This window comes from Sinorhizobium chiapasense (genome assembly GCF_045277575.1).
GTDB classification, from domain to species: domain Bacteria; phylum Pseudomonadota; class Alphaproteobacteria; order Rhizobiales; family Rhizobiaceae; genus Ensifer; species Ensifer chiapasense_A.
Window position 1 is genome coordinate 343084 of the sequence record NZ_CP144206.1, and the last position, 56725, is coordinate 399808.

General features: G+C 63.5%; 51 protein-coding genes (2 of these 51 running past the window's edge). 22 read left to right on the forward strand and 29 right to left on the reverse strand.

Annotation, left to right across the window (positions count from 1 at the left end):
• The 10 genes from QM996_RS20495 to QM996_RS20540 form a co-directional block, all read left to right on the forward strand.
• Positions 1–860, forward strand: partial view of a helix-turn-helix domain-containing protein gene (locus QM996_RS20495; RefSeq protein ID WP_334197902.1) — the 3' portion only. Its footprint begins 31 nt before the window's first position; 860 of the gene's 891 nt are visible here — the last part of the coding sequence; the start codon falls outside the window, past its left edge; its stop codon occupies positions 858–860.
• Between the two features lie 135 nt (positions 861–995).
• Positions 996–1904 (forward strand): helix-turn-helix domain-containing protein, encoded by a 909-nt coding sequence (locus QM996_RS20500; RefSeq protein ID WP_334197903.1) that lies wholly within the window; start codon positions 996–998, stop codon positions 1902–1904.
• A 245-nt stretch (positions 1905–2149) separates the two neighbouring features.
• Positions 2150–3058, forward strand: a complete 909-nt coding sequence (locus tag QM996_RS20505) for an AraC family transcriptional regulator (RefSeq protein WP_334197904.1) — start codon at positions 2150–2152, stop codon at positions 3056–3058.
• A 145-nt stretch (positions 3059–3203) separates the two neighbouring features.
• Positions 3204–3854: a hydrolase gene (locus tag QM996_RS20510; protein ID WP_334197905.1), complete on the forward strand. Its 651-nt coding sequence runs from the start codon at positions 3204–3206 to the stop codon at positions 3852–3854.
• A 120-nt stretch (positions 3855–3974) separates the two neighbouring features.
• Complete coding sequence (locus QM996_RS20515; RefSeq protein WP_334197906.1) at positions 3975–4268, forward strand: XapX domain-containing protein; 294 nt, start codon at positions 3975–3977, stop codon at positions 4266–4268.
• Positions 4268–6250, forward strand: coding sequence for an amidohydrolase (locus tag QM996_RS20520; protein ID WP_334197907.1), 1983 nt, complete (start codon positions 4268–4270; stop codon positions 6248–6250). The genes QM996_RS20515 and QM996_RS20520 overlap by 1 nt, the downstream gene beginning before the upstream one ends.
• A 22-nt stretch (positions 6251–6272) precedes the next feature.
• On the forward strand, positions 6273–6509 hold the full coding sequence (locus QM996_RS20525) for a hypothetical protein (protein ID WP_334197908.1): 237 nt from the start codon (positions 6273–6275) through the stop codon (positions 6507–6509).
• A 28-nt stretch (positions 6510–6537) separates the two neighbouring features.
• Entirely contained in the window at positions 6538–6996 is a 459-nt protein-coding gene (locus tag QM996_RS20530) for a DoxX family protein (protein ID WP_334197909.1), read from the forward strand.
• Positions 6993–8594, forward strand: coding sequence for an MFS transporter (locus tag QM996_RS20535; RefSeq protein WP_334197910.1), 1602 nt, complete (start codon positions 6993–6995; stop codon positions 8592–8594). The genes QM996_RS20530 and QM996_RS20535 overlap by 4 nt, the downstream gene beginning before the upstream one ends.
• A gap of 86 nt (positions 8595–8680) precedes the next feature.
• Complete coding sequence (locus QM996_RS20540; protein WP_334197911.1) at positions 8681–9511, forward strand: alpha/beta fold hydrolase; 831 nt, start codon at positions 8681–8683, stop codon at positions 9509–9511.
• 96 nt (positions 9512–9607) lie between these two features.
• On the opposite strand, the gene QM996_RS20545 is transcribed toward QM996_RS20540, so the two are convergent.
• Complete coding sequence (locus tag QM996_RS20545) at positions 9608–10501, reverse strand: LysR family transcriptional regulator (protein ID WP_334197912.1); 894 nt, start codon at positions 10499–10501, stop codon at positions 9608–9610.
• A gap of 103 nt (positions 10502–10604) precedes the next feature.
• On the opposite strand from QM996_RS20545, the gene QM996_RS20550 reads away from it, so the two are divergent.
• Positions 10605–11801, forward strand: a complete 1197-nt coding sequence (locus tag QM996_RS20550; RefSeq protein WP_334197913.1) for an MFS transporter — start codon at positions 10605–10607, stop codon at positions 11799–11801.
• 13 nt (positions 11802–11814) lie between these two features.
• On the opposite strand, the gene QM996_RS20555 is transcribed toward QM996_RS20550, so the two are convergent.
• Positions 11815–12456 carry a Vgb family protein gene (locus QM996_RS20555; protein WP_173518858.1) on the reverse strand — a complete coding sequence of 214 codons (642 nt, stop codon included), beginning with the start codon at positions 12454–12456 and terminating at the stop codon, positions 11815–11817.
• 10 nt (positions 12457–12466) lie between these two features.
• Positions 12467–13687 (reverse strand): helix-turn-helix domain-containing protein, encoded by a 1221-nt coding sequence (locus QM996_RS20560; protein WP_334197914.1) that lies wholly within the window; start codon positions 13685–13687, stop codon positions 12467–12469.
• A gap of 321 nt (positions 13688–14008) precedes the next feature.
• Between QM996_RS20560 and QM996_RS20565 the strand changes: the two genes are divergently transcribed.
• Entirely contained in the window at positions 14009–15226 is a 1218-nt protein-coding gene (locus tag QM996_RS20565; protein ID WP_334197915.1) for an MFS transporter, read from the forward strand.
• Positions 15227–15310: 84 nt separating this feature from the next.
• On the opposite strand, the gene QM996_RS20570 is transcribed toward QM996_RS20565, so the two are convergent.
• The 11 genes from QM996_RS20570 to QM996_RS20620 all read right to left on the reverse strand — a co-directional run bounded on the left by QM996_RS20570 (position 15311) and on the right by QM996_RS20620 (position 30124).
• Complete coding sequence (locus QM996_RS20570; protein WP_334197916.1) at positions 15311–16615, reverse strand: CynX/NimT family MFS transporter; 1305 nt, start codon at positions 16613–16615, stop codon at positions 15311–15313.
• Positions 16612–17289: a FadR/GntR family transcriptional regulator gene (locus QM996_RS20575; RefSeq protein WP_334197917.1), complete on the reverse strand. Its 678-nt coding sequence runs from the start codon at positions 17287–17289 to the stop codon at positions 16612–16614. Before QM996_RS20575 ends, QM996_RS20570 begins: the two co-directional genes overlap by 4 nt.
• Positions 17290–17663: 374 nt before the next feature.
• The gene (locus QM996_RS20580) at positions 17664–18005 is read right to left on the reverse strand and encodes a slr1659 superfamily regulator (RefSeq protein WP_334197918.1); all 342 of its coding nucleotides are present in this window, start codon (positions 18003–18005) and stop codon (positions 17664–17666) included.
• A gap of 13 nt (positions 18006–18018) precedes the next feature.
• Complete coding sequence (locus QM996_RS20585) at positions 18019–18579, reverse strand: slr1658 superfamily regulator (protein ID WP_334197919.1); 561 nt, start codon at positions 18577–18579, stop codon at positions 18019–18021.
• Positions 18580–18583: 4 nt separating this feature from the next.
• Positions 18584–20944, reverse strand: a complete 2361-nt coding sequence (locus QM996_RS20590; RefSeq protein WP_334197920.1) for a SpoIIE family protein phosphatase — start codon at positions 20942–20944, stop codon at positions 18584–18586.
• Positions 20941–22116: a methyltransferase domain-containing protein gene (locus tag QM996_RS20595; RefSeq protein ID WP_334197921.1), complete on the reverse strand. Its 1176-nt coding sequence runs from the start codon at positions 22114–22116 to the stop codon at positions 20941–20943. Before QM996_RS20595 ends, QM996_RS20590 begins: the two co-directional genes overlap by 4 nt.
• Positions 22113–22631 (reverse strand): ubiquinone biosynthesis methyltransferase UbiE, encoded by a 519-nt coding sequence (locus QM996_RS20600; protein ID WP_334197922.1) that lies wholly within the window; start codon positions 22629–22631, stop codon positions 22113–22115. Before QM996_RS20600 ends, QM996_RS20595 begins: the two co-directional genes overlap by 4 nt.
• A gap of 143 nt (positions 22632–22774) precedes the next feature.
• Complete coding sequence (locus QM996_RS20605) at positions 22775–24451, reverse strand: putative bifunctional diguanylate cyclase/phosphodiesterase (protein WP_334197923.1); 1677 nt, start codon at positions 24449–24451, stop codon at positions 22775–22777.
• Between the two features lie 542 nt (positions 24452–24993).
• Positions 24994–26790, reverse strand: a complete 1797-nt coding sequence (gene ade / locus QM996_RS20610) for an adenine deaminase (RefSeq protein ID WP_334197924.1) — start codon at positions 26788–26790, stop codon at positions 24994–24996.
• A gap of 75 nt (positions 26791–26865) precedes the next feature.
• Complete coding sequence (locus QM996_RS20615; RefSeq protein ID WP_334197925.1) at positions 26866–28266, reverse strand: NCS2 family permease; 1401 nt, start codon at positions 28264–28266, stop codon at positions 26866–26868.
• Between the two features lie 58 nt (positions 28267–28324).
• Entirely contained in the window at positions 28325–30124 is a 1800-nt protein-coding gene (locus QM996_RS20620) for an adenine deaminase (protein WP_334197926.1), read from the reverse strand.
• 111 nt (positions 30125–30235) lie between these two features.
• On the opposite strand from QM996_RS20620, the gene QM996_RS20625 reads away from it, so the two are divergent.
• Positions 30236–31177 (forward strand): LysR family transcriptional regulator, encoded by a 942-nt coding sequence (locus QM996_RS20625; RefSeq protein WP_334197927.1) that lies wholly within the window; start codon positions 30236–30238, stop codon positions 31175–31177.
• A 56-nt stretch (positions 31178–31233) separates the two neighbouring features.
• On the opposite strand, the gene QM996_RS20630 is transcribed toward QM996_RS20625, so the two are convergent.
• The 7 genes from QM996_RS20630 to QM996_RS20660 all read right to left on the reverse strand — a co-directional run bounded on the left by QM996_RS20630 (position 31234) and on the right by QM996_RS20660 (position 36622).
• Positions 31234–32196 (reverse strand): pyridoxal-phosphate dependent enzyme, encoded by a 963-nt coding sequence (locus QM996_RS20630; RefSeq protein ID WP_334197928.1) that lies wholly within the window; start codon positions 32194–32196, stop codon positions 31234–31236.
• A complete protein-coding gene (locus QM996_RS20635) occupies positions 32193–33170 on the reverse strand; it encodes an ornithine cyclodeaminase family protein (RefSeq protein WP_334197929.1) in 978 nt (325 codons plus the stop codon). The genes QM996_RS20630 and QM996_RS20635 overlap by 4 nt, the downstream gene beginning before the upstream one ends.
• A complete protein-coding gene (locus QM996_RS20640) occupies positions 33167–33775 on the reverse strand; it encodes a helix-turn-helix transcriptional regulator (RefSeq protein ID WP_334197930.1) in 609 nt (202 codons plus the stop codon). Before QM996_RS20640 ends, QM996_RS20635 begins: the two co-directional genes overlap by 4 nt.
• Before the next feature lie 179 nt (positions 33776–33954).
• Positions 33955–34467, reverse strand: a complete 513-nt coding sequence (locus QM996_RS20645; protein WP_334198736.1) for a DoxX family protein — start codon at positions 34465–34467, stop codon at positions 33955–33957.
• Between the two features lie 7 nt (positions 34468–34474).
• The gene (locus QM996_RS20650; RefSeq protein WP_500270463.1) at positions 34475–35278 is read right to left on the reverse strand and encodes an HvfC/BufC family peptide modification chaperone; all 804 of its coding nucleotides are present in this window, start codon (positions 35276–35278) and stop codon (positions 34475–34477) included.
• On the reverse strand, positions 35265–36191 hold the full coding sequence (bufB, locus tag QM996_RS20655) for an MNIO family bufferin maturase (RefSeq protein WP_334197931.1): 927 nt from the start codon (positions 36189–36191) through the stop codon (positions 35265–35267). Before bufB ends, QM996_RS20650 begins: the two co-directional genes overlap by 14 nt.
• Positions 36192–36298: 107 nt before the next feature.
• A complete protein-coding gene (locus tag QM996_RS20660; protein WP_334197932.1) occupies positions 36299–36622 on the reverse strand; it encodes a BufA1 family periplasmic bufferin-type metallophore in 324 nt (107 codons plus the stop codon).
• Positions 36623–36842: 220 nt separating this feature from the next.
• Here QM996_RS20660 and QM996_RS20665 point away from each other — a divergent pair, with 220 nt between their 5' ends.
• The 3 genes from QM996_RS20665 to QM996_RS20675 all read left to right on the forward strand — a co-directional run bounded on the left by QM996_RS20665 (position 36843) and on the right by QM996_RS20675 (position 40232).
• Positions 36843–37379: a sigma-70 family RNA polymerase sigma factor gene (locus QM996_RS20665; protein ID WP_334197933.1), complete on the forward strand. Its 537-nt coding sequence runs from the start codon at positions 36843–36845 to the stop codon at positions 37377–37379.
• A gap of 2 nt (positions 37380–37381) precedes the next feature.
• Positions 37382–38020 (forward strand): NrsF family protein, encoded by a 639-nt coding sequence (locus QM996_RS20670; RefSeq protein ID WP_334197934.1) that lies wholly within the window; start codon positions 37382–37384, stop codon positions 38018–38020.
• Between the two features lie 397 nt (positions 38021–38417).
• The gene (locus tag QM996_RS20675; RefSeq protein ID WP_334197935.1) at positions 38418–40232 is read left to right on the forward strand and encodes an ABC transporter ATP-binding protein; all 1815 of its coding nucleotides are present in this window, start codon (positions 38418–38420) and stop codon (positions 40230–40232) included.
• A gap of 56 nt (positions 40233–40288) precedes the next feature.
• Here QM996_RS20675 and QM996_RS20680 read toward each other — a convergent pair whose 3' ends face one another.
• The 4 genes from QM996_RS20680 to QM996_RS20695 form a co-directional block, all read right to left on the reverse strand.
• The gene (locus QM996_RS20680; protein WP_334197936.1) at positions 40289–41497 is read right to left on the reverse strand and encodes a TIGR03862 family flavoprotein; all 1209 of its coding nucleotides are present in this window, start codon (positions 41495–41497) and stop codon (positions 40289–40291) included.
• Between the two features lie 71 nt (positions 41498–41568).
• A complete protein-coding gene (locus QM996_RS20685; RefSeq protein WP_334197937.1) occupies positions 41569–42642 on the reverse strand; it encodes an amino acid ABC transporter permease in 1074 nt (357 codons plus the stop codon).
• Positions 42639–43829 carry an amino acid ABC transporter permease gene (locus QM996_RS20690; protein WP_334197938.1) on the reverse strand — a complete coding sequence of 397 codons (1191 nt, stop codon included), beginning with the start codon at positions 43827–43829 and terminating at the stop codon, positions 42639–42641. The genes QM996_RS20685 and QM996_RS20690 overlap by 4 nt, the downstream gene beginning before the upstream one ends.
• A 14-nt stretch (positions 43830–43843) precedes the next feature.
• Positions 43844–44887 (reverse strand): amino acid ABC transporter substrate-binding protein, encoded by a 1044-nt coding sequence (locus QM996_RS20695; RefSeq protein ID WP_334197939.1) that lies wholly within the window; start codon positions 44885–44887, stop codon positions 43844–43846.
• Between the two features lie 374 nt (positions 44888–45261).
• On the opposite strand from QM996_RS20695, the gene QM996_RS20700 reads away from it, so the two are divergent.
• Positions 45262–46353: a DUF930 domain-containing protein gene (locus tag QM996_RS20700; protein WP_334198738.1), complete on the forward strand. Its 1092-nt coding sequence runs from the start codon at positions 45262–45264 to the stop codon at positions 46351–46353.
• Between the two features lie 185 nt (positions 46354–46538).
• Here the strand turns inward: QM996_RS20700 and QM996_RS20705 are convergent, their stop codons facing one another.
• Positions 46539–47741 (reverse strand): MFS transporter, encoded by a 1203-nt coding sequence (locus tag QM996_RS20705; protein ID WP_334197940.1) that lies wholly within the window; start codon positions 47739–47741, stop codon positions 46539–46541.
• Positions 47742–47848: 107 nt separating this feature from the next.
• Between QM996_RS20705 and QM996_RS20710 the strand changes: the two genes are divergently transcribed.
• The 3 genes from QM996_RS20710 to QM996_RS20720 all read left to right on the forward strand — a co-directional run bounded on the left by QM996_RS20710 (position 47849) and on the right by QM996_RS20720 (position 50992).
• Positions 47849–48775: an AraC family transcriptional regulator gene (locus tag QM996_RS20710; protein ID WP_334197941.1), complete on the forward strand. Its 927-nt coding sequence runs from the start codon at positions 47849–47851 to the stop codon at positions 48773–48775.
• Positions 48776–48993: 218 nt separating this feature from the next.
• A complete protein-coding gene (locus QM996_RS20715) occupies positions 48994–50052 on the forward strand; it encodes a P1 family peptidase (protein ID WP_334197942.1) in 1059 nt (352 codons plus the stop codon).
• Between the two features lie 73 nt (positions 50053–50125).
• Complete coding sequence (locus QM996_RS20720) at positions 50126–50992, forward strand: D-amino-acid transaminase (protein ID WP_334197943.1); 867 nt, start codon at positions 50126–50128, stop codon at positions 50990–50992.
• Between the two features lie 27 nt (positions 50993–51019).
• Here QM996_RS20720 and QM996_RS20725 read toward each other — a convergent pair whose 3' ends face one another.
• Positions 51020–51919, reverse strand: a complete 900-nt coding sequence (locus QM996_RS20725; protein WP_334197944.1) for a LysR family transcriptional regulator — start codon at positions 51917–51919, stop codon at positions 51020–51022.
• 87 nt (positions 51920–52006) lie between these two features.
• Complete coding sequence (locus QM996_RS20730) at positions 52007–53527, reverse strand: serine hydrolase domain-containing protein (RefSeq protein WP_334197945.1); 1521 nt, start codon at positions 53525–53527, stop codon at positions 52007–52009.
• A 275-nt stretch (positions 53528–53802) separates the two neighbouring features.
• On the opposite strand from QM996_RS20730, the gene QM996_RS20735 reads away from it, so the two are divergent.
• The gene (locus QM996_RS20735) at positions 53803–54843 is read left to right on the forward strand and encodes a dipeptidase (protein ID WP_334197946.1); all 1041 of its coding nucleotides are present in this window, start codon (positions 53803–53805) and stop codon (positions 54841–54843) included.
• Between the two features lie 78 nt (positions 54844–54921).
• On the opposite strand, the gene QM996_RS20740 is transcribed toward QM996_RS20735, so the two are convergent.
• Entirely contained in the window at positions 54922–55791 is an 870-nt protein-coding gene (locus QM996_RS20740; RefSeq protein ID WP_334197947.1) for a LysR substrate-binding domain-containing protein, read from the reverse strand.
• 184 nt (positions 55792–55975) lie between these two features.
• Between QM996_RS20740 and QM996_RS20745 the strand changes: the two genes are divergently transcribed.
• On the forward strand, positions 55976–56725 hold the 5' portion of the coding sequence (locus tag QM996_RS20745) for a quinone oxidoreductase family protein (RefSeq protein WP_334197948.1). 240 nt of this gene lie beyond the right edge of the window; 750 of the gene's 990 nt are visible here — the first part of the coding sequence; the start codon lies at positions 55976–55978; the stop codon falls past the right edge of the window.

A 56725-nucleotide genomic window follows, 5' to 3' on the forward strand; every position in this document is an offset into this window, starting at 1 on the left:
TCGGCGAGCCGAAGGCGCGATCGCTCACGGTTCGGCCCGTCCGTGACGCCCGGTTTTCGGTGACACGTCTGCAGTGCAGGCTCAATGGAGCATTGAGCCGTGTCGTGTCGCTTCCCGCGGACGACGCCTATTTCCTGATGTTCTATTTCAAGGACGTCATGCATTGCGATGTGGTTGCGGGCGAAAGCGACAGTGAAATTCGCCGTTACCGGCAAGGATCGATCTGTCTCGTCGATCTCGTTCAGGGCGCCAGCATCCGGCTTGTCAGCGATCTCGATTCACTCGCCTTTCATCTGCCGCGGGCCTTGTTCCGCGAAGTCTCGGAGTTCTCGCACGCTCCCGCCGCCACCGCTCTCCGGTGCCGCCGCGGCGAGATCGATGACGTCATGCACAATCTTGCCTTGGCCCTGTTGCCGCTGCTTGCCGAGAGCGAGAGCGAACCGGGCCCGGTGCTGCAGCATATCGCCGTCGCCATCTGCGCACATCTCCTGCACTCCTACCCGGATCGCGCCACTCTATCCGGCGGCCCGGATCTGTCCGTATGGCAGGAGAAGGCGGCCAAGGACTTCATGGTCGACCATTGGGCCAAGGACTTTTCGATGGCGGCGGCGGCCGCGGCCGCGAACCTCTCGGAGGGCGACTTTGCCGCAGCCTTCGTGGCCGTGACCGGACAGACGCCGGAAGAGTGGTTGATACGCTACAGGATCGGTCGAGCGAAACGCTACCTGATCGAGGAGGGCTGGTCGTGCGCCAAAGTCGCTGCCAGTTGCGGCTATGCCGACGAGACGCGTTTCATCGAAGCCTTTCGCGAAGTGACAGGGGTGACGCCCGCCGTCTGGCGTGCGCGCTGGCTGCAGTGAGGGGATACGACGTTGACCCATGAAGCCCTGAGAAGCGCTGCGGGAATTGCCGCTGTCATGTGGTGGCCAACCGGTGTAGCATCTGCCCGGCCCCTGAACCGGGCGACCGAGCTGGAAATCGGGAGAGCGTGACCGATGGCCTTGCATGAGGGAATGAGCGCCGGCGATCGCACGTCGCGCCCCACTGTCAAAAAAATCAGCGCGGGCGAGATCACCGTGACGAGAACCTTCTCGGATCGATTCGATCTGGAGCTCGGGCCGATGATCCCCGTCGCCGACGCCTTCAACGTCATCGTCCAGCTGCGCGATTTCGAGACGCATCGGCTGTGGCGCCGTGGCGAGCTCGTCTACGAAGGCGGGCACTCAAAGGCATCGCTCGCGATCACCGACCTTCGGGATCAATGGCAGTGCCACCATTTGTCTCCCTTCGACAATGTCCGCTTCCACATCCCTTTTGCCTGCATGCGGACCTTCACCGAGAGGGCGGGGCGCGGCGAGTATGTGTCGCTCTCGCCGGTGCAGGGACGGGTCGATCCGGTGATGTTCGGCCTTGCCCAGGCACTGTTGCCTTCGCTCGACGAGCCGGACCGGGCCAATCTGCTTTTCGTCGAACAGATCAACCTCGCGGCGCTGGCTCATCTCAGCCAGACCTATGGCGGCTTGCATTTCCCTGTCGACAAGAAAGGCACGCTGGCGCCCTGGCAGGAGAGGCAGGCAACCGAATTTCTGGTCGCACACTTCAACAAGGCGTTTTCGATCGGCGATCTCGCGGCCCAGTGCGAGCTCTCGCGCAGCTATTTCAACAAGGCTTTCAAGGAGAGCTTCGGGCGCACGCCTTCCAGGTGGTTGACCGAATATCGGATCGCGCGGGTCAAGGAATGTCTGCTTCAGGACACCCCTCTTGCCGAAATCGCGATTCACTGCGGTTTTGCCGACCAGAGCCACATGACCCGAGTTTTCACTAGCCAGACGGGGGAAACGCCGGCGCGTTTCAGGAAAAAGAACCGCTCCGTCAGCGTGGCGGCCGATCGATCTCAGCAATAGCGCGAAAAGAGGGCGCGCCCTCATGCGGATCATTCAAAATACATGAAAAGCGTGCAAGAATGCCGCTGCGGTCGGGGCAATCATGGGCCGCTCCTGCAGACGACTTGGTGAATATGAGAATGTATTGCGTGCAAGCGTTTCAAGCGCGCCGCGATCGGCGCGGTTGGTCTGGATCCGCGCTTTTCGTTTTCATCGGCGCTGCAAGCGGTTTTAGTGGGTGGTCGCGACAAACAGGAGCGAAGACGATGACGAATGCCTCCGCTGCCTTGGCCGGAACACGACCGCGCGACAGCCTCGGATGCTCGCTGGACCAACTCGATGACGACAGGACGATCGAAGGCCGCGACATGGTCTTTTATCGCAAGCGATCGCTTGCGGGGCCGCCGGGCCGGGTCACGACGCCCGGCAATGGGCGGGGATATCTCATTGGCCTGTCGCTTGCAGGCGGCCATAGCCGCCGGGTCTTCGGGGAGCATCACTCGGCGATCCAGGAATTCGGCCAGAACTCGATTTACGTCAGGAACTTCGCTGACGATTACAAGGCGGATCTGAAAGGGTCCTTCGACTTCACCCTGCTTGAAATCGGCTACGGTGCGCTGCAGCGCATTGCGGATGCTGCAAGTCTTACCGGTGTCAGCGAGCTCAGATCCATTTCCGGCTCGCCCGATCCTGTTCTCGGCGGCATGCTCGGCGCCTTGTTTGCGTCGGTGGACGGCCACACGGATCGAAGCGCCCTGTTCGTCGACCAGCTCTCGGTCGCAATCGGCGTGCATATGGTGCGGCAGTACGGCAACGGCCGCGGCGATAGGTTGGCGGGGGGACGCAGGCTCTCGCAGCGCTGCCAGGCAAAGATCCGCGAACTCGTGCAGGCCCGTCTCGACGGCGAGCTCACCGTCGAGGAGCTGGCCTCGACCTGCAACCTGTCGCAGGCTGCTTTTCTTCGCGCTTTTCGGGAGACCATGGGGAGCACGCCGTATCGCTGGCTGCTGCAGCAAAGGATCGAAAAGGCCAAGGACCTGCTGCAATTCTCCTCCACATCGCTGAGCGAGATCGCCACCACCTGCGGCTTTTCGGATCAAAGCCATTTTACCCGTGCCTTCGTCCAGGCGGTCGGGGCCACACCGCGTCAGTGGCGGCGCAACCGGCAGTCGTAACCCTCTGAAGGCACAGGCGTCCCGCCGCGGCAAGGCGAGCGAAACTTTCAAAAATCCATCTTTGGCGACAAGAACGGCATGGCCGCCGGCGGCATAATTGGGCCTCTCCGATCGGAGTCAGTTTCAACAGAAAGAGGCCATGACCATGTCCGCGACAGCGACCCCCGGCAAACTCCTCGTCTCGCCCAGGGACCACACCCTGATCATGATCGACTTCCAGTCGCAGATGTCCTTTGCGACCAAATCGATCGACGCGGTTCTCTTGCGCAACAATGCGGCGCTGGTCGCCCATGCGGCGGCGGGATTCGGCGTTTCGACCATTCTCACCACCGTTGCCGAGAAGACCTTCTCCGGTCCGATGTTCTCCGAGATCACCGATGCCTTCCCGGGCCAGAAGCTTTTGGACCGCACCTCGATGAACACCTGGGAAGACGCGGCGGTGATCGAAGAGGTCAACCGCATCGGCAAGAAGCGCCTCGTCATGTGCGGGCTCTGGACCTCGGTCTGCATCGTCGGTCCGACGCTGTCGGCGCTCGACCAGGGTTTTGAAGTCTATGTCATTGCGGACGCCTGCGGCGACGTCTCCGACGAGGCGCACGAGCGCGCGATGGACCGCATGGTGCAGGCCGGTGTGCGGCCGATGACCTCGCTGCAATACATGCTCGAGCTTCAGCGCGACTGGGCGCGCGCCGAGACCTACGACATGACCACCGGCATCGCCAAGAAGTTCGGCGGCGCCTATGGCCTCGGCATCATCTACGCCAAGTCGATGTTCGGCGCTTCCGAAGGGCACTGACGGGACGCTCTGATCCAAGTGGGCGCCGCGCGTTCCTCTGAACGCGCGGCGCCCTGGATGAACGCTCTGGCCGTGCTTGCGGTCGCCGGGGCGGCAATGTCATTCGTGAAGGAGTTGGCGATGAAGATGTATCTTCTCTCGCTCGGAGCCGGAGTGCTGGTTGGCGTCATCTATTCCCTCTTGAACGTCCGCTCGCCGGCGCCGCCCGTCATCGCGCTGGTCGGACTGCTCGGCATCCTCGTCGGGGAGCAATCCGTCCCGCTGGTCAAGCGCGCCCTGTCGGGTGAATCGGTCAATCTCAGCTGGTTCAATCTGCAATGCATGCCGCACATGTTCGGCCACCTCCCTGGCGGCGCACAGCCCACCGCCGGCAAGGCGAAGGACGCGGCGATCAACGATGAAAGGATCGGATGATGCCGACGCGACGCTCCTTTCTCGGCGCGGCATCATCGCTTGCCCTGCCTGCCCTTTTTTCGTCGGTCCGTAGCGCCGGCGCCCAACAGACCGGAGACACCTCGATGACGCCCGACCTGATCCTCCACAACGGCCTTGTCACGACGCTCGACCGCGCCAATCCGGCTGCGACCGCGATTGCGATCAAGGACGGCTTCATTCTCGCCGTCGGCGACGACCGGACGATCATGGCGCTGGCCGGGTCAGCCACGAAAAAGATCGATCTCAAGGGCAAACGCGTTCTGCCGGGTCTCAACGACAACCACACCCACGTCGTGCGCGGCGGGTTGAACTTCAACATGGAACTGCGCTGGGACGGGGTGCGCTCGCTCGCCGATGCAATGGACATGCTGAAGCGGCAGGTGGCGATCACGCCGGCGCCGCAATGGGTGCGCGTCGTCGGCGGCTTCACGGAGCACCAGTTCGCGGAGAAGCGGCTGCCGACCATCGACGAGATCAACGCGATCGCCCCCGATACGCCGGTGTTCCTGTTGCATCTCTATGACCGGGCGCTGCTCAATGCCGCAGCCCTTCGGGCGGTCGGCTATACCAAGGACACGCCCAACCCCCCGGGCGGCGAGATCAGCCGTGACGCCAACGGCAACCCGACCGGTCTCCTGCTTGCAAAGCCCAATGCCGGCATCCTCTATTCGACGCTCGCCAAAGGGCCGAAACTGCCCTTCGACTATCAGGTCAACTCGACCCGCCATTTCATGCGCGAGCTCAACCGGCTCGGGGTGACCGGCGTCATCGATGCCGGCGGCGGCTTCCAGAACTACCCGGATGACTATGCCGTCATCCAGAAGCTCTCGGACGAGGGCCAGATGACCGTGCGCCTCGCCTACAACCTCTTTACCCAGAAGCCGAAGCAGGAGAAGGAAGACTTCCTGAAGTGGACTTCCTCGGTCAAATACAAGCAGGGCAACGACTACTTCCGCCACAATGGCGCCGGCGAGATGCTGGTCTTCTCGGCCGCTGATTTCGAGGACTTCCGCGAGCCGCGTCCGGACATGCCGCCGGAAATGGAGGGCGAACTCGAAGCGGTCGTCCGGATCCTGGCCGAGAACCGTTGGCCCTGGCGGCTGCATGCGACCTATGACGAGACGATCACCCGCGCGCTCGACGTTTTCGAGAAGGTCAACCAGGAGATCCCGCTCTCCGGAATCAACTGGTTCTTCGACCATGCCGAGACGATTTCCGACCGGTCAATCGACCGGATCGCCGCACTCGGTGGCGGCATCGCCGTCCAGCATCGCATGGCCTATCAAGGCGAGTATTTCGTCGAGCGCTATGGCCATGGGGCGGCGGAGGCGACCCCGCCGGTGGCGAAGATGCTCGAAAAGGGTGTCAAGGTTTCCGCCGGTACCGACGCGACCCGCGTTGCCTCCTACAATCCCTGGGTCTCGTTGTCCTGGATGGTCACCGGCAAGACCGTCGGCGGCACGCAGCTCTATCCGCGCGCCAATTGTCTCGACCGCGAAACGGCGCTGAGGATGTGGACCGAAAAGGTGCAGTGGTTCTCCAACGAGGAGGGCAAGAAGGGGCGCATCGAGAAGGGGCAGTTTGCCGACCTGATCGTGCCGAACAAGGATTATTTCAACTGCGCCGAGGACGAGATCTCGTTCCTCACCTCGGAGCTGACGATGGTCGGTGGCAAGATCGTCTATGCAGCCGGAGATTTTGCGCCCCACGACGAAAACCCGCTGGCGCCGGCGATGCCCGACTGGTCGCCGGTGCGCACCTTCGGCGGCTATGCCGCCTGGGGCGAGCCCGATGGTGCCGGCAAGAATTCCCTCAGGCGGACCGCGATCACTTCCTGTGGCTGCGCCAGCAACTGCGGCGTCCATGGCCACGACCACGCCGGCGCCTGGACGTCGCGCCTGCCGATCGTCGATCTCAAGGGCTTCTTCGGGGCGCTCGGCTGCTCGTGCTGGGCCGTGTGAGGAAAAGCGGAGGGCATACCAAATGAGAACGATAGTCGGGACTGCGGCGATGGTGGCGGTCTCAATCCTGATCAACTCGTCGCTTGCTCCTGTTTGCGCCTCAGCCTCGCCAACGGCCGGCGTCCGGCCCCCCTGGGCGAAGGTCGTGGTGAACCATCCGGCGTCGAAGCATGGCGCCTACTACAAAGGCGTGTCCCAGACCCCGATCGCCATCTCGAATGACGGCAAACGCGATGAGGGCGGTCCGGCTCCCCGTTGAGTTGAAGACCGCCTGACAAGGAACCAAAATGCTGAGCCTTTCCTCCCTTGAAAGCCATCTCGTCGCTCGCCTTCGGCCGGGCCTTGCCGGCAGCCGCGTCGTGTTCATCGGGCTGCTGGCGCTCTGCTCGGCTTACATCCAGGGGCCGCTCACGAAGATCTTCGACTTCCCGGGTGCGCTTGCCGAGATGGACCATTTCGGTCTGCATCCGGCACCGCTCTTTGCCGTCGGCGTGATCGTCTTCGAGCTTCTGATGTCGGCCCTTATTCTCATAGGGTTCTATCGCTGGGCGGCAGCCAGTGCGCTTGCCGCGTTCACGCTGGCCGCCACCTTCCTTGCGTTTCGCTTCTGGGAACTGCCGCCGGGCATGGAACGGGCAATGGCGACGAACGGCTTCTTCGAGCATATCGGTCTCGCCGGTGCCTTCCTGCTCGTCGCCTGCTACGATCTCAGCCAACGGGCGTCCGCAGGGAGGGCAGGGCGATGACGGCGGCAGCGAAACAGGGCGCGGGCACATTTGCACCGCTCCGGCAGAAGGTTTTCGCGGTTCTCTGGGTCGCGACGATCATCGGCAATACCGGCAGCTTCATCCGTGATGTCGCCAGCTCCTGGCTGGTCACAGACCTTTCTGCGACGCCGGCCGCCGTTTCCATGGTCCAGGCGGCGGCGACGCTGCCGATCTTCCTGCTTGCCATTCCCGCGGGGGTCCTCTCGGATATCCTCGATCGACGCAAGTTCCTGATCGTGGTGCAGTTCCTGCTCGCATCGGCAAGCCTTTGCCTACTGTTTCTCTCCGCGACTGGGTTGCAGTCCGTGAGTTCGCTGATCGCGCTGACCTTTGTGGGCGGTATCGGCGCGGCACTGGTCGCCCCGACCTGGCAGGCGATCGTGCCCGAGCTCGTCTCAAGGCAGGACGTCAAGGGCGCCGTGGCGCTGAACTCGCTCGGCATCAACATCGCCCGCGCGATCGGTCCGGCGCTCGGCGGTCTGTTGCTCGCCTGGTTCGGCGCCGGCGTCACCTATGGCGTCGATGTCATCAGCTATGCCTTCGTGATCGCGGCGCTCCTGTGGTGGCGGCGCGGGGTGGCGGAGGACGACGCTCTTGCAGAACGCTTCTTCGGCGCCTTCCGGGCGGGGTTGCGTTATGCCCGCGCCAGCCGCGAGTTGCACGTGGTCTTGCTGCGCGCCGCCGTGTTCTTCGCCTTTTCGAGCGCGATCTGGGCGCTCCTGCCGCTGGTCGCCCGTCAGCTTCTTGGCGGTGGTGCCAGCTTCTACGGTATCCTGCTCGGTGCCGTCGGCGCCGGTGCGATCGGCGGCGCGCTGGTGATGCCGCGCCTGCGCGCCCGGATGGATGCGGACGGGCTGCTGCTGCTTTCGGCCGTATTGACGGCCGCGGTGATGGGCGTGCTCTCCTTCGCGCCGGCGCAATGGGTGGCGGTTGTCGCGCTGCTCGCTTGCGGCGCCGCCTGGATTACGGCGCTGACGACCTTGAACAGCACCGCGCAAGCCATCCTTCCGAACTGGGTGCGAGGGCGTACCCTCGCCGTCTATCTTACCGTTTTCAACGGTGCCATGACCGGTGGCAGCCTTGCCTGGGGTGCGATCGCCGAGGCGATCGGGGTGCCCTTCACCCTGGGGGCGGCGGCCGTCGGTCTTCTCTGCGTCGGGGCCGTCTTTCACGCCATGAAACTGCCGAAGGGAGAGGCGGATCTCGTTCCCTCCAATCATTGGCCGGAGCCCCTGACCAGCGAGCCGGTCGAACACGACCGCGGCCCAGTCCTCGTCCTGATCGAGTACACGGTCGACAAGGCGGACCGTTCCGAATTCCTGAAGGCGCTTGCCCGTCTGTCGCATGAGCGCCGCCGCGACGGCGCCTATGGCTGGGGCGTGACCGAGGACGCGGCCGACACCGGCCGTATGGTGGAGTGGTTCATGGTCGAATCCTGGGCTGAGCATCTGCGCCAGCACAAGCGCGTATCCAAGGCCGATGCCGATGTCCAGGAAGACGTTCGTCGCTTTCACAGGGGACCGGCGGCACCGGTCGTTCACCACCTTCTCGCGATCAACCGGCCGCATCTCGGTTGAAGCGGTGGCGTTCCATGGTGCGATGCCAGCGCCACGGAACGTGCCTGAAAAAGATGCAGTCGAACCCAAGCAAAGGAACCATTCGCATGACCGAGAGCTTCGTCAGGACTGAAGACGGTGTCGATATCTTCTACAAGGATTGGGGCTCGGGCCAGCCAATCGTCTTTCACCATGGCTGGCCGCTGTCGGCGGACGATTGGGACGCGCAGATGCTCTATTTCGTCAACAAGGGCTATCGCGTCATTGCCCACGACCGCCGCGGCCATGGTCGCTCGACACAGGTGAGCGAAGGTCACGATATTGCCCACTACGCCAAGGACGTTGCAGCGCTGACGACCAAGCTTGGTCTGAGCGATGCCATCCATATCGGCCACTCCACCGGCGGTGGTGAAGCGGTTGCCTATGTGGCGCGCCATGGTGGCGGCCGTGTCGCCAAGCTGATCATCGTCGGTGCGGTCCCGCCGATCATGGTCAAGACGGAAAACAATCCCGGCGGCCTGCCGATCGAGGTGTTCGACGGCTTCCGGGCGGCACTGGCCGCCAACCGCGCCCAGTTCTTCCTCGATGTTCCGACCGGTCCCTTCTACGGCTTCAACCGGCCGGGTGCCGAGCCGTCCGAGGGTGTGATCCGGAACTGGTGGCGCCAGGGCATGATGGGCAGCGCCAAGGCGCATTACGAGGGCATCAAGGCCTTCTCCGAAACCGACTTCACCGAAGACCTCAAGGCGATCGACGTGCCGACGCTGGTCATGCATGGCGACGATGACCAGATCGTTCCGATTGACGACAGTGCGCGGCTTGCGGTCAAGCTCCTGAAAAACGGCACGCTCAAGGTCTACGAGGGCTATGCACACGGCATGCTGACGACCCATGCCGATGTCATCAATCCGGACCTGCTTGCCTTCATCGAGGCCTAAAAGGCTGGCATGATCCGCAGCGTCTCGGGACAGCGGACCGTACCGGACAAATGTTTGTGCCCGCACCGCCTTGATCGCGGTGCGGGTCTTTGTTGTTTAAGCGCGTGCCTTCGCGGCTTCACCAAGCGCGCGCATCAGCCGGTCGATGAAGACCCGTACCTTGGGCGCGACGAGCTTTGTCGTCGGGTAGACGGCCCAGATCGCCAATGTCTCGGGCTCTGCGTCTTCGAGGCGAATGCGCATCAGCCGGCCTGCGTCGAGATCATCGGCAATGTTCCAGTCCGACAGCAGCGTGATGCCGGCACCGGCGAGACAGGCCGCGTGGCACCCCTCGATGCTCGTCGACGAGAAGCGGCTCTGCAAGCGGACATGTGTCTCGGCCCCGGCGCTCAGAAAGGTCCAATGGCTGACGCCGTGCAAGGGCAGGCATTGATGGTGAATGAGATCGCTGGCGATCCGCGGGGGGCCGTGCTTTCCGAGATAGGATGGAGCCGCAACGAGAGAACGCGGGTTTTCGCCGAGTTTGCGGGCAATCAGGCTGCTGTCCTTCAGTCGTGCGATGCGGATCGCCAGATCGATGCCCGATGCCACCAGATCGGGCATGGTGTCGCTCATGTCGAGTGAGATCTTGAGTTCCGGATGATCATCAAGCAGCGAAGGTATCAGCGGAGCAATCAGCTTGATCGAGAAGGCAACGGGCGCCGAGACACGCAGGAGACCGCTCGCCCCATCCCCGTCACCACTCAGGAGCGTTCGCGCCTGCTGTTCGGTTTCGAGCAGGCTCTGGGCATAGGGCAGAAAGGTCTCACCCTCCGGCGTCAGCGACAGTGACCGGGTCGTGCGATGCATCAGCCGAACACCGAGCACTTGCTCCAAAGAGGCAAGCCGCCTGGTTGCGATCATCGGCGTGATACCAAGCCGCCGCGCGGCTTCGGCAAGGCTGCCGCCGCGCGCCGCCGCGGCGAAGACGCGGACCTCATCGAGATTCATTATATCGATCTCCGATATACTGGTGCAATCAAATGCGACACTACAGCGCATATCGATAAAGAGATAGATCAAGCCCATCTCTCCAGCGAGAAGGGCAAGTGAAATGGTTACCCACGAAACGGAGCATTCCGGTCTTGGCCGAATCCGCCTCTACGCCATGGCCGTCGCCAGCGGCGTCGCGGTCGCAAACATCTATTACAATCAGCCGCTGCTGGGCCTCATCGAGGCCGAGTTTCCCGGTGAGGCGGCCGTCGGCCTCCTTCCGACAGCGACGCAACTCGGTTACGCGCTCGGCCTCCTGCTTCTGTTGCCGCTTGGCGACATCGTCCGGCGGCGGCGACTGATCGTCGGCCAGTTCCTGGCAGTTGCGATAGCAGCATCAGCCGCGGCTTTGGCTCCGTCGCCGTCATGGCTGATCGCCGCGTCCGTGCTGCTCGGAGCAAGCGCCACCGTCGCGCAGCAGATCGTCCCGCTCGCTGCAATGCTTGCCACGCCTGACAAACGCGGGGCGGCGATCGGGACAGTCATGGCCGGGGTCCTGACCGGTATCCTGCTCAGCCGCACGGTTTCCGGCTTTGTCGGCGCCCATGCCGGCTGGCGCGAGATGTTCTGGGCAAGCGTCCCGCTTGCTCTCGCAGGTTCGTTGCTGATGATCCGGGCCCTGCCGGATCTGCACCCGGCCTCGCGCTTGCCCTATCGCGAGGCGCTCGGTTCGCTTGCCACGCTTTGGCGGCGCGAACCCGAGCTGCGCCTCGCCTCGATGGTGCAGGCGGCGCTTTTCGCATCCTTCACGGCGTTCTGGACCGTGCTTGCCCTTTATCTTGCGACGCCGCGTTTCAATCTGGGCGCGGATTCTGCCGGTCTGTTCGGTATTGTCGGTGCGGTCGGCGTCTGTGCGGCACCACTCGCCGGCAGAATGGCAGATCGAAGAGGTGCGCGGTCCGTGGTCTGGTTCGGCGCCGTCTTGACGCTCGCCGCCTGGGTTCTGCTCGGAACGTGGACCTCGCTTGCCGGACTGGTGGGCGGCGTCATCGTGCTCGATGTCGGTATCCAGGTCGCCTTGATCGCCAACCAGCACATCATCTATGCGCTGGAGCCCGCGGCGCGCAGCCGTATCAACACGGTCTTCATGACCAGCATGTTCCTCGGAGGAGCGGCCGGTTCCGCCCTGTCCTTCGCCGCCTGGAGCTATGGCGCCTGGCCGGGCGTCAGTCTGCTCGGTGCCGTGCTTGCGGTGTTGGCGCTGACAGCGAAGCTTCGCGCAAGGCGCAGCCCGGCCCAGGCGCTGTCGGACCGTTGAGACTGCTGGAGGATCAGCGGGACCGCTTCGGCCGGCGAACGGCCCGGATCGTTCCGCTTCCACCGCCGCCGCAGAAGAAGCGATCGCCGCCGTCGGACTCCAGCCCCGAGACACCGGTGCCCGATGGCATCACGATCCGCTCGAGCACCGACCCCGTTTCAGGGTCGATGCGCCTCAAGTCGCTGTCGTCGCCTTCCCAGGTGCCGTGCCAGAGGTCCCCATCGATCCAGGTGACGCCGGTCACGACGCGCTTGGACTCGATCGTGCGCAGGATTGCGCCGGTCTCGGGATCGATCTGATGGATCCTTCGGCCGCGATGCTGCCCGACCCAAAGCGTCCCTTCGGCCCAGGCAAGGCCGGAATCGCCGCCGCCACCCGGTGCCGGAATCGTCGCCAGCACGCGACCGCTATCGGGATCGATCTTCTGGATGCGGTCCTCGGCGATCTGGAACAGGTGCTTGCCGTCGAAGGCCGTACCGGCATGCGCCGCGACGTCGATCGAGCGAACGGTGCTGCCGCTTTCTGGATCGAGCGCATTGATCTTGTCGCCGGAGGCAAACCAGATGTTCCGGCCGTCGAATGTGACGCCATGGACGTGGTCAGCCCCAGGGAAGGGGCCATATTCTCGGAGGATTTCGGCTTCGGATCGTTTCATGGTTTCAATCCTAATCGCTTGGCAGTGGGCCGGGGAGTAACAAGACTGTCGGGAATGTCGGCACCGGCGGGATCACCCAGCGTCGCGCCCGCCCGCGACCGACCGGCAGCACCTTTCCCTCCGAGGAAAGCTCGTCGAGCGCCCGTTGCACGGTGCGCGGGCTGGCGTCGAGCGCGATGGCGAGAGCGGAACTTGCCCACGCCTCGCCGTCGCCAAGCAGCGCCAGCACTGCGGCATGGCGTTCATCGACTGGCGGCGCGAGCACGACCACCGTGTGCTCGCCGTGCGGAACCAGCCGAAAGCCGTCCTGGGTCGCGATGATGTCCGCAAAGGCGCGGAGTTCTTCGCGCAGCCGGCCGATCTCGACCCTCAACCTTGCCCGGTGGGATTCGTCGACATGTTTCGCGCCGAACGCACGGGCGAGCAAGGCGCGCCGCGAGACATCGGCCGGCCACGCCTCTCCAAGTGCGCGCGCCAGCGCGAAGAGCACCGGCCGCGTCGCAAGTGAAACGGCGGAGGCTTCGCGCCCGATAATGTTTCGGCACGCGTCGACCACCAGCACGCCGGAATTGAGCAGAGCTTCGACATCGGCGAGCCGCAGCAGACGCTCGTCCCCTCTGGACAGAAGCCGGGCCGCAGGTGTCTTCAGGACAAAAGCCGCGCCTTCGATTTCCGCGCCCAGAGCCGGCACGCCGCTTGCTCGCGCCGCTTCGGTTGCCCGGGCGAAGGCGCTGGCCGCAGCGGCCGTCTGCAACCGGCGAACGGCGATGCCGGCAACCACGAGCTCGTGTGTGGCTCTTGCTGGTGGTGTCAGCCGGCCCGGATCAATGCCGGCAAGCATGTGTTCGGCCTCGTCGAGACGGCCGAGAAGCAATAGGCGCCGGGCGCCAAGATTGCGAGCGTGTGCGGCATTGAGGTGGTCGCCATGGACTTCGAGCTTCGCACGGGCGGCGTCGAGCGCCTTCATCGGCCAGGAGAGATCGCGCGAGACGATGGCGATTTCCGCCTCGGCGACGACGCATCGCGCACGGGCCACGGCCTCCTTCGGGCCGAAGCCGCGCGCTGCGGCTTTCAAAAGGGCCTTGGCGCGGCCGAGCTCTCCGAGCTGAGCCATCGCGATACCGCGAAGCGCCAGGGCCGGAGGGTCGTCGCGCAAGGCGACCCGCTTCAACGCACCGAGAAGGTCGCCGGCCGCTAGAGCCCGGCCTGCCGCGGTAATCAGCGAATCCATGGAAATCCCGTCACACTTGTCACTCCCCCAACTTGTGCTCCGGCCTCTATCTATTGCCCGAACGGCACGGGACAACAGAGAGGACCTTCACGGCACAATCAAGTGGCCTGAACCCAGACCGGTTGCAGGCGTGGCTGGAAAGACCTCCAGCGAACCTGCAATAATTATAAAATTCTGCAAAATGCGGTGTCGGATTTCGGTTGGCGTTCGCGTCTTAAAGCAACGAGCAAGAGGAGGTGCTCTGCACTTCCAACCTGCTGCGCGATCAGTTTGCACGTTATCGGCGCTGCCGACAGTGGGGCGCCGTCAGGGAGATTTGCAATGATCAATTCGCATTATCGTTGGGTTATCGTGGCCGCCGGTGGCCTGCTTGGCTGCTTGGCGATCGGCGCCATGTTTTCGCTTCCGGTTTTCCTGCTGCCGATCTCGCGTGATACCGGCTGGTCTGTCACCGGGGTCTCCAGTGCCATGACCATCGGCTTCCTGGCGATGGCCTTCGCCAGCATTGCCTGGGGCAGCCTCTCCGATCGCTGGGGTGCGCGGCCGATCGTGTTCATCGGCTCGGTATTGCTGGCCGTCAGCCTGATGGCCGCAAGCTGGGCGACGTCCCTCATCGTCTTCCAGATCGTCTTCGGGATCGTCGTCGGCACGGCAGCGGCGGCGATTTTCGCGCCGATGATGGCCTGTGTCACCGGCTGGTTCGACACGCACCGGAGCCTCGCGGTCTCCCTCGTTTCGGCCGGCATGGGTATGGCGCCGATGACGATGTCGCCATTCGCGGCCTGGCTGGTTTCAGGCTACGACTGGAGAACCGCACTGCAGATCATCGCGGTCGTCGTGGCCATCGTGATGATCCCGGTGTCGCTTCTCGTTCGCCAGGCGCCGGCACTCGCAGCGGGCGCTGCCGCGGTATCCCCGGAGGACGAGGCACATTCGTCGATGACGACGAGCCAGGTGCTGAAATCGCCGCTCTTCATCATCTTGCTGCTGACGAACTTCTTCTGCTGCGCCACCCATTCGGGCCCGATCTTCCATACGGTGAGCTATGCTATCACATGCGGCATTCCCGTAATGGCGGCCGTGTCAATCTACAGTGTCGAGGGGCTGGCCGGCATGGGCGGGCGTGTGGTGTTCGGCCTGCTCGGCGACCGCTTCGGGGCAAAGCGCGTCCTGGTTCTCGGGTTGCTCGCCCAGGCCTTCGGGGCGCTGGCCTATGTCTTTGCGGCGGGGCTTGGCTCATTTTATGCCGTCGCGGCCCTGTTCGGCTTCATCTATGCCGGCGTCATGCCGCTTTATGCCGTGCTTGCCCGCGAGAATTTCCCCTTGCGGATGATGGGGACCGTCATTGGTGGAACGGCCATGGCCGGCAGCTTGGGCATGGCGACGGGACCGATTGCCGGCGGCATGATCTACGATGCGCTGGCAAGCTACACCTGGCTCTATGTCGGCTCCTGGGGTATCGGCCTCGGGGCGTTCCTGATCGCGCTGACGTTCAGGCCTGCACCGCGCTATCAGCAGGCGGTTGCTGCGGCGGCGTGATGCACCGTGCGGAGATCGAAAGGGCTCCACCTGAGAAATGGAGCCCGATCCGATCGATGTCTGCCCGAGAGATCAGCGTCTGCTTTAACGATCGTCGATCCGGACCGTCCGGGCGCCGACATGGAGCGCCCGGCCTGCGCCCATCCCCATGATCGCCACGCCGGTGCCAAGGGCGATGAAGAGAACGGAGCTGGCGGCGAAGCTGCCGGTCCAGCCGCGGATGAAACCGACGAGCAGCGGGCCGATGGCGGCAAGCACGTAGCCGACGCCTTGGGCCATGCCGGAGAGATGGGCGGCGACATGCGGATCGGGCGAGCGGAGCACGATGAGGGTCATCGCCGCAGCGATCAGGCCGCCCTGTCCGATGCCCTGCAGCACGGCCCAGACGAGCACCGTCGATAGCGGCGCGAAGAGGATGCCGATGAGTGCAATGACGGCCGCGCCCACGAGCGCCACGCAGACGGCACGCTGGTCCCGACGCCTGACGGCGAAGGAAGGGACGAGCAGGCAGGTGACGACCTGCATCATGATCGAGGCCGAGACGACCGCGCCGGCGGTAGCGGCATCGAGGCCGCGCTCGCGAAGGATCGGCGCCATCCAGCCGAAGACGCAATAGGCGAGGGCCGATTGCAGTCCCATGAAAAGGGTCACCTGCCAGGCGAGCCGGTCGCGCCAGAGGCCGACGACGCGGAAGCCGCTGTGGCGGGCCTGCGCCTTGCCGCGCAGCGCCTGCGGCGCCCAGATCATCAGCACGATCAGGGCTGGAACCGCCCAGGCGGCGAGCGCGCCGGACCAGGAGCTGACGATATGATGCTCGATCGACAAGGTGAGACCGGCGGCACTGGCCGCGCCGGCGCACAGCGCCATGGTGTAGAGACCCGTCATCATCGCGGCCCGGTCGGCAAAGTCACGCTTGACGAGACCGGGAAGCAGGACGTTGCCGATCGCGATCGCCGCACCGGCGGCAAAGGTTGCGAGGAACAGCAGCGGCACCGACTGGATACCGCGCAAGCCCGTGCCGAGCGTCAGCAGCAGCAGCACGCCAAGCAATGTGCGCTCGGCACCGAAACGTTGCGCGAGCTTCGGCGCAAGCGGCGCGAAGACGCCGAGGCAGAGCACCGGCAGGGTGGTGAGCACGCTGGCGCCGGCGGTGGAGAGGCCGGTCGCCTGCATGACCTCGGGCAGAAGCACCGAGAGGCTGGAAAACAGCGGCCGCAGGTTGAAGGCGATCAGGACGAGGCTCACGCCAAGAAGAATCCGGGCGCCACGGTTCAAGACCGGAGGTTGCGGCGCCGGCAGGCTGTCGGCTTCGGCATCGATGAGCTGGTCTTCGACGTCCAAGCGCTCGGCGGCGCCAGCCTTGCGGGGATTAAGAAAAGTCTGATTCATTGGGTAAGAAGCCGATCAAGTTCAGCGAGGACGGGAGCCATGAACGCCCGGACGGAGGCTGCGGCCTCGTCCGGATTGCCGGTCGCGATGGCTTCGACGATCGCTGCATGCGCCCGGTCGTCCGGTTCTGGCAGGTCGCCATTAAGCGTCGAGTGGATCGTCTCGAGGATGGCGGAGGTGAAGAAATCGTAGAGTTCGATGATGGCGCGATTGCCCGATGCCTCGACGATCGATCGGTGGAAGGCGATGTCGCGTTGGCTGAACGCTTCACGTCCGCCGTCGGCCACCGTGCCGCGCGCCCGAAGCAGCTTGAACAGGCGCTCGAGGTCTTCAGGCGTGTGACGCAGCGCCGCCAGCCGGGCGGCCTCGACGTCGAGCGCCGCGCGCGCTTCCCATTGGTCGCGCAGGCCCGTGCGCTTGACCCGGTCGAGGGCGCCGGAGGCGTCGACGGTCGAACGGACATAGGTGCCGGAGCCCTGGCGCGCGTCGAGCAGGCCCTTCGAAATCAGGACCCGAACGGCTTCACGCACCGTGCCGCGGCTGACGGCGAGCAGCTCGGTGAGTGCCGTTTCGTTGGGAATACGCTCCCCGACCGCCCAGCGACCGCTGAGGATTTCCGCTCGCAGGCTTTCGGCCGCACTCTCGGCGAGATTGGTACGATTGATCGGCTGCATCATCTGCTCATCAAGTCATCAGATGATTTTATCAATAAGTCGGATTGCTCCGCCAGTCAATCGACGTAGAGCGCAGCCCAGGGGCCGAGCCGCACGATAGCGACCTCGTTTTCTGGTGCAGCTTTCTGCGTCCAGAGATTCCAAGGGGAAGCGGGGCGCTCCAAGTTTCATCCGCTGAAATCCGCTTTGTACGGAATGGCATCAGCCAGCGCGCCGGCTACAGCGCCGCGCGTCTATCAGACGCGCAAAGGTCGCTGTAGAACTTGGATTTGCTGCATGTCTTCGTCCTTAAATCCAGGTCGATTTAAGGAGACATGCAGTGGGGAGCGCTGGCCTGACACAAGCGCTTTGCGCGGGCCGCCGTGCGGCCGGCCTCAGTTGAGCCTGAGGTCGAGGCCGGGATGCAGTTTCTTGAGGTTCGGCAAGGATTTCGATTGCCACGGAATCTCTGCGGTTCCGCGCACCGTCAACTGTACGTTTGGCCGGTTGCGCGCCTCGATCGTCAGCTTGGCGAGCAGGTTGATCCCGGACGAATTCAGGAACTGCAATTCGGTGAGATCGATCGTGATGTGCTCAGGCTCGGCTTCGAGCACGCCCATGACGGTCGAGAAGATCGGGGCATAGGCTTCCGTCCCGGGCAGCCGCATGGTGCCTTCGAAATGGATATCGTTGCCTTCGGACCAAACGCGATACTCTTCTTCGTCCCTGTTTTCCATGTTCACCGGCTCATCAGTTCGAGAGGTCTGGGACCGCGATGGACGCATAGGTCTCCAGCGAGGTTTCGCCACCGTCTCCCTGGGCGCCAAAAACCCAAGCGAAACGAACACCATAATCGCTCATCAGCGTCAAAAGACCAAGCCCCGAGCCGCTCTTGCCGAGCCCCGTTGCATTAGCCTCGATACGCTCGATCAGCAGGTCTCCAGGGTCGCCTTCGGCGATCTCCGAAAGCAGATACTGGAAGCGGACAGCCGCCTCGTTGTCGATGACGTTGGAGACTTTCGTGCGGAAGCTGTTCGCTTCGAGAGCTGCTTCCACGACAACGGCGCCCGAAGCACGGAACTTCACCGCATTCTCGACCAGTTCGTTGGTCAGATAGCCGATGTTGTGCCGGACTTCGCGGTAGACATTGCGCGAAGCTCGGTAGCGTAGCGCCGCGAGCTCGGCCACGAAATCCGAAGCCATGGCGCAATGCTTCCAGCTCAGGTCGAGCGGTCCATCATAAAGGCGCAGCCGCGTCATTCTCTGGTGGGCGCCGATCGTCAGGTCCGCCAGTCCGTAGAGCGTGGTCATCTGATCACCTGTGTCTCATGACGACGAGCGTGATGTCGTCATATATCTTCTGCTTGCCGATATGCGCCATCAGGTCCTCGATGATACCCGATTTGACCTCTTCGGCGCTCTGTCCGTAAAATTTGCCTGCACTCGCGCACAGCCGTTCGATGCCGAACATTTCGCCCTTGGCGTTCACCGCCTCGGTCACCCCATCCGTGTGCAGCACGACCATGTCGCCATGCCCGAAGGAAATCTCGCGGGTCGCGACGAAGGGCGAGATGTCGGATTCGAGGCCGATGGGCAGGCCGAGGTCGAGCGTGTCGATCCGTTCGACTTCGGCTCCCTTGCGCACCACGATCAGTTCCTCGTGCTGCCCCGACAGCGTCAGATGGGTTCCGTCATAATCGAGGAAAGCCAGCGAAAGATGCTTGTCGGTATTGGTCCGCATGATGTTCTTGTAGATCGCGCGGTTGAGGCGATTGAGGAACAGCCGGGGATCCATGTCGCCGGCCTCTTGCAAGGCACGCGCCACCGATTGCACCATCAGCATCAGCACGCCGCTTTCGAGGCCGTGGCCGGTTACGTCGCCAATGCCGATCTTCAGCCGCCCGCCGTCGCGAAGCACGTCATAGTAGTCGCCGCCCACCTCGTCGGCAGGCCGCATATAGGCTGCAATCTCGATATTGGAAATTTCGGCGAGTTCGCCGGCCTTCGGCAGTACCATCATCTGGATCTGCCGGGCGACCGCGAGTTCGGCGCCGAGGCGCAGGTTCTCGCTGCGCAATTGCGTATTCAGCGTCGAAATCTGATGGTTGGCGTCCTCGAGCTGCTTGGTGCGCTCGGTCACCAGGTTTTCGAGGTTCTCGGTGTGGTAGCTGATCTCCTCCGCCATACGGTTGAAGGCGATGGCGGCTTCGCCGACTTCGTCGCGCGTGGAAATCGGAACCCGGACCGAATAGTCCTTGGCCTCGATCTTCGTTGCCGCGCCAGCAAGGGCGCTGATGCCGCGGGTGACCCGCTTGGATACGCCGAACACCGCAAGCGTGACGAACAGCAACGAGGCGAGCAGAGCGAGAATTTGATAGACGAGGATTCGGTTCGTCGCTTCGGAGATTCCGGCTTGCGCCGCGAACAACGAGGCGTAGATCTCGCGTTCGGGCACGACGATGCCGAGCGACATGGTCTCGCGGCGAACGGGGCCGGATACCCAGAAATTTGCCGGCTCGAGCTGCTTCAAGAGGATGAGATAGGGCACCTTCTCGCCGGCCTCGTCGAGCAGCACGCGCTGTATCGCCCCGTCGGCGCTGAGCGGCAGTTGCGCGATCGCCGGCTGCACACTTTGGTGCAGCGAACGATTAAGGCCCGTGACACCCTGGCTGCCGGTCTCGCTCGACCGTTGCAGGCCGATGACCTTTTCTCCTACGCCGTTGATGGCAAGCACATTGCCGTCGGACATGGCGAGGAAACCGAACCCGCTGTCGCCGACTTTGACGCTTTCGACAACCTCGGCCAGCTGATCGAGCGTGATATCGGTTCCGGCCGCTCCGGCGACACCCTTGCGGTCGCGCGTCCAGAGCGGCTGGAAGAAACTGACGATCAGTTTCCCCGAGGCGGCATCCGTATAAGGTGCGGTTTGCGTGGTATCGGCTGCAACGGGCCTGAGACTTGGATCCTTCGCCCATCCCTCCCAGGACTCGTAGAGGCCGGGGAAGAAGAAGTTCCAGAAGTTGGCCTCGTTGTGACCGGGGTAGAGACGGTCGAACGTCTGCGCCTGATCGGCATAGGGCGCCATCCGCAAGATCGGCCGCTCCTTTGGTCCGACGTAGTACATCTGCAGTTTGGAGCGGCCGTGCGCAAGCAGGGCGGGAGCAACCAGATCGAGAACGGCGCTGTTCTCGATATCGGTCTGCACCTCGGGTAGCGGCCGGTGGTCGGGGCCAAGGAGATAGCTCCAAACGCTGACGCTCGAGAGCGGTCCCGGAAGGTTCTGCGCCCACCCACCTTTGGTGTCGTAAGCCACGGTAACGGATTCCGGCGCGTGCCGCGCCAGTGCCTCTCCGACGTCGGACCTGCGCACGGGGCGGTCGATCTGCGCCTGGAGCACGCCCGCGAGGGTGGCGACGTCGGCGTGAACCTGACCGAGCAGAAGGTCTACCCGCGCGGCCGTCGATTCCGCGTAGGTGACCATGTAATCTTCGTTTGCCTTTTCCAGGCCCTGCCCGACCTCCGTCGTCGCGTCGCGCGACAATCTTTGAACGTTCCAAAGTGCCAGGCCGCCTGTTACCAGGAGGTCGAAGAGCACGGCGCTGCCGACGACCAGCACGAACTTGGCGCGAAAGGATCTCAAACCGAACCGGGGACGTTGGACATTGCTTTCGCTCATAGCGGTTTGCGCCCGGACGCAGCCCAGATCGGCCAGCCTGCATAGCCCTTCGGATGCAGCGCCGCGAAGATGTGGTCGCGGAAGCCCTGGCGAAAACGCTCCATGAATTCGGGTGTTTCGCCGTGTCTCGTCGCCATTGCCGTAAACATCTTCTCCCAACCGGCGATGATGTCGGCGAAATCCTGCGGGTCGCCGTCGAGATTGGTGACCATGAAGGATTCGACGAGGATGTCGTCGAAACCCGCGTCGGCGAGATAGCGCCGGCTCTTCGGCCCGAGCTCCACATCCATCTCGAAATGGCTCAAAAGCCTCGCGAGCTCATTGTAGGTCCATTGGATGCTTTGCGCCCGTGGCTCGCCGAGGCAATGCGAGTTCTTCTCGTTGGTGATGTAAACACGGCCGCCCGGCTTCACGATCCGATAGAGCTCCTTGAGAAGCAGCTCCGGCTGATTGAAGATCTGCAGCGAATGCCGGCAGGTCACGAAATCGAACTGGTTGTCCTCGAGCAGCATCTCCGAAGCGTCACCGAACGTGTATTCGATGCCGGTGACGCCGAAATCGGCGGCCACGTTGCGCGCATAGGCAAGGCTCGCGCGGGAATGATCGAGGGCCACGATCCGGGCCGGCTGAAACTCCTTCTGCGCGAGCACGGCGAAATCGCCGATGCCGCAGCAGATGTCGGCCATGGCGATGCCGGGCCGCATTCCGTGGCGCGGCAGGATGGCGCGCTCGTGGCGCCAGGTCATTTTCGTCTGCGCGCGGAGGATGGGAATGAAGCTCGTATCCTCGACGAAGCTCTGGCCGGGGTAGAACATCGAATCGTAGACCTCGACGGAGATCTGCGGCTCGATCGTGCTCAGGTGCCCGAACATCCTTGTTGTCCAGCCGACGACGCTCGAGGTGATGATGATCAGACGCAGGTCCGACCGCTCGCGACAGGCATCGAGCGCGACCCGGATGAAGGCCTGGAAGGCCGTGTTGTTCATCTGGATGAGGCGTTTCACGTCGATATAGAGAACGCCGCGAACCGCGTCGATCGCTTCCCGCAGCGCATGAATGCTCTCGGCGATCTCATCGATCGATCGCGGCCGGATCGTCCCGGCGAGCGAGAAGATCTGGCTGTTCGGATCGAAGGCGACCTTGAAGCGCTGAGTGAGGCCCGCGGTGATCAACTCACCATTCCTTCAAGAGGCAGGTCGACGATCAGGGTGATGGCGGGAGCGGCATCTTCGTCAAGCCGGAGGTGGGCGTCATAGTTGACGGCGAGGTCCAGAAGCACCGATTCCCGGCTCGGGGCGAGATCGTTGGAAATGGCGTCGAGATAGCGGGCCTCGGCATCGCTTCCACGGGTCTTCGATACGGCCTCCCGGTAGAAACGCGCCTGACCTGGCGGGCATGGAAAGCTGAGTTGAACCCGCTCCGTGTCGCCTTGTCGGTAGATCGACAGGCCGATCTTTCCGTCCGTGGTGCCGCCGCGAAACGAGACCTCCAGAAGCTCGTTCAGAGCGGAAGAGAAGAAGTTCGAATGCCGCACGGGATCGGTTCTGTTGTGGCTGATCATGCGGGCGAGGTAGCTCGAAACATGGTCGCAATGCTGCCAATCCGAGAGGAATATCTCCATCTCCATATCGAACTGAAGCAAGGGCTCGAAAGCCGTCTCCGTGGTCTTATTGACACTCGCACCCATGCAGCAATGTCCTCCCCACCCCGAAACTCTCACGGCCATAAGGCACTTTCTATAATGATTTGTAACCACGCAACCCCCGGATTTTGCACGTAAACAACCCAGGTTTTGCGCCGCGCGTCTCGTCGCGCAACGCATGGATGCGACTAGAGCGTCGCCATTGCCGACGAGCGGCGAAGGTAGGCGCCGATCGCGTCTGCCGGCATGGGCATGCCCAGGAAGTAGCCCTGCAGCCGGTCGCATCCCTCTTTTCGCAGCCAGACCGCCTGACCGACGGTTTCCACGCCCTCGGCGGTGACCCGCATGCCGAGGCCGTGCGCAAGCCCGATGATCGATCGAACGATCGTTTGGCTCTTCTCGTCGCTCTCGAGGTCTTTGATGAAGTAGCGGTCGATCTTGATCGTGTCGAAGGGGAAGTTCTTGAGGTAGCTAAGGGACGAGTAGAAGGTGCCGAAATCGTCGAGCGAAATCTGGATGCCCAGTACGTTCAGGGTATTCAGCGTGTCCAGATTGTTGGTCGTGCGCTCGAGCAGGACCGTTTCCGTGACCTCCAACTCGAGCCGGTCAGCCCTGAGGCCGGCCATGTCGAGCGCCTGGGCGATCCGGTCGGTCAGCCCTTCCCGCAGAAATTCAGCCGGGGAGAGGTTAACGGCGACAGTGAAGTGCGACGGCCAGGTGGCGGCCTGCCGGCAGGCCTCCTCCAGCACCCATTGGCCGATTTCGTTCATCAGCCCGTCGGCTTCCGCCATCGGAATGAAGACGTTGGGAGGAATGACGCCCACCAGCGGATGGTGCCAGCGCGCCAGGGCTTCAAAGCCGACGATCGAAAACGGCGGTTCGACGAGCGGTTGGTACTCGATGGAAAACTGATTGTCCTGCAGCGCCGTGCGCAGGCTGCGACGCAGCATCTCTCGCTGTTCCAGCACGATCAGCATCGAGCGGCTGAAGGTCTTGGCCCGGCCCCTGCCGTCCTTCTTCGCCGCGTAGAGCGCGATGTCGGCGGCCTTCATCAGCTGCTCGATTTCGTTGCCGTCGTTCGGTGCGATGGCGATGCCGATGCTGGCCCCGACAAAGACTGTGATGCCGTCGATCGTAAACGGCTCATTGAACGCCTGGATCAAGGCTTCGGCGAGATATTCGGCGTCGGTCGGCTGATCGCTGTGGCGCTGGATGACGGCAAACTCGTCGCCAGCCAGGCGATAGGCAACCTCGCCATCGCGAAGCGCACCGCGAATCCTCTCCGCCGCCATCTTGAGCACGGCGTCGCCGGCGCCGTGGCCCAGCGTATCGTTGACCGGCTTGAAGTCGTCGAGGTCGATCTGCATCAGCGCCAGCTTTTCGCCCGGCGTCGGCAGGATGCTTTGCAGATCGTCGCTGAATTGCCGGCGATTGGGCAGGCCCGTCAGCACATCATGGGTCGCCTGATGCAGCAGCAGCGCCCGTTCGCTTTCGCCGTGGCTGCCGACCTCTCGGCGCGTCGCGCGGCCGCTCGTTTCGAGCACGCCGATGCCGCGCACGGCGCGGAAGACCAGAAGCGTGCGCCGTGACTTGGTGGTGGCATCGATGACTTCGACGCTTCTGGGCACGCCGTTTGCAATCACCGACTCGACCGTCGCCTTGGAGGCGGGCGCAAGCAGCTCCGGATAGAGGTGCCACAGGGTCGCATCGACCAGCGCACCGACTTCGTAGGTCTCCTGCAGCGCTGGCGAAGCGCTCGTCAGATGGAAAGCCTCGTCATAGAACGAAAGGATTTCATCGGCGTTGGCCGCTACGGGATCTTGCACTGAAGCTGAAGCAGACAAAGTTGCATCAGTGTCCGGCATACTTGCCTTTCCCTTTCTGTTCCGAACTCGTCCGGGGATAGCAAGCGGTCGCGCCTCCCGCGGACACTGCACGCACGGCACGCGGCGTCGTCCTTCTCCAAAGCTATCGCGCGACGTATCCGGGTCAATGCCCTTGCCGCACGCTGGATCTTGCCTGTGGAAACCTCGCTTCGGAACGTCGTGGGCCTGGCACGGCGCCATTGCCCTGCACGGTTGTATGTGAGCTCCTTCTTTTATCATTTACCATCATTGCATGCAATTTGGTGCCACTTCGAGAGAGCGCCGAAGGCTCGTTCAAGCAGCAATCCCATTGCAGGACAGCCGTGTGAACCGAGCTTTTCGGCGCAAGGGCTTCCTGCCTGGGATCGACGAACCGCTGATTTGGACGGGCAAGCGGATGGAATGGTCTCCTGCAGACGCGGGTTAACCATAAACGAAGAAACTGGTGGATTGGATGACTTCTCGCCGCCCGCGACGGGGTCGAAGCACAGTTTGGCGGCCAAAGGTCGGCCGCCTGTATCGGCGGCCGATTCCAAAGAGGATCAACGCGCGCTCAAGATCACGTCGGTCTTCTGAAAGGTCCGGACGTCGATCAGGCCCTTGTCGGATATCCTGAGTTCCGGAATGACGACGAGCGCCAGCAGCGAGTGCTGCATGTAGGCGTTGTTCAACCGGCAGCCGCAGGCGCGCATCGCCTCGACGATGGCGGCCGCCTTCTCGGCGACGATCTCTGCCCGCTGATCGGACATCAGGCCCGCGACAGGCAGCTCAACGAGCGCCAGCTCACGGCCTTCCTTGATGACGACGATGCCGCCGCCGACCTCGTGCAGCCTGTTGGCTGCCTTGGCCATGTCCGCCTTGTTCGTGCCGACGACGATCATGTGGTGGCTGTCATGTGCGACCGTGCTGGCGATCGCGCAATCGCTGTCATAGCCGAAGCCGGAAACGAAGGCATTGACGACGTCGCCGGTGCCGCGGTGGCGTTCGATCAGCGCGATCTGGCAGATGTCGTTGGCGCGGTCCATCTGCACCAGGCCGTTCTCGATCGTGACGTCGGCCTCGAGCGCACGCGTCGGCGCCTGATTCTCGACGACGCCGATGACCTGAACGCGGGCGCGCGACGCGCGTGCGTTGGACGCAATGTCGAAATCAACGGCGGCGAGCATCCGGCCGAGGTGGACGGTATTGCGCGCGCTTTCCGGATAGACGTAAGCCGGGATATCGCGCGCGAGCGTGCCGCTTTCGGCCATGAGTTCGCCGCGGGCAAACACCATCTCGATCGGCAGCGCCGCGAGATCAGAGGTAACGATCAGGTCGGCCCGCCGGCCCGGCGCAATCGATCCGAGCTCGCGCTCCAGGCCAAAATGCTGAGCGGTGTTGAGCGTCGCCATCTGGATGGCGGTCACCGGCTTCAGCCCTTGAGCGATCGCGTGGCGCACGACCCGGTTCATGTGTCCGTCATGGACGAGCGTGCCAGAATGGCTGTCGTCGGTGCACAGCAGGAAATTGCGCGGATCGAGACCGGATTCGGTAACGGCCTTGATCTGGGCCGCAACGTCGTACCAGGCCGAACCGAGCCGCAGCATGGCGCGCATGCCCTGGCGCACGCGGGCGATCGCGTCCTCCACGGTTGTGCCTTCGTGGTCGTCGGCCGGTCCGCCGGCGGCATAGGCGTGGAACTCGCGGCCGAGATGCGGCGAGGCATAATGCCCGCCGACGGTGAGGCGCGCATCCTGAGTGGCGGCGATCTCGGCCACCATCTTGGGATCATTTCCGGCAACGCCCGGGAAATTCATCATCTCGCCAAGCCCGATGATGTTCGGCCAGGTGAGCGCCTCGGCGATATCTTGGGCGGAAAGTTCGGCGCCGGCGGTTTCGAGCCCCGGCGCGCTCGGCACGCAGCTCGGCATCTGAACGAGCACGTTGATCGGCAGTCTCTGGGCTTCCTCGTTCATCAACCGGACGCCGTCGAGCCCGAGCACGTTGGCGATCTCGTGCGGATCGATGAACATGGTCGTCGTGCCGTGCGGGATTACCGCACGGGCAAATTCGGTGACGGTGACGAGGCCGCTTTCGACATGCATGTGGGCGTCGCAAAGGCCAGGCACGAGGTAGCGGCCGGCGGCGTCGACGACCTTGGTTTCAGCGCCGATCGTGTGGCCGGCGTCCGGGCCGACATAGGCGAAGCGGCCGGCCTTGATGGCGATGTCGGTGCCGGGAATGATCTCACCGGAATAGACGTTGACCCACTTGCCGTTGCGGATCACGAGATCGGCCGGTTTGCGGCCCATGGCGACGTCGACCAGTTCGGGTGCGGTCTTCGACCAGGATTGAAGCATGACAGTTTCCTTCGAATGGGCGATGTCGGCGCCCTACCAATTGGGAAGGGGGGCGCCGAAGGATTTGCTGGCGGTCTACTGGGTCTGGGCAATGAGCGCTGCGGCAAGCAGGGCCACGAACCACATGACCGGTCTTACATCGCCGGCCCGGCCGCAGGCCAGCTTGATCAACACATAGGCGATGATCGCAAGCGACAGGCCAAGCGTGATCGAAAAGGTGAGCGGGATCAATAGGATCGCAAGGAAGGCGGGGATCGCTTCATCGAGCGCGCTCCAGCGGATGTTGCTGATGGGTTCGGACATGAAGAGGCCGGTGAGGATCAGCACCGGCGCGGTCGCGACCGCCGGCACCAGCGAAAGCAGTGGCGACAGAAACAGGAAGGGCACGAAGAGAAGACCCGCGATCAGTGCGACGAGGCCGGTTCGTCCGCCTTGCGCGATGCCCGCACCGGATTCGAGGTAGACCGTCGCCGGGCTCGTTCCGAGCGGTGCGGAGATCAGCGCCGCGATCGCATCGACATGCATGGATTCGCGGATGTTGCGCGGCATGCCGGTCTCATCCTTGAGGTCGGCAGCTTCGGCAAGGCCAAGGAAGGTCGAAAGCGCCTCGATGAAGTTGGTGAACAGGAAGACGAAGATAAAGGGCAGGTAGATCAGGTTCAAGGCGCCCAAGAGATCGATCTGGCCGACGAAGCTGAAATCCGGCGCGGCGGAGAAACCGCTCCAGTTGACCAGCGTGTGGACATCAGGGGTCTCGGGCCAGAACGCGCTGCCGTCTCCCCACCAGCGGCCGATTGGGATCGAGAGGATCGTGGTGAGGATCATGCCGGCCATCATGGCGCCGGGAACGCGCCGAACCACCAGAGCCACCGTCAGCACGAAGCCGACGATGAAGGTAAGCGTCACTGGGTTGAACTGCGTGAGACCAACGATCGTATCGGGATTGGCGACGATGAACTTGGCGTTTTCCAGGCCAATCAGTGCGATGAAGAGGCCGATGCCGCAGGCGATGCCATAGCGCAGATCGACCGGGATCGCCTCGATGATCGTCTGACGGAGGTTGAAGAACGCCATGATGGTGAAGAGCACGCCGGCCCAGAAGACGCAGCCAAGTGCGATTTCAAGCGGAACCTTGGCGCCGACCACCATGGTGTAGGCAAAGAGCGCGTTGATACCCATACCGGGTGCCACCAGAATGGGGCTACGCGCATAGAGCCCCATGGCGCAGCTGCCGATGAAGCTGACGAGCACCGTCGCCGTTACGCCTGCCGAAAACGGAATGCCCGCATGCGCCAGGATCGAGGGATTGACGACGATGACGTAGGAGGCGGCGAGAAAGGTGGTGAGTCCTGCGAGGATTTCGGTACGGACGGTCGAGCCGAGCCGGGAAATCTGGAAGTAGCGGTCGAGAAGAGCGCCGAGCCAGGATGTCTCCGGCCTTGGTGCCGCCTCCACGGTCTTGTTCTGGTAGTTCATCTTGTTCCCCTTTTTTAAACGACGAAGGGGGCCGGCATGGCCGGCCCCCTCCTAGGCATCATTCCGCGGCGACGGCGCGCTCATCCCCGCTTGCGGGCGCAAACGGCGAGATCACCTTGAGCCTGACGCAGTCGACGACACCGAGATCGGTGATCGCATATTCCGGGATCGCCGTGATCTGCAGCACGAACATGTACATGAAGGGCCAGGGCAGCGGGCAGCCGAGTGCGCGGGCCGCGTCGTCGAGTTGATCTTCCAGTACCGCCATTTCGGCCGGCTCGATGTCGGAGACGATGCCGCCGATCGGCAGGTGCAGGAAGGCTTCGACCTTGCCGTTTCGGACCACGACCTGGCCGCCATTGTTGGCGATCAGGTGATTGATGGCGATGCGCATGTCCTCGAGATCGGCGCCGATGCAGATGATGTTGTTGTCATCGGGCGCGGTGGAACTGGCGATCGCGCCTTCCTTGAGGCCGAAGCCGGAGGCAAAGGCGACCGGGCGGTTCCGCGTCTTGCCGTAGCGTTCGATAACGGTCACGTATTGCACGTCCTTCGTGGGATCGGCGAGCATCTGGCCGTCCTTGACCGAAAGTGTCACGTCGCGGCGGGTGCGCACGAAGATCTTCTCCGGAGTGACGGCAATCGCCATCGCTTCCGCCGTCTCGCCGGCGCTATCGTAAGCGACCTTCAGATCGCCGGGCTGAAGCGGCGCGACCTTCACCGAATTGAGAAGAGCTGCGCTACGCCCGGGCGGCGTCAGCTCAATCGCCATCTTGCCATTCCGGGCGACCACCTCGCCCTTGGCGACGACCGTTTCGATGTTGAAGTTACGAAGGTCGTTGACGAGCAGGATGTCGGCGGCGCGGCCGGGCGAGATCGAGCCGACCTTGTCGTCGATCCGGAGCGCATCGGCGCCGTTGATCGTCGCCATCTGGATCGCCGCCATCGGTGAAATGCCCATGGCGATCGCCATGCGCACCATGTTGTCGAGATGGCCGCGCTTCAGGATGTCGCTCGCCACCACGTCGTCGGTGCAGAAGCTGATGCGGCGGAGCGCCTTGGCGCCCATCTCGGTGACGATCCGCAGGTTGTCGGCGAGGAAGTGGGAAATGGAGGATTCGCGCACCACGACATGCATGCCAGCGCGCAGCTTTTCGAGCATTTCCTCCGGAGTGTAGCTCTCATGGTCGGCACGCACGCCGGACTGCTGGTAGCCGTTGAGCCGCGCGCCGCGCGTCATCGGGCAGCAGCCGAGCACCGGCAGACGGCTCTTCTCCGCAAGTTCGAGCGCCGCGAGCACGTCGGCGTCTTCCTCCTGGATGAATTCGCGCACGGTTTCCCAAATGCCGACGCATTCCGGCCAGTGGTGCGTCGCCTGGTGGTCGGCCGGGCTGAAATAGTGGCCGACCGTCGAACGCGGCATGGTGTAGGGCGTCTTGCAGGGGGCGCCCCAGAAGACTTTGAGCGGCGTCTCCTTCGCTTCGTCGAGGAACTCGCGCGCAGCATCGGGGCCGCCGACGACGATGATCTGGTCGAGACCGGTGACGATCGAGGTCGTACCGAGCGGAACGACGGCCTTGGCGAAGCTCGTCACCGACATCTTCGAGCATTCGACATGCAGATGGCCGTCGATCATGCCCGGCGTCAGATACTTGCCCGTTGCGTCGACGATCTTGGATTCGGGACCGATATAGTCGGAGATATCGCCGACGGCGATGATGCGCTCACCATAGATGGCAACGTCGGCCTGATAGATCTCTTCCGAGACGACATTGACCAGGCGACCGCCGCGGATCACCAGGGTCGCCTTGCCGCCGGTGCCCGATGCGGCCCGAATGAATTCTCTGATATCGCTCACTGGAACCTCTTCTCCCTTAGCTCCAGTGAATATTCCCAATTCCAGACTGTTTACACAATGGGCCGAAATAGGCTAATTTCTGAACATATCATCCAAGATTTTGGACGAAATATGGACCTCTCACTCATCGACTGTTTCGTAAAGGTCGCCGATTCCCGTTCGATTTCAGCGGCTTCACGTCGCTATCGGTTGCCGAAGTCGACGCTCAGTCACAAGATCCGGCAATTGGAGGACGAGTTCGGCATCGAGCTCTTCGTTCGTGAAGGACATCAGTTGCACGTGACTGATGCGGGGGCGGAGTTCCTGCGCTACGCGCGGCTCATCCAGTCGAATTGTGACGACGCGGCAACCGCCATGGCGGAGATGCGCCAGGAAGTGGCGGGCACGCTGCGGGTAGGCTCGACCGGCGAATTCGGCACCACGATCACGTCGGAACTGCTCTATGCCTTTCGCCAGCAATATCCGCAGGTCAATCTCGATGTCGTCTTTCTCTCCTCGCGCCAGCCGTTTTCCGATGTCGCCGAGCAGGCGCTCGACGGTATCTTCCACTGGGGCGAGCCTTCTGATGTCGACTATATCAGCCGCAGGCTCTCGGTCTCGTCCTACGGCCTCTTCGCCAGTCCGAACTACATCGCGCGCCAGGGTCAGCCGGAAAGTCCGGATGAGCTTGCCGGCCATCGCGGCCTCGTCTTCCGCCAGCCGACGCGGCTACAGTCCTGGTATCTGACGCAACCCGGCGAGGACGAGGTGGACCTGCTGCCGACGGCGACCTGCACCACAAACGATTACTGGACGATCAAGTATTTTGCCGTTGCAGGGGAGGGCATCGCCTATCTGCCCGACTTCTTCGTCGAGACCGAGCGGCAGGCCGGACTGCTGGAGCCGGTGCTTCCCGACTGGCGTTCGCCGCAAACGGCGATCAACCTCATTTATTCGCGCCGCCGGCACGTGTCGCAACGCTTCAAGGCCTTCGTCGACTTCTGCATCGACTTCTATCGCGACCGGGACCGGGTGAAGATTCCGCGCTACTACGTGGAACGGGTCAGTCTTTAGAGCAATCCCAGGAAAGCGCGAAACGACTTTCCGTCCGGAATTGTCATAAGTGCTCCTTAGCCGAGCAGCGCCGGCAGCACGCTGGCGCCGTCGACATTGCCGCCGCAGAGCAGGATGACATTGGTCTGGTCGGCACATTTTTTGGCTACCTGCCGGAAGCCGGCAAGCGCAAGGGCGGCCGCACCTTCCACCAGCATGTGCTCGCCGAGAAGCAGGTCGCGCATCGCCGCTGCGATTTCCGCTTCCGTGCAGGTCACGACCTCGTCGACCACGGCCATCGAAAGCCCGAGCGTCAGGCTGTCGTCATCGAGACCGCCGGCGACCGCTTCGGCGAGCGTGTCGAGATGGTCCGTCTCGACGACGCGGCCGGCTCTCATGGAAGCGGCGAGCGCCGCCGAGTTGGCGGCCGAAATGCCGACGACACGGGTGTGCGGACTGAAGCTCTTCAGTACCGAGCCTATGCCGCTGATCAGTCCCCCGCCGCCCATGGCGACGAAGACATTGTCGATGCGCTCGGCCTGTTCCAGCAATTCGAGCGCGATCGTCCCCTGTCCGGCAATGATGTCAGGGTCGTTGTAAGGCGAGACGTAAGCGAGCCTTTCCGATGCGGCCAGCCCTTGCGCATGCTGCTCGGCAAGCCCGGTCTCGGCGCCGTGGAGAATGACGTCGACGCCATAGGAACGGATGCGCTCGAGCTTCGCCGACTTGACGATCTCGGGCAGCACGACGGTCAGTTTCTGGCCGATCGCGCTGGCCGCATGGGCGGCACCGATGCCGTGATTGCCGGAGGAGGCGGTGATGACCCGCTGGTCCCGCGGCAGCGAGGTCATCCTGCTGACAGCACCGCGGATTTTGAACGAACCTGTCAACTGCAGGTTCTCCGCCTTGAAGAGCACTGTCGAGGATGTCTGATGCCCAATCGTGCGGGAGGGGATCAGCGGCGTCTCATAGATGAAGGGTCGGATGCGCCGGCGCGCCCTGACGGAGCGCGCGGCCGTTTCAAGGACGTCTTTCGTCATGGGGTTGTTCCTTGCGAGCGGCCGAGCAGGCCAAGTTCATCGAGCACGGTGCGGGCGATGGCGATGTCCTGCGTGGCGATCCCCGTCAGGTCGGCGATGGTGATATCCCCATCCGAGAGCCGGCCTTCGGATGCACCGGAAAGAACTGCGCCGAGCGCGATACAGCAGTCTCTGGCGATCAGCCCTGCGCCTGCCGCTGCGGAGAGCTCGCCATGGTCGAGACATTGATCGGCGAGATCGACGACGAGCCGATCTGCACGCGCAACAAGCGCGATATCGAGTTCCTGCTTGCCGGGAGCATCCGCGCCCATGGCGGTGATATGCGTGCCCGGCGCGATCCATTGCGATCGGATCAGCGGTTCTTTCGACGGTGTCGTCGTTACGATCGCGTCGGACTGGCGGCACAATGTTTCCAGGTCGGTTGTCGCCGCGATGGAAAGATCAAGATCCGCCAGGTCGGTGAGCACGGCCTGAGCACGTTCCGGCGACCGCCCCCAGACCGTGAAGTGCAGCGGACGGTCCGAGAGCGCGGCGAGCGCCCGGATTTGAACACGCGCCTGCGTCCCGGTGCCGACAATGCCGATCCTCCGGGCGCCGCCGCGCCAGAGCGCCATGGTCGCAATCGCGCCACCGATGCCGGTGCGAAGATCGGTCAGCAACCCCCTGTCGTCGAGCACGGCGATCACATCTCCAGTCTCGGCGGAGACCGCAACCATCATGCCGGAGCTCGATGGCAGCCCCTTGGCCGGGTTGTCGTAGAAGCCGGCGGCGATCTTCACGACAAAGATCGGATCGCCTTCGATGTAGCCGTATTTGATGTGGCAATCGGCGTTGCGGCCGGAAAGCGGTAGGTAGCCGACCGGCGGCAGGTTGGCGCGGCCGTCGGTCACGGCGATGTAGGCTTCGCGGATTGCTGGAGCAGCGAGCGTCAGCAACGGCAGCCGGGCCAGTCTTTCACGGTCGACGACGATCATTGCGCGCTGTCCTTGCTCAGATATTTGTAGACGGTCGCCCGACCCATGCCGAGGATGCGGGAGATGTAGGAGGCGGCATTCTTGCCGCCGAAGGCGCCATCGGAGGAAAGCGCGATCACCAGCGCCTGCTTGTCGGCCCGGCTCATGGTCGAGATCGTCAGTCCGCGGGTAGCCGTCCATTGCTGGACATATTCGTTGACGCGCTCGTGCCAGTCCTCCTTGAACAGGCTCGCCGGCTTGTCGCTGGCCGGCACGCGGACAAGCGCGTTGAGCGTGCGCAGTGCGGCGTGAAAATCCGAGACGTCGGCGTTGATGCAGAGCACGCCGATTGCTTTGCCCGTCCTGTCGCGCAGCACGGCGCTGATCGCCTTGATCGGGCGGCCGTCCCAGTTGACCTTCTCGTAGGGACCGATGATCCCGTCCGCTTCCTTGAAGCCGATCTCGCTGAGCAGTGAGGGTTCGCCGATTTCCCGCTTCGAGAAATTGCCGGAGATATGGACGACGGTTTCGGTTGCGAGGTCGTGCAGCACGGCTTCGGCGTAGGGCTGGAACAGCAATGCAATCGCGTCGCAGACCAGGACATGCGGGCGGAGTTCCGGGTTCACGGCCTTCCCTTTCTCGATTGGAGGCCGTTAAATCACGGGTAGACTAAATTGTCCATATTGGATTTTTTGTATGAATATTCGGAAAAAGCGACAGCGGCGTGCGAGGTTCGCACGCCGCCGATTGCATCCTATGCCACTGCCCCGACGCCGGGCGCTGATTCCAGGCGCCGGGGTGGGTCTCAGCCATTGTGAGTGCCGCCGCGCCACGCGCGGAGCATATGGTCGAGCGAGAACTTGCCGGGACCGGAGGCCATGAGGCCAAGTGCCATCGCCGCCCAGGTGATGTGAATCGGCCAGCCATCCGGCACGGTCAGCTCAACGACTGCCGTCATGATCAGGAGACCGAGCGCGGCAAAGCGGGTTGCCAGGCCGAACACCAGCAGGATGGGCAGCATGATCTCGGCCGAGCCGGCAGCAAACGCCATGGCGGCTGGGGCCGGATAGGGGTAGGGACCGCCGGGAAGATGCAGCTGGAACTCCGAGCTGAACAGCAGCACGGCGACGTCGTTCAGCTGCAGGAAGCCGTCCCACTTGCTCATGCCTGAGCGAAAAAACGGAACTGCGAGGCCGAAGCGCAGGACGAGCTGGGCAAGCCAAAGTGGGGCAAGCATGCTCACGGCCTGGTTTGCGCGACGGGCCCAGTGCGACAGGTCCGCGCGGTTGATGCCGTTCGGTGAACTGGATGCGGACATCATGTTTTCATCCTCCGTGGTGAATGGCCGTGAAGGCGCCGGCGTCGAGCGCCGTTGCGATGACGGTGGCGAGGTCGAGTGTGGGGCAATGGCTTGCTGCCTCCGTTGCCGCTGCGGCAAGCGGAACGCCTGAGAGCAGCCGGTCGAGCAAAATGTCGGCTCCCGGTATCAGGTGGCTGACAGCTACCTCCAATTCGGGGCGGGTGATCAGCGCGCTTTCCGGCGCCGAGGCCCGGATCCGGCCGACCCGACCACTCGCCCGATTGGCAGCAAAAATCGTCACGGCCGGATAATCGGAACGGACAAGCCTGGTTGCCGGATGTGCCTCGAAAACGACGTCGCCGAGCCGGTCAGGCGGGACGGAGGCGAGTGCCGCGGGCGTCAAAGCTGGCGCATTGGCGGCGTGATAGGCGTCGAGCCAGGCCCGTTCGATCCGCGCCACATCGGCCAACCAGGGCATCGACCGTGCATGGTCGTAGCGTGCGATGAAATCTGGAAAATCCCGGCCGTACTCGAAGAGCAGCGGCGAAGTCGGTGGTGTCTCCCGCACATGAAAACGGGCCATGGCGCGAAAGAAGACTTCGCCGGTAATGCGCGTCGTGGCCGGGAAGGTCGCCGCCAGCGCCTCGATCAGGCTGACGGTGACATTGTTCCGATAGACGTTGAAGCGCTTCACGGCCGCCTTGCCGTTTGGGCCGGAAACGAGCACCGGCGTTTGACGCTCCGGATCGAGAAGCACCGGCGCGATTTCGGTGGCGTAGTTCTCGGTCTCGTCGAGCGACGCAGCGGGCATTTTGCTACGCGCTTGCATGGAACTTCTCCCGTGAGGATGCCTGGGAATGACGGTCGAGGATCAGCTGCGCGGCCGCCGCCTCGCGCTTCAGCACCGGCCAGTCGGGAATGGCGCTGTCCCATTCGATCAGCGTCGGGATCGGGCCGCTACGGCCGATGACGGTGTCGAAGAGCTTCCAGACGGCATCGCTGACCGGTCCGTCGTGGCTATCGATCAGCAACAACTCACCCTCGTCATCCTGCTGCTGAGCATGCCCGGCGAGATGGATTTCGCCGACATGGTCCAACGGAAAGTCGCTCAGATAGTCGAGCGCGGAATAATTCTGGTTGGTGGCGGAAACGAAGACGTTGTTGATGTCGAGCAACAATCCACAGCCGGTGCGTTTCACCAGTTCGCGGATGAACGCCGTTTCGCTCATCGTCGATTCCCGGAAAGTGACGTAGGTCGAGGGGTTTTCGAGCAGCAATGGCCGGCCGATCGCCTGCTGGACCTCGTCGATATGCGCGGCAACGCGCGTGACCGTGGCTTCGGTGTAGGGCAGCGGCAAAAGGTCGTTGTAGTAGGTGGTTTCATGGGTCGACCAGGCGAGATGCTCGGAGAGGAGCGCCGGTTCGTAGCGTCGGACCAGATCCTTGAACCGCCCGAGATGCGCCTTGTCGAGCGGCTGCGGCCCGCCGATCGACATGCAGACGCCATGCAGCGAAACGGGAAAGTCTTCGCGGATCCGGGCCAGCGCCGCATGCGGCGGACCGCCGGCGCCCATGTAGTTTTCCGCGTGGACTTCGAAGAAGCCGCCGGGGGCGTCATCCGCAAGGATTGCCTGCAGATGCTGGTGCTTGAAGCTGGTGCCTGCCAGGCCATCGATCTCATGCCTGGGAAACCGCTGGCTTGCCGAAGCGAACTGATCGGGACGTGCTGCTGAAGTGCTCATTACCAATCCTGTTGCTGGTTTTCCGCGTTCGGTCGCGCCGGATTGCGCGACCGCTGTTGCCGTGTCCGGGCGGAGGGCGTTCCTCCTTCCGCCCGCATCGGATCGGCTCAGGACGGGAGGTCGCGCTTCAGCGGCTCCGGCGAGCCCTTGCGTCCGCCCGGAAGCTGCATGGTGGTGCACGTACCGCCATCGACGAACTTCCAGGAGTTGCCCTGATAGTCGACCGTCGAAGTGGCCTGGCAGGTCGTGCCCGGTCCGGCAGCGCAATCGTTCTGGCCCTTCAGGGCGACGCCGAAACATTTTTCCTTGCCGGCATCCATCGCGGCCTTGACCTGTGCCTTGGTGAGTGGTGCCGCGGCGGCGAGCGATGACAGGGCCGCAGCCACCGCGCCTGCCAGCATTGCACTGCTGATCGTGGACTTCATGGACATCATTCTTTCTCCGTGTTGAACTGTTCCTGTGCGTCCTGTCTCGGGCGCACATCGGGTCTTTCGTCGCGGAGACGGGTGGCGTTACATAACCTTGGCAACACGCTTTCGTGATGTCTTCGCGAGCGGTCTCGTTGATGCCAGCCGGCTGACAGGCGCTGCGAATTTTGGGATGAAGGTGTAACGAACGCCCGGGTTCGGCGAATGAGAAGGAAAGGCGCGGTTGAGCGGCGCGGACGACGAACATCTGGCAGGACTTCTTCGCGGGTCTATGGTCGGAGACGAGAAGGCCTATGCTGACTTCCTGCGTGACGTCGCGGTCCTGATCCGCAGTTGGGCGCGACGGTGGGCCGTTGGCGGCGGCATTGATGCCGAAGACATCGTACAGGAGGCTTTGCTGGCGGTGCACGTCAAGCGCCACACCTGGCGAAACGATGCCCCTGTTATCCCCTGGCTTCACGCGATCGCCAGGCACAAATTCGTCGATGCCGTCCGGCGACAGGCCCGCCGCCCGACGGTTGGCATCGAGGAATTTGAAGAGACGCTTGCGAGCGCCGAAACCGAAAAGGCCTGCGATTGGGAGATCGGCCGGGCACTCGAGGGCCTCGCACCGGGGCAGCGTTCGGTCGTCAACGCGATCTCGATCGAAGGCTGTTCCGTCGCCGAGACGGCGAAGAGGCTGGATATGAATGAAACGGCGGTTCGCGTGGCGCTTCATCGCGGCCTTGCCGCAATCGCCCGTCGATTTGGACGAGACTGAACATGGATACGAACGACCTGATCAAGGCTCTTGCCGCGGATACAAGGCGGCCCGGATTGTCGATGAATGCCGTCTGGTTCGCCACCTGTGCCGGCGCGCTGGTGTTCGCCGGGCTCGTGTTCTCGATCCTGCTTGGACCACGGTCGGACATCGCCATCGCCGCGGAGACGGTGCGCTTCCTGTTCAAGTTCGTCGTCACCATGGCGTTGGCGGCTGCCGCCTTCCTCGCCATGCGCGTCGCGGCCTGGCCTGAAGCGGATTTGCGCAAGCTGCTGCCCTATCTCGCAATTGCGCCGGCGCTGGTGGTCGGTGGCGTCGTGCTCGAGCTTTTCGCGGTGCCGCGGGACGCCTGGGCGACGAGGCTCGTCGGCACCAACAGCCTGCTTTGCCTGACCTTCATTCCGCTGATCGGGTTGGCGCCGCTGGGGCTCTTCCTGCTGGCGTTGCGCTACGGCGCTCCATCGCGTCCGGCGCTATCCGGTGCACTGGCGGGCCTTGCTGCCGGCGGCATCGCCTCCACGTTTTATGCAGCGCACTGCCCCGATGATTCACCGCTCTTCGTCGCGACCTGGTACACGATTGCGGTCCTTGGCCTCGCACTGCTCGGGGCCCTCGGTGCCCGCTGGCTCATCCGCTGGTAGAAAGGTCGCGGGCAGAAGCCACGCCGTCGGGTGTTTCTGCGACTGTTGCATCCGGGACGCAGCCGCGACGATTGGCGCCATGGCAAGATTTCTGCACTTGGCGGTTGCGCGCGATTCGCTTATAGCTCCTCTTCCGGCAACCAATCAGGGAGGTTTCAAAAGATGCCAGCTTTTTCTTTCTCCCTACGGGGCGGCGTGCAGTTCTGAGCTGGACGCAGAAGGGCACCTTCGCCTTTCCGTCTTTTCCGGGTCAGAGTTCGTTTCGCTGACCTTGGCCGTTCTCTTCCAGAGAATATTGCCAAGCCAATGATGCCGCATCGGAAGCTGGGTTCCTTTTCACGGCATAATCCATTCTGAATCTTTTTGAGGCCGATGCGTCGCGCATCGGGCAAATATTATGGCTTTTACTCGTTTCGCCTTGCGCGGCGGCGCGTTCCGCAGCGTTCTTGGTTTCACTTGGTCTCACTGGAAGGCGCAGCCGATCAGGATCAGCATCATCCTCTGCATGGTCCTCCTGTCGACGCTCGCCGATGTCCTGACGCCGCTCTATTCGGGCCGGCTCGTCGATGCGGTCGTTTCCGGTGCGGCAACAGATGAGCTCGCCTGGAATGCAGCGATCGCCGCATTCTGGATGCTGATGGCGCTCTCGCTCGGCGCGATCCTGTTGCGTCACCTCACCTTCCTGGGCGTCACGGATCTGACGCTCAAGATGATGGCCGACATCGCCTCGGCGGCGTTCTACCGCATACAGCGCTTCTCGACCGACTGGCACGCCAACAGCTTCGCCGGCTCGACGGTGCGCAAGGTGACGCGCGGCATGTGGGCGCTCGACCTTCTGAACGACACATTGCTGGTCGCGCTCTTCCCGTCCGTCGTGATGCTGGTCGGTTCGACGGTGCTGATGTCGTTCTACTGGCCGATGATGGGTGTCATCATCGGTATCGGCTCGATCGTCTTCATCCTGATGACGATCGCGCTTTCGCTCGGCTATGTCGCGCCGATGGCAAGCCTTGCCAACCGGTGGGACACGAAGCTCGGCGGCGCGCTCGCCGACGCGGTGAGCTGCAATATCGTCGTCAAGGGCTTCGGTGCCGAAGGCCGGGAGGATGCCCGCCTTGCCAAGGTGCTTGCCAAGTGGCGGGACCGTACGCGCCGTACGTGGATTAGAGGCACGACCAACGGCACGACACAGGGGGCCATGCTGCTTGTCCTGCGCGCGGCTGTGATCGGCTTCGCCTTGCTTTTGTGGGCGCGCGGGCAGGCAACGGCGGGTGATATCACCTTCGTGCTCACCTCGTTCTTCATCCTGCAGGGTTACCTGCGTGAAGTCGGGCAGCACATCCGCAACCTGCAGCGCTCGATCAACGACATGGAAGAGCTTGTCGACATCCATGGCCAGCCGCTCGGTATCGAGGACAGGGCCGATGCCAAGCCGATCCGGATCACCGACGGTCGCATCGAGTTCAAGGACGTCACGTTCCATTACGGTGCGCACCGCAAGCCGCTCTACGACCGGTTCTCGGTGACGATCCGGGAGGGCGAGCGTGTCGGCCTCGTCGGGCATTCCGGCTCGGGCAAGACGACCTTCGTCAAGCTGATCCAGCGTCTGCACGACCTGAAGTCCGGGCAGATCCGGATCGACGGCCAGGACATCGCCTCGGTGGCGCAGACATCACTGCGCCAGCAGATCGCGATCGTCCAGCAGGAGCCGATCCTGTTCCATCGTTCGCTCGCGGAAAACATCGCCTATGCGCGGCCGAGCGCCACGCAGAGCGAGATCGAGAAGGCGGCGAAGCTTGCGAGCGCGCACGACTTCATCACGGCCCTGCCGAAAGGCTACGGCACGCTGGTGGGCGAGCGCGGCGTGAAGCTCTCGGGCGGCGAGCGCCAGCGCATCGCCATTGCACGCGCGTTCCTGGCGGATGCACCGATCCTGATTCTCGATGAGGCAACCTCGAGCCTCGATTCTGAATCGGAAGTGCTGATCCAGCAGGCGATGGAACGGCTGATGCTCGGGCGTACCACGCTGGTGATCGCGCATCGCCTGTCGACCGTGCGGGCGCTCGATCGGCTGCTGGTCTTCGATCACGGCCGGATCGCGGAGGAGGGCACGCACGATGCGCTGATCCGTCTCGACGGCGGCATCTACCGCGGTCTCTTCGAGCGCCAGGCGCTGGAACTGACCAAAGGACTGGTGCTGAACGACCAGTAAGATGTCGTCTGCCAAACTATTTGCCGCGCCTGATGTGGGCGCGGCGGATTTCATATCTACTGAGCAAGCCAACGGTCGATGCCGCGCGCGGCGGCGCGGCCGGTGGCGAAACAGGCGGTCAGCAGGTAGCCGCCGGTCGGTGCTTCCCAGTCGATCATTTCGCCAGCGACGAAGGTGCCGGGCAGGGCCTTCAGCATGTAGCCGTCGTCGATCGAATCCCACATAACTCCACCTGCCGAAGAGATGGCTTCGGCGATCGGCCGCGGGCATCGCAGCGGGATCGGCAGCGCCTTGATCATGGCAACGAGATCCGGGGGGCTCATCCGCGCGGCTTCGGGCGCAAGTTCGCGCAGCAGCGCGGCCTTCGCACCTTCGAGCCCGGCCCCCTTGCGCAGGCGGTTGGCGAAGCTGGTTTTGCTGTCAAAGCGGCCGAGATCCTTCGCCAGTCGCTCGGCGGTTCGTCCGGGGGCGAGATCGACCACCAGATCGGCCCGTTCCCCGCCCACAAGGCGGTCTCTGAGCGCGGCTGCATGGGCGTAGACCAAGCTGCCTTCGATGCCGCTCATGCTGACGACGAATTCGCCCGGGACGGTGCCCGCTTCGGATGTCGCGGTGACACCCTTGAGCGCTGCGCCGGCGAAACGATCGCGGAAGGTTTCGCTCCAGTCGACATCGAAGCCGCAATTGGCGGGCTGGAAGGAAGCGACGGCAATACCCCTTTCTTCCATCCAGGGAAGCCAGATGGCATCAGATCCGAGGCGTGGATAGCTGGCGCCACCGAGCGCGAGCAGCGTCGCGTCAGCGCTGACAAGCTTCTTGTCATCGGGTGTATCGAAGGCGAGTTCGTTTCCCTCAAAGCCTGTCCAGCGGTGCCGGGTCAGGATCCGGACGCCGCGATCTTCCAACGATTTGAGCCAGGCGCGCAGCAGCGGCGACGCCTTCATGACCTCTGGGAAGACACGGCCTGACGAGCCGACGAAAGTTTTCGTTCCGAGAGCGGCGGCCCATTGCCTGATATCGTCGGGCGTGAACGCATCAAGGGCCGCGCGCAGCCGCGGCGACGCTTTGCCGAAGCGCTCGGCAAAGACGGCATAGGGTTCGGAATGGGTGATGTTCAGGCCCGACTTGCCGGCAAGCAGGAACTTCCGCGCGACCGTCGGCATGGCGTCGTAGACCGTAACGCTGTGGCCGCGCTCAGCCAGCATATCGGCGGCCATCAGCCCGCTTGGCCCGCCGCCGATAACGGCGATCTGCTTCTTCCCCATGCGCCTTCCCGGTCGTCGAATCCACTCCCGCGCACTCTTGGCCCGGCGACGGCCGTCGCGCAACCCCGCGGTCAGCGGCGATTGGAAGCGTTGAGCTTCCTTTCGAGCCATAGGCTGTAGCGCGAACCGGTGAAGCAGATCGCGAAATAGACAAGGGCCGCAAAGATGTAGGCCTCGCTGTAGAAGCCGAGCCAGACAGGGTCGGTTGCCGCGGTCTTGGCTGCATTCAGGAGATCATAGATACCGATGACGGCGAGCAGCGAGGTATTGAGCACGATGCCGATCGACAAGTTGACGATGGCTGGAATGACGGCGCGAAGCGCCTGTGGCAGGACAACGAGGCGCAGCATTTGAACTCTGCTCAAGCCAAGTGACAGGGCCGCCTCCCGCTGACCGACGGGAACGACCTGGAGACCCGCGCGAATGACTTCGGCGAGATAGGCGGAAAAGAACAGGGTAACGCCGATCTGGGCGCGCAGCAGCTTGTCGATCGCGGCGCCGCTCGGCAGTGCCATCGGCACGATCAGTATCGCTACGTAGAGGATGGCGATCATCGGCACGCCGCGCAGCACTTCGATGAAGGCAATCGCCAGACACCGCAGGATGCCCATGTCGGACTGGCGGGCAAGCGCCAGCAGGAGCGCGATCGGGAAGGCAAAGGCGAGGCCGGCGATCGAGACGGTGAGCGTGATCGGCAGCCCGCCCCAGTGATTGGTCGAGACCGGTTCCATGCCGGCCGAGCCCGCCATCATGAGCCAGGTACCGAGAAGAGCCAGCAACCAGACCGGCACGAGGCGAAAGCTCCAGAAGCGGGGAAGGGCGGAGACCGCGAGCAGCGTCAGGATGAAGGCAACGACCAATGTCGGACGCCACTGCAGTGGCGGTGGGAAGAAGGCAAAAAGCATGAAACGAAGCTTTGTGCCGACAAAGGCCCAGCAGGCGCCGGCGGTTTCCTCAGCACAATCGGCCGACGTACCGGTCCAGACCGCGTCGATGACCGCCCACCGCAGGAAGGGAAGCAACAGCCAGAGGATCGTCACAAATGTTCCAAGCGTGACGAGGCCGTTCGCCCAGCCGTTGAAAAGCCCCTGGCGCCAGCGGTGCCAATCGGGCGCGACGGGGGGCGCAAGTTCGATCTGGCTCATCGCTTTCCTTCTCCGCGCAGAACGACGCGCCGGTTGTAGAGGTTCATGACCGCCGATACCGACAGGCTGATGGTCAGGTAGACGGCGCCGATGATGATGATCGCTTCCAGTGCCTGTCCGGTCGTGTTGGCCGTCGTATTGGCGACGCTGACGAGGTCGGGGTAACCGATCGCGACCGCGAGGCTCGAATTCTTCGTGAGATCCAGGAAGCTCGAGATCATCAGCGGCGTGATGACCCGAAGAGCTTGCGGCAGCACGACGAGGCGCAGGATCTGCGCCGGCTTCAGCCCGAGTGCCCGAGCCGCCTCCCATTGGCCCGATTTCACTGACTGGATGCCGCTGCGCACGATCTCCGAAATCGACGCCGAGGCATTGACGACGAGGCCGACAAGCAGCGCAGCGAATTCCGGCGTCAGCGACAGGCCGCCGCGAATGTTGAAACCGCCCTTGGCGGGAATTTCGACAGAGGCCGCGAAGCCAAGGGAGGTGAGCGCGAGGTAGCAGAGGGCAAGGGCGGCGAGTGCGGCACCGGCAGATTTCGGAAGATAGAAGGCTGAGCGTGCGAAAAGTCGACGGCAGAGAAGGACCGCGGCGAGGACAGCCAGTACGACCGTCGAAAGCCAGACTATGGTCGGTACCCCCTCGATCGAGAGCGAGGGTAGGTAAATGCCGCGATTGCTGAGATAGACGCTGCCCAGGAAGGTGTAGGCGCCGCGCGGCGGCGGCAGCGCATGAATGATCGCGCTCCACAGGAAGAGCTGCAGCAACAGCGGGGTATTGCGCAAAAGCTCGACGTAGCCATGGACGAAGCTGGCAAGCAGCAAATTGCCCGAGAGCCGCGCGATGCCGAGCGCGACGCCGAGCACGGTTGCAAGCAGGCAGCCGACGATTGCGACCTTGACCGTGTTGGTGATGCCGGCCGCAAGCGCCCGGGCATAACTGTCGCCGGCGGAATAGGAAAGCACGCTTTCACCGATCTCGAAGTTCGCTTGATGGGAGAGGAAGGCGAAGCCCGGCGTCAGTCCCATGCGGTGCATGCTGTCGGCTGTGTTCTGCCCTAACACCGCGAGGAGCAGGAGCACGCCGATGAAGAGCACGCTTTGCTGCAGCGGCAGGGGCCCGATCCAGGTGCGCAGGCGTAAGACGGGTCCGAGCCCCGAAGGGCCCGGTTGGAGGAAACGTGTCATGGGAAAGACCCGGCTCAACGGAACGGCGGCGAATAGAGCAAGCCGCCCGCGGTCCAGGGCTGATTGTAACCGCGCTCGAAATTGAGCGGCGTGCCCTTGCCGACATTGCGTTCGAAGATTTCGCCGTAATTGCCGACCGTCTTGACGATGTTATAGGCGAATTTCGGATCGAGGCCGATCGCTTCGCCAAGCGATGGGTCAACGCCGAGGAAGCGCTTGATTGCCGGATCTTCGCTCTTCAGGAACGTGTCGACATTGTCCTTGGTGATGCCGAATTCTTCGGCCTGGATCGTGGCATAGACCGTCCAGTTGACGATTTCGAGCCACTGGTCGTCGCCGGCGCGGATCGCCGGTGCCAGCGGCTCCTTCGACAGGCGCTCCGGCAGAAGCACGTAGTTGTCGGGCTTTGAAAGCTGGGTGCGCTTGGCGGCAAGATCGGTCGCGTCCTGGGTCAGCGCATCGACGCGGCCTGAGTCCAGCGCCTTCAGGAACTCGCCGGTTTCCTCGATCGTGACTGGCGTGAAGGCCTTGCCGGTCTTGCGGAAGAAGTCGGCGATGTTGAGTTCACCGGTCGTGCCGCTCTGGACACCGATCGTCGCGCCGTCCAGTTCCTCGCCCTTGGTGACGCCGAGATCCTTGCGCACCAGCAGGCCCTGGCCGTCATAGAAGACGACGGGGCCGAAGTGGAAGCCGAGCTTGAAGGCGCGGCTCACCGTCTGGGTGACGCCGGAAAGCAGGATATCGAATTCGCCGGACTGCAATGCCGGCAGCCGCTGCTGCGGCGAGGAGTTGGTGAATTCGACCTTCTCGGCGTCGTTGAAGACGGTGATGGCGATGGCGCGGCCGAAATCGACGAAGAAGCCCTGCCAGCGGCCACTGCTGTCGGGCGAGAAGAAACCCGGCGTCGTGCCGACGCCAACCTTGATCACGCCGCGTGCCTTGATCTTGTCGAGCGTTTCGCCGGCAAGCGCTGACGTGGCGATCAGGCCAGCCGCCAGCGCTGCCGTTGCGGCAAAGGCTTTGGTGAAAAGTTTTCGGTGAGTGAAATGTCGCTGCATTGAGGCCCCCAAGCCAGAAAGGAATGTCGCTGCGCATGCAGGACGGAAGCGCCCGCTGCGTCCTGAGATAATTAAATCTATAGAAATTATGTAATAGGTATTTTTGTGCGAAATTGGCGCGCGGGCCGAAACAGATTTCGCCGTCCCGTTTTTGCCGGGAACGTTTTTGACAAGCGGGAGGTCGGGTCGAAGCAAGACGGCTATATTGCGTCGTCCCGCTTGCGACAGGCGAGACCACATTCCCGCGTCGTGGGACGTGGTCCGATCGGCCGGGAGCCGTGCGTCCGGGTTGCCGGGTCCTCGGGACTGCGCCTCTTGTTGAGATCGGCGGAAGTTCCTAGGTTCCGCCCATCGATTGGTTTATCTCGTTGGCAATGCGGCTCTTTGCGGAAAAATGGTGGGAACGGGTAGGATGGGGCGCGCCGACATCGGTCGCCCTGCATCTCATCGTCGCCTTTTTGCTCTTGTTCGATCTGCCGCTCGAACTGCCGAAGCCTCCGAAGGAGCAGACCGTCAACGTCGAACTCGTTCCTCCTCCCCAGGCAAAGGAAGAGAAGAAGGCCGAACAGAAAAAGGCTGCGCAGAAGAAGGGCGAGGAGAAGAAGGCCGAACAGCCGAAACCGCAACCGAAGCCCAAGCCGCAACCCAAACCGCAGCCCCAAACAAAGCCGCAGTCGAAGCCCGCGCAGCAACTGCCGCAATCCTTCGCGTCGGCGATGGCCAAGACCAAGCAGGACAACAAGGAAGCCGAACTTCCGCCGGCCGCGCAAACGGCTGAGAAGAAGCCCGACGCGTCGGAGCAGGCAAAGGCGGCCACAGAACCGGCGAAGGCCGCGGACGAACCGGCAAAGGTGCCGCCCAAGAAGGAAGATGCACCGGTAAAGGAGCAAAAGCCGCTGCCGACGCTGGCCGTCCCGGCGAAATCATCGGAGACTGCCACGGAAAAATCGGACGAAAAGCCTCCGGTGACGGTGGCTGAGGCGAAGGATTCGAAGGCGGCCGAGGCCAAGCAGCAAGCGGAGCCGAAAGAAAAGCCGAAGACGGAGCCGGCAGATGTGGCTGCAAAAGTCGACCTCAAGCCGATCCCAAGCAAGTTGACCGAAGCAAAAGAACTCTATTCGGCGAAGTCGATCGCCGATCCGCGGGTGAAGCAGGCACTGATCAATCTCCCGGTGAAGACGCGCATCCGCCAGATCTGCAATACCGAGGCGCTGGAGCAGATCCGTAATCAGAGGCCGAATACCCCGCCGGAAGGTCTCGTCCCTTTCGGTCCGAGGGGGGGCTTCATTTCGAAGAACCGTTTTGATGCCAGTGGTGGCGCCTACCGCAGCAAGTCGGACTGGTACGACGTCGACTTCAAATGCGTTGTCAACGACGACGCGACGGAGGTGATTTCCTTCAGCATCGCCATCGGCGGCATCGTGCCGAGGACGACCTGGGAAGAACGGCGCCTGCCGGTGAACTGAGCCTTCAAGCCGCAAGCGTGGGACACCTGCTTTGCGTAAATGCCGTCTGGCGACCCATAACTGAAAGCCGGCCGGTTCATCCGGCATGAACGGCTACGCTGTAAGGCGCTTCACCTGCCGGGCCCTTGAGCCCGGCAGGCGCAGGTGCGCGTTGCCACTCTCGCACCAAACCGTGGCGGATAGCGTTACTCCGCGGGCTGCAGCGCCCGCTCGCGGTAGACGGAGACCAGGGAGGTGCCGAGCATCGCCGCGACCGCGGCGAAGAGGAAGACGCCAGCCGGCCCCTGGAGTTCGACGAGAAGTCCGCCGAGGATCGCGCCGGTGGAAATTGCAATCTGGAAGGTCGTGAGCGTTGCCGCACCGGCACCTTCGGCTTCGTCACCGGCGGCGCGGCTCAAGAACGACTGGACGCTAACGGGCAGCGCGCCGAAGGCGAAGCCCCAGGCGGCGGTGGCTAGGATGGCAACGGCCGGCAGCGCGCCGGCAAGCGCCAGCGTCAGGGTCGTGACGGCGACACCGGCTGCAGCCGACATCATCGACAAGCGCGTGCTGCGCTCGGCGAGGAAGCCGCCGGCAATGTTGCCGAAGAAGCCGCCGACACCGAAGGCGAGCAGGATCGCGGTGATCGCCTCGACGCCGAACTGCGGCACCTGCTCGAGGAACGGGCGAACATAGGTGAAGCCGGCAAAGTGACCCGTGACGACGAGCAGGATCGTTGCGAGGCCGAGCCGGATCGCCGGGCGCTTCAGCACGTTGAGGATCGTATTCAGGCCGGTTGATCCGACCGGCGGAAGCCGCGGAACCGTCAGCGCCTGGACGATGAAGGCGACGATGCCGACGGCGGCGGCGAGCAGGAAGGCATAGCGCCAGCCGAGCGTCGCGCCGATCCAAGCGCCGACCGGGGCGGCGCAGACCGTCGCGATCGACACGCCCGACATGATGATCGCCATCGCCCGCGGCATCAGCCTGCCCGGAACGAGCCGTATGGCGAGTGCCAGCGACAAGGCCCAGAAACCGCCAAGAGCGATGCCGAGCAGGAACCGTGCAGCAAGCAGCATCGGCAGGCTGGCGGCAAAGCCGGCGATCAGGCTCGATATGACCAGTAACGCGGTCAGTGTGAGAAGGACATTCCGTCGGTCTAAGCGCCCGGTGTAGACGACGATCGCCGGACCGGCGATCGCCGCGACGACGGCGGTCGTGGTTACCGATTGGCCGGCCGCGCCGACGGTTACGCCGAGATCGGCGGACATGGGCGTGAGAAGGCTTGCCGGCAGAAACTCCGCCGTTACCAGGCCAAAAACCCCAAGCGAAAGCGAAACGACGGCCGCCCATAGCGGCTTCATGCGTTCATCCGCCTCGCCTGCAAGGCTTGCGACGATGCCATCCATGATTTTCATCTCCATTGCAGTTGGGATGAAAATATGCATGGCGGTTTGGAGTTTCTATGCTAGAAAATCCAAAACACTATGCCGTTTATCCAAAGTTGGAGTGGCCAATGACCGATGCGCTCACTGACATCCTGCGCGGCTTGAGGCTCGACGGTGTGGAATATGGGCGTTGCCAGCCCTGTGCGCCATGGGCAACCTCCTATCCAGCGCAGGAGCCGGCGCGATTTCATTTTCTGGCGTCCGGTTCCGCTCATCTTCAGACGCCGGACGGCGATTGGATGGCGCTTGCGCCGGGGGATGCCGTGCTCTTGCCGCGCGGCGATGCGCATGTGCTTGCCAGCGAACCCGGCCTGCCGACGATTTCGATCCGTGATCTGCCGAAGCGGCAGCTCTGCGACGGCATCGTCGATGTGCAATGCCCCAATTCGGACAGCCAGAACCTTTTGTTCTTCGCGGTGATGCAGTTCAACGTCGATCGCCTGCACCCCTTGCTGCAACTGATGCCCTCGGTCATGCGCACCAGCGATCTCGCATCCAGCGAGCCGTCGATCCCGTCGCTGCTCGATACCATGACGCGCGAGGCGGCGATGCAGCGCGTCGGCTCGGGCGGCATCCTGGCGCGGCTTGCCGATGTGCTGACCGCGACGATCATCCGCGCCTGGGTGGAGCATGGATGCGGCACGGCGACGGGCTGGCTTGCAGCCGTCCGCCATCCGGAGGTTGGCCGCGTTCTCGCCGCCATTCATCTCGATCCCACCAAGGACTGGACGGTGCCCGAACTCGCCAAACTCATGGGCGCGTCACGTTCGGGCTTTGCCCAGCGCTTCTCCGATACGGTCGGCGAAACGCCGGCCCGGTACGTGGCACGCATGCGCATGCATCAGGCGCATCAATGGCTGCGCGAAGGAAAACGCGTCGCCCATGTGGCGAACCGCCTCGGCTATGATTCCGAGGCGTCGTTCAGCCGCGCCTTCCGCAAGATCATGGGTGCGCCGCCAAGCCATTCGCGAAGCCTCACCTCGGCGATGGAATAGGCCGCTTCGTGCGCTGCGCCGCGCGCCGAGGTCTCAGAACTTGACGACGCGATCGGCCTTTGCACCATGCGGACCATGGATGCATCCACCGGCGTTGCAGGCCTCTCATGAAACTATTCCATTTTTGAGATGCCGTTTCGCAAGCGACAAAGGTAGGGTGCCCACGACGAAATGTCTGTTTCGCGATCGGGTCGATGGGCAATGAAATGACGGGAAAAATGGCAGATATCAATCGCTTACGACTTCGGGATCTTGGCTTCCGCCCGGGCGTCTATGAAACCGGCCCGTTGAATACCATCACCGATGTCGAGGGCGTCGCGGTCGGTCATGCCACCGTCATCGAAGCGGACCGCATCCGCACTGGCGCGACCGCCATCCTGCCGCATGACGGTAACCTCTTTCAGGACAAAGTTCCAGCGGCGCTCGCCGTGCTCAACGGTTTCGGCAAGTTCACCGGGTCCACTCAGGTAGAGGAGCTTGGCGAACTGGAGACGCCGATCGTTCTCACCAACACCCTGGCGACCGGCCGCGCCATCGAGGCGATCAACCGCTGGACGCTGGCGCAACCCGGCAACGACAGGGTCGTATCGCTCAATGCGGTCGTTGGCGAGACCAACGATTCGCGCCTCAACGACATCCGCGCCGGCCGTCCGACGATCGATGAGATCGGTGCAGCCCTTGCGGCCGCCAGGACGGGTGTTGTGGAGGAGGGTGCAGTCGGCGCCGGAACCGGCACGGTGGCTTTCGGCCTCAAGGGCGGTATCGGCACCAGTTCGCGCCGCGTCAAGACCGCTGGCAAGGTCTTCACTCTCGGCGTGCTGGTTCAGACGAATTATGGCGGCCGGCTCACCGTTTGCGGCCGTGCCTACGAGGCGCCGGCGGCGCCCGACCGGGATGGCTCGATCGTCATCGTGGTCGCGACCGATGCGCCGCTCTGCGCACGCAATCTCAAGCGCCTTGCCGAGCGCGCCTTCGGCGGCCTTGCCCGCACCGGGGCAGCGCTCAGCAACGGTTCCGGAGACTATGCGCTTGCCTTCTCCACGGCGCCTGCGGTGCGCCGCACGAAGGCACGTCGGGCCGCGATCGCGGATTACCCGGATTTGCCCAACGACCTGATGTCGCCGCTCTTCGAGGCAGCGATCGAGGCGAGCGAAGAGGCGATCCTCAATTCGCTGACCATGGCGCGCCCGATACATGGCTTCAACGCCGCGAGCGGCAAGCTAAGCACGGTCGAAGCGATCTCGCTCGAGAGTCTTCGCGCCCTCACTGCGCAGTGATAATTGCGCCGTGGATCGCGAGCAGTGCGGCGATCCATGGCTGTACGCCAAACCTTACGTTCACGGAGTCCACATGTCCCAGCCGCCCATTCGCACAGTCTATCTCAACGGCGCGTTTCTGCCGGAGAACGAGGCGCGCCTCTCGATCTTCGATCGCGGCTTCCTCTTCGGCGATGGCATCTATGAAGTGACCGCTGTGCTCGACGGCAAGCTGATCGACAGTGCGCCGCATATGGCCCGACTGGAACGTTCGGCGCGCGAAATCGGCGTGCCGTTGCCGGTGTCGACCGAGGAAATCGTGGCGATTGAAAAGCGCCTGGTGCGAGACAACGATCTGGTCGAAGGCATCGTCTATCTCCAGCTCACCCGCGGTGCCGAAGACCGGAATTTCCTGTTCTCGGAGGATATCAAGCCGACCCTCGTGCTCTTCACCCAGGAAAAGACGCTGGTGAGCGGCGCCACGGCGGAGACGGGGCTTGCGGTCAAGACCGTACCGGACCAGCGCTGGGCGCGCCGCGACATCAAGAGCGTCTGCCTGCTGCCGCAGGTGATCGCCAAGCGCGTCGCCAAGGCTGAAGGCTGCGACGAAGCCTGGATGATCGAAGATGGATTCGTGACCGAGGGCGCCTCCTCCACCGCCTATATCGTCACCGAGGATAACCGCATCGTCACGCGCGGCAACAGCCACGCGACCTTGCCCGGTTGCACCCGGCTTGCCGCCCTGGCGCTGGCCGCCGAACAGGGACTATGGCTCGAAGAGCGCCCCTTCACGCTCGACGAGGCGTTAAACGCCCGCGAAGCCTGCCTGACGAGCGCCTCGAATTTCGTTGCGCCGATTACCCGCATCGACGGCAAGCCTGTCGGCTCCGGTGCACCGGGGCCGATCGTCAAGCGTCTGCGCGAACTCTATCTGGAGCACGCACGGCGGACGGCGATCTAGGTCGTCCTTGTGCGTTTGGACTGCCGCTCAGGCGGCGGCCTCCAGGCTCTGCCAGACGCGGCCGACGATCGGGCGACGGTTCTCCTTGGCGCGATAGAGGCGGATCTCGACGCTGACGTCCCAGCGCGGATCGGCGGCGCGCACCAGCGAGCCCTTCGCCAGTTCGGCCGTCATCAGGCTCTCGGGAACCCAGGCAATGCCCCAGCCGGCCTCGGCCATGGCCTTCAGCCCGACCGACATACTGCCTTCGTGGACCCGCTCGGAGGCAGGCAGCTCCGGGCCGATCAGATCGTCGAGAAGCTGGCCGAAGAAGGACGATTTCTCGTAGCTCAGATGCGGAAAGGGTTTCGTGCCGCCATCTAGCGGGTGCATAGGCGCGCCCGTTTCGCTCGCCGCCGACACGGGAAGGATGTGCTCGTAGCCCAGCACGCGATGTTCGAAGGCCCGCGGGTCCAGCAGGTGTGGAACCTGGGTGTGGGCATAGGTGAGCAGGAAGTCACACTCGCCGTCGACGAGCGAGTTGAGGTTTTCCTCCATGCTGCCGGAGTCCGGGCGAAGTCGCGAGAAAAGCGGCCCGATCCTGGCGTTTACGCGGCTCATCCACTCGGGAAAGAAGGTGAAGGAAAGCGTGTGCAGCGCCGTCAGTTTGATGGTGCGGGCGTCGGAGCCTTCCTCCTGCTGAAGGTTGCGCTTCGCCTGATAGAGCTGCTTCAACGTTTCCTGCGCCACCGGCACGAATTTCACGCCCGCTTCGGTGAGGCGCGACGGATAGGTCGCCCGGTCGACGAGCGTCGCGCCCAGCCAGGCCTCCAATTGCCGGATGCGGCGGCTGAAAGCCGACTGGGTCACGTGACGCTCGTCTGCCGCCTTGGAGAAGTTCAGCGTGCTGGCGAGCGCCAGAAAGTCTTCAAGCCACTTGATTTCCACGACATGCACTCCGGAAGTCCAGTCCGCTCAGCCGGTCGCCGGGGGACAGGCCTCTTTGCGGCAGCGCCCGTGCGTTATCAAGAAAAATCAGGAGCGACGGCGATACTCGATCATGCGGGCGCGGCTCGACACCAACTCGAGATGATCGGGCGCAAGCAGGTGTAGGCAGATGCGCTTGGCCCACGGTCCGTCGTTCAAGGTGAACAGGAAGCGACCATTGCCAAGTGCGGTCAGTGCGAGGGCCTGGCGCGTCGGGCCGATGCCCATTAAGACGGCGTCGTTCTCGATCGTGAATTCCGCCCCTTCGTCCGAGCGCCAGACGCCGGAGAGCGAGGCCGGCACCGGCTCATGCGTCGCCGCGGGAAGGAAGCGCCTGGCGGCATGTCCGACCTCGCCGACGAGCGCAGGACCATCGCGACGAAGCCGTATTGGCGCTGAGGCGGAGCGGGACGAGACCCAGCCCTCGCCGTCGTCATAAAGCGTCTCGTCGGCATCGAGATAGGTGCAGGTGCTGCCATTGATCTCTATCCACCAGGGACCGGTCTCCGTTACGTAGAAACCGTCGCCGAGATCGGCCGCGGGAGCCGGCAGGGGGAGACCGGTGAGTGCCGCCATGCCTTCGAGCGCGATCTTGTAGCCGTTGGTGTCTTCGCGGTTGGAAACGACGACGAAGCCGGCGCGGGTCTTAGGATCGAGCAGGAAATAGGTCTTGTAGCCGGGATGCGAGCCGCCATGGCCGACGAATTCGTGCGCGCCGAGCCAGGACTTGCGCAAGCCCAGACCGTAGCCGCTCGGCCGTCCGTCGGCGAGAAAGCGCGTTGCCTGCAGCTTGTCGAGAAGGCCGGCGAAGCGACCTTCGTCGTCGAGCAGGGCCTGGAGCCAGGTGGTAAGCGCTCGCGCGGTGCCCGTCAGGCTGCCTGACGCGGAGATGTGCAGACCGGCGGCGGAAAGCTGCCAGCGTTCCCCCGAATGCCAATAGCCGGGAACGAGGCCCTTCACCGGATCGTTCCAGACGTCTGGCGCCTTCAGCGCGACGCGAAGCGGCGTCGCGATCTCGCGCTCAACGAAGTCGTCGAAGCGGAAACCCTTGCGCTCGAGCGCGGCTTCGACGAGGCGATAACCGGTGTTCGAATAGGAGACCTCGCGGCCAGCATCGAAATTCAGCCGTTCGAGGCGCGAAATGTAATCGAGCAGCGGTCCCGCCTTCGTCTCCGTATAGACCGAGAGGCCGAGCAACGACAGGCATTCGCGGGTGTCCGGCAGCCCGCCGCTCATGTCGAGCGCCTGCCCGACGGTGACTTCGGCAAGCGGTGAACGCAATTCCGGAAGGTGTTGGCCGAGCGGATCGTCGAGACCGATGACGTCGGCATGGGCGAGCACCATCGCCGAAAAGACATGCTTGGTGAGGGACGCATAACGCACCACGCTGTCAACCGTGAAGGGCGCAAACGTCGCGAGGCTCTCAACGCCGCCCGAATGCGAAAAGCAGATTCCGGATTCGTCGAAACCGATGACGGCGCCGCCCGGCTGATCTTCCGCCCATTGTGCGGTCAGGCGCTTGGCGGTTGCTTCGGCGGCTTGCCAATCCAGCGATGCCGGCTTCGTCATGTCCATTCTCCATTCCGTTTGCCGGGTGCTCCCGCGCGTATTTTCCGACTAAGCACGACGGCCGCGCTTGCTGCCAATTCCGATTCCGGCAGGACCTATGCATGGTTTGCATTTGCTCGGCGTGCCTGCCGTGCATCTAGAGCGGCTGGTTCGGATGAACACACTAAGGACGCTCTTAGGAAAAGGGGTGCGGTGCCCGCATCCAAAGTCTATGGTCCGTCCGCGACTATCCATGAGTCGCGCACAGGACAACAGGTTGAGAAGGCGATCCAGAATTGGCGATCCAAGCGAAAATTCCGGTCTTTGACGGACATAACGACGTGCTGTCGCGGCTCTGGCGTTCGCCCGGCGGCGCGCCGGAACGCCGCTTTCTCGATGGCGTCGATACCGGGCATATCGACCTTGACAAGGCGGAGGAGGGCGGTCTGGCCGGCGGCCTGTGCGCCGTCTACGTGTCCTCTCCGGGGCTCGCGAAAGACGGCAGCGGCGAGTTTGCGACGCCGGATCAGGCGAGCGCGCTCGAAGCGACGCTCGGCATGGCAAGCCTGTTGATGCGGATCGAGCGCCAGTCTGAAGGACGATTGAAGATCTGCCGGAGTGCGGCGGATATCCGCGGCGCCATGGCCAAGGGCGCGTTTGCGTCGGTGCTGCATATCGAAGGCATCGAGGCTGTCGGCGCCGATCTTGAAGCGCTCTACGTGCTCCATGCCGCCGGACTGCGTACGCTTGGGCCCGTGTGGAGCCGCCCGAACATCTTCGCCTATGGCGTTCCATTCCGCTTTCCCTCCTCGCCCGATATCGGCCCGGGCCTGACCGAGGCGGGCAGAGATCTGGTGCGCGCCTGCAACGAGCTGAAGATCATGCTCGACCTCTCGCACATGAACGAGCAGGGTTTCTGGGATATCGCCGCATTGTCGCAGGGGCCGCTGGTGGCATCCCACTCCAACGTGCATGCGCTCTGCCCGCACAGCCGCAATCTCACCGACCGGCAGCTTGACGCAATCAAGGACACCGGCGGTCTCGCCGGCATCAATTTCGGCGTCCTGTTCCTGCGCTCCGATGGCGTCAAGAACCCGGATACGCCGCTCTCGCTTCTGGCTGACCACATCGACTATATCGCCGAGCGCATCGGCATCGAGCACGTTGCGCTCGGCTCGGACTTCGACGGAACGACGATCCCGGCCGCGATGCGCAGTGCGGCCGACCTGCCCCTGCTTGTCGACCTCCTGCGCGAGCGTGGCTACGACGATGCGGCGCTTGCCAAGATCTGCCACGGCAATTGGATCCGTGTTCTAGAGACGACCTGGGGAGCTTAAAACGCGTCGCGATTTTTCGCGTTCGCGCCTTGCGCTTTGACACTTCGCCTGTTGCGCAAAACCGCTGCGCGACAGGGTTTAAGACTTCGGCGCCAGCGGCAGCCCCTCCAGCAGCACGGCGATCGCCGCATCGACGACGGCTGCGCGGCGGTCCCTGGCAAAGAGCCCGTATTGGACCGGAAGCGGCTTCGGCACGCCGGCGGAAGCGGTGAGCACGCGCATCGTACTCGCCCGCACCGCCTCCGGCGGCAGCAATCCGATGCCGAGGCCGTTTTCTATGGCGGCCTGCAGGGCCGTGATGCTCTGGCTCGTAAAGGTGATCCGGTGTTCCCGCCCCTTGTCCGCCAGCGTTTCGATCATGCGCCGGCGCCACAGGCAGGGCGCAGTGAAGGCGACGAGATCGATCGGCCGCGTCTCATCGAGCGAATAGTCCGTGGCGCAGACCCACTGCAGCTCGACGTTCCAGGTGGTCACTGCGTCGGCGGTCACGACGGAGGTCGGCACGACCATGATATCGAGATCGCCTTCGGGCCAGCACTTCCCGAGTGCGACGCATTGCTCGACAACCACGTCGAGCCGGATTTCCGAATAGCCGCGCCGCAGCCGTCCGAGCGCTTCCGGCAGCGCCGTCGTCGCCACTTCCTCGGCAAGGCCGACGCGCACGCCGCCGCTTAGCTCCGTCTGCCGGAGGCGGGCGGCCGCTTCGTCGCCGAGTACGAGCATACGCGTCGCGTATCCCAGGAACAGCTCGCCCTCGGGCGTTGGCACCACACCGCGGCCTGTCCGTTGGAACAGCCGGCGACCGAGCAGGCTTTCGAGCCGTCGCATCTGCATGCTGAGCGCCGATTGGGTGCGGCCGGTCTGGCTGGCGACGCGGTTCAAGCTGCCCTGTCGGCAGACGGCGACATAGGTGCGCAGCAGGTCGATGCCGATCTGATCAGGTATCATGATCCTTGAACTCTGTTGTCATCGATATCAGTCTACAATGGGAACTTCGAGATGGCTATCTATTAGCTGTGATCAGAGAGGAGCGCTTCAAGCGACGTTGCCCATGACAGCCAAGCCGGCATCCATCGCCGTCTAGGCGCCGTTATGGTCCCGCCGCCAGCATCCCATCCAAAGGATGAAACGCATGAAAGCAATTCGCGTGCACCAGCACGGCGGGCCGGATGTACTCGCCTATGAAAATGTCGAGATCGGCGAGCCAGGGCCAGGCGAGGTTCGCGTTCGCAACCGCGCGATCGGCGTCAACTTCGTCGACGTCTACCTGCGTCGTGGCTCCTATCCGCCGCCGCAGCTCCCATTCACGCCGGGAAAAGAAGGGGCAGGCGAGGTGATCTCTGTCGGACCTGACGTCGAGGGCTTCGAGCCGGGCGATCGGGTCGCCTATGCCGAGGCGCTCGGTGCCTATGCGGAAGAGCACAATGTGCCTGCTCATGTCCTCGTGCACCTGCCTGACGATATCGGCTTCGAGACGGGTGCGGCGATGATGCTGAAGGGTCTGACGGCGCAATATCTCCTGCGCCGCACCTTCCGGGTCGAGGCCGATCACACCATCCTCGTCCATGCGGCGGCGGGCGGTGTCGGCCTGATCCTGACACAATGGGCGAAGCATCTCGGCGCAACGGTCATCGGCACGGTCGGCTCGGCGGAAAAGGTCGAGCTCGCACGAGCAAATGGCGCCGACCACGTGATCGACTATGGCAAGGAAAACTTCGTTGCGCGCGTTCGCGAGATCACGGAAGGCAAGGGCGTCGATGTCGTCTATGACGGCATCGGCAAGTCGACGTTCGAAGGCTCGCTCGACAGCCTGCGGCCGTTCGGCCACTTCGTGAGCTTCGGCGCGGCGTCCGGTCCCATCGCGCCGTTCGACATCACGATG

Bases quoted from the DNA above. Each gene is read 5' to 3' on its own strand.
- QM996_RS20500 (WP_334197903.1), top strand. From the start codon at position 996: ATGGCCTTGCATGAGGGAATGAGCGCCGGCGATCGCACGTCGCGCCCC.
- QM996_RS20505 (WP_334197904.1), top strand. From the start codon at position 2,150: ATGACGAATGCCTCCGCTGCCTTGGCCGGAACACGACCGCGCGACAGC.
- QM996_RS20510 (WP_334197905.1), top strand. From the start codon at position 3,204: ATGTCCGCGACAGCGACCCCCGGCAAACTCCTCGTCTCGCCCAGGGAC.
- QM996_RS20515 (WP_334197906.1), top strand. From the start codon at position 3,975: ATGAAGATGTATCTTCTCTCGCTCGGAGCCGGAGTGCTGGTTGGCGTC.
- QM996_RS20520 (WP_334197907.1), top strand. From the start codon at position 4,268: ATGCCGACGCGACGCTCCTTTCTCGGCGCGGCATCATCGCTTGCCCTG.
- QM996_RS20525 (WP_334197908.1), top strand. From the start codon at position 6,273: ATGAGAACGATAGTCGGGACTGCGGCGATGGTGGCGGTCTCAATCCTG.
- QM996_RS20530 (WP_334197909.1), top strand. From the start codon at position 6,538: ATGCTGAGCCTTTCCTCCCTTGAAAGCCATCTCGTCGCTCGCCTTCGG.
- QM996_RS20535 (WP_334197910.1), top strand. From the start codon at position 6,993: ATGACGGCGGCAGCGAAACAGGGCGCGGGCACATTTGCACCGCTCCGG.
- QM996_RS20540 (WP_334197911.1), top strand. From the start codon at position 8,681: ATGACCGAGAGCTTCGTCAGGACTGAAGACGGTGTCGATATCTTCTAC.
- QM996_RS20545 (WP_334197912.1), bottom strand. From the start codon at position 10,501: ATGAATCTCGATGAGGTCCGCGTCTTCGCCGCGGCGGCGCGCGGCGGC.
- QM996_RS20550 (WP_334197913.1), top strand. From the start codon at position 10,605: ATGGTTACCCACGAAACGGAGCATTCCGGTCTTGGCCGAATCCGCCTC.
- QM996_RS20555 (WP_173518858.1), bottom strand. From the start codon at position 12,456: ATGAAACGATCCGAAGCCGAAATCCTCCGAGAATATGGCCCCTTCCCT.
- QM996_RS20560 (WP_334197914.1), bottom strand. From the start codon at position 13,687: ATGGATTCGCTGATTACCGCGGCAGGCCGGGCTCTAGCGGCCGGCGAC.
- QM996_RS20565 (WP_334197915.1), top strand. From the start codon at position 14,009: ATGATCAATTCGCATTATCGTTGGGTTATCGTGGCCGCCGGTGGCCTG.
- QM996_RS20570 (WP_334197916.1), bottom strand. From the start codon at position 16,615: ATGAATCAGACTTTTCTTAATCCCCGCAAGGCTGGCGCCGCCGAGCGC.
- QM996_RS20575 (WP_334197917.1), bottom strand. From the start codon at position 17,289: ATGCAGCCGATCAATCGTACCAATCTCGCCGAGAGTGCGGCCGAAAGC.
- QM996_RS20580 (WP_334197918.1), bottom strand. From the start codon at position 18,005: ATGGAAAACAGGGACGAAGAAGAGTATCGCGTTTGGTCCGAAGGCAAC.
- QM996_RS20585 (WP_334197919.1), bottom strand. From the start codon at position 18,579: ATGACCACGCTCTACGGACTGGCGGACCTGACGATCGGCGCCCACCAG.
- QM996_RS20590 (WP_334197920.1), bottom strand. From the start codon at position 20,944: ATGAGCGAAAGCAATGTCCAACGTCCCCGGTTCGGTTTGAGATCCTTT.
- QM996_RS20600 (WP_334197922.1), bottom strand. From the start codon at position 22,631: ATGGGTGCGAGTGTCAATAAGACCACGGAGACGGCTTTCGAGCCCTTG.
- QM996_RS20605 (WP_334197923.1), bottom strand. From the start codon at position 24,451: ATGCCGGACACTGATGCAACTTTGTCTGCTTCAGCTTCAGTGCAAGAT.
- ade (WP_334197924.1), bottom strand. From the start codon at position 26,790: ATGCTTCAATCCTGGTCGAAGACCGCACCCGAACTGGTCGACGTCGCC.
- QM996_RS20615 (WP_334197925.1), bottom strand. From the start codon at position 28,266: ATGAACTACCAGAACAAGACCGTGGAGGCGGCACCAAGGCCGGAGACA.
- QM996_RS20625 (WP_334197927.1), top strand. From the start codon at position 30,236: ATGGACCTCTCACTCATCGACTGTTTCGTAAAGGTCGCCGATTCCCGT.
- QM996_RS20630 (WP_334197928.1), bottom strand. From the start codon at position 32,196: ATGACGAAAGACGTCCTTGAAACGGCCGCGCGCTCCGTCAGGGCGCGC.
- QM996_RS20635 (WP_334197929.1), bottom strand. From the start codon at position 33,170: ATGATCGTCGTCGACCGTGAAAGACTGGCCCGGCTGCCGTTGCTGACG.
- QM996_RS20645 (WP_334198736.1), bottom strand. From the start codon at position 34,467: ATGTCCGCATCCAGTTCACCGAACGGCATCAACCGCGCGGACCTGTCG.
- QM996_RS20650 (WP_500270463.1), bottom strand. From the start codon at position 35,278: ATGCAAGCGCGTAGCAAAATGCCCGCTGCGTCGCTCGACGAGACCGAG.
- bufB (WP_334197931.1), bottom strand. From the start codon at position 36,191: ATGAGCACTTCAGCAGCACGTCCCGATCAGTTCGCTTCGGCAAGCCAG.
- QM996_RS20660 (WP_334197932.1), bottom strand. From the start codon at position 36,622: ATGTCCATGAAGTCCACGATCAGCAGTGCAATGCTGGCAGGCGCGGTG.
- QM996_RS20670 (WP_334197934.1), top strand. From the start codon at position 37,382: ATGGATACGAACGACCTGATCAAGGCTCTTGCCGCGGATACAAGGCGG.
- QM996_RS20675 (WP_334197935.1), top strand. From the start codon at position 38,418: ATGGCTTTTACTCGTTTCGCCTTGCGCGGCGGCGCGTTCCGCAGCGTT.
- QM996_RS20680 (WP_334197936.1), bottom strand. From the start codon at position 41,497: ATGGGGAAGAAGCAGATCGCCGTTATCGGCGGCGGGCCAAGCGGGCTG.
- QM996_RS20685 (WP_334197937.1), bottom strand. From the start codon at position 42,642: ATGAGCCAGATCGAACTTGCGCCCCCCGTCGCGCCCGATTGGCACCGC.
- QM996_RS20690 (WP_334197938.1), bottom strand. From the start codon at position 43,829: ATGACACGTTTCCTCCAACCGGGCCCTTCGGGGCTCGGACCCGTCTTA.
- QM996_RS20695 (WP_334197939.1), bottom strand. From the start codon at position 44,887: ATGCAGCGACATTTCACTCACCGAAAACTTTTCACCAAAGCCTTTGCC.
- QM996_RS20700 (WP_334198738.1), top strand. From the start codon at position 45,262: ATGCGGCTCTTTGCGGAAAAATGGTGGGAACGGGTAGGATGGGGCGCG.
- QM996_RS20705 (WP_334197940.1), bottom strand. From the start codon at position 47,741: ATGGATGGCATCGTCGCAAGCCTTGCAGGCGAGGCGGATGAACGCATG.
- QM996_RS20710 (WP_334197941.1), top strand. From the start codon at position 47,849: ATGACCGATGCGCTCACTGACATCCTGCGCGGCTTGAGGCTCGACGGT.
- QM996_RS20715 (WP_334197942.1), top strand. From the start codon at position 48,994: ATGGCAGATATCAATCGCTTACGACTTCGGGATCTTGGCTTCCGCCCG.
- QM996_RS20720 (WP_334197943.1), top strand. From the start codon at position 50,126: ATGTCCCAGCCGCCCATTCGCACAGTCTATCTCAACGGCGCGTTTCTG.
- QM996_RS20730 (WP_334197945.1), bottom strand. From the start codon at position 53,527: ATGACGAAGCCGGCATCGCTGGATTGGCAAGCCGCCGAAGCAACCGCC.
- QM996_RS20740 (WP_334197947.1), bottom strand. From the start codon at position 55,791: ATGATACCTGATCAGATCGGCATCGACCTGCTGCGCACCTATGTCGCC.